This is a genomic window from Nonomuraea sp. NPDC048881, from assembly GCF_040649795.1.
In the GTDB taxonomy this organism is placed as follows: Bacteria; Actinomycetota; Actinomycetes; order Streptosporangiales; family Streptosporangiaceae; genus Nonomuraea.
Map to the genome: position 1 here is coordinate 456,600 of NZ_JBEZGC010000007.1, position 51,145 is coordinate 507,744.

The 51,145-nt window shown below is 73.8% G+C and carries 48 protein-coding genes (1 of these 48 running past the window's edge); 40 read left to right on the plus strand and 8 right to left on the minus strand.

Features of this window, described 5'->3' with window-relative positions; genetic code table 11:
* From AB0C33_RS26975 to AB0C33_RS27050, 16 genes are all read left to right on the plus strand, one after another.
* On the plus strand, positions 1 to 1,526 hold the 3' portion of the coding sequence (locus AB0C33_RS26975; protein ID WP_358292655.1) for an AMP-binding protein. 199 nt of this gene lie to the left of the window's left edge; only the last 1,526 of its 1,725 coding nucleotides appear in the window; the start codon falls outside the window, past its left edge; its stop codon occupies positions 1,524 to 1,526.
* Positions 1,527 to 1,540: 14 nt separating this feature from the next.
* Positions 1,541 to 1,759, plus strand: a complete 219-nt coding sequence (locus AB0C33_RS26980) for a phosphopantetheine-binding protein (RefSeq protein ID WP_352324385.1) — start codon at positions 1,541 to 1,543, stop codon at positions 1,757 to 1,759.
* A complete protein-coding gene (locus AB0C33_RS26985; RefSeq protein ID WP_358292657.1) occupies positions 1,756 to 3,084 on the plus strand; it encodes an FAD-dependent oxidoreductase in 1,329 nt (442 codons plus the stop codon). Before AB0C33_RS26980 ends, AB0C33_RS26985 begins: the two co-directional genes overlap by 4 nt.
* On the plus strand, positions 3,077 to 4,774 hold the full coding sequence (locus AB0C33_RS26990) for a class I adenylate-forming enzyme family protein (protein WP_358292660.1): 1,698 nt from the start codon (positions 3,077 to 3,079) through the stop codon (positions 4,772 to 4,774). Before AB0C33_RS26985 ends, AB0C33_RS26990 begins: the two co-directional genes overlap by 8 nt.
* Positions 4,771 to 6,231: a lysine 2,3-aminomutase gene (locus AB0C33_RS26995; RefSeq protein ID WP_358292662.1), complete on the plus strand. Its 1,461-nt coding sequence runs from the start codon at positions 4,771 to 4,773 to the stop codon at positions 6,229 to 6,231. Before AB0C33_RS26990 ends, AB0C33_RS26995 begins: the two co-directional genes overlap by 4 nt.
* Positions 6,228 to 7,271 (plus strand): hypothetical protein, encoded by a 1,044-nt coding sequence (locus tag AB0C33_RS27000; protein WP_358292665.1) that lies wholly within the window; start codon positions 6,228 to 6,230, stop codon positions 7,269 to 7,271. The genes AB0C33_RS26995 and AB0C33_RS27000 overlap by 4 nt, the downstream gene beginning before the upstream one ends.
* A gap of 5 nt (positions 7,272 to 7,276) precedes the next feature.
* On the plus strand, positions 7,277 to 8,506 hold the full coding sequence (locus AB0C33_RS27005; protein WP_358292668.1) for an AMP-binding protein: 1,230 nt from the start codon (positions 7,277 to 7,279) through the stop codon (positions 8,504 to 8,506).
* A 2-nt stretch (positions 8,507 to 8,508) separates the two neighbouring features.
* Positions 8,509 to 9,765, plus strand: coding sequence for an MFS transporter (locus AB0C33_RS27010; protein WP_358292670.1), 1,257 nt, complete (start codon positions 8,509 to 8,511; stop codon positions 9,763 to 9,765).
* Positions 9,762 to 10,613, plus strand: coding sequence for an SDR family NAD(P)-dependent oxidoreductase (locus AB0C33_RS27015; RefSeq protein WP_358292673.1), 852 nt, complete (start codon positions 9,762 to 9,764; stop codon positions 10,611 to 10,613). Before AB0C33_RS27010 ends, AB0C33_RS27015 begins: the two co-directional genes overlap by 4 nt.
* Positions 10,610 to 11,044 (plus strand): hydroxyphenylacetyl-CoA thioesterase PaaI, encoded by a 435-nt coding sequence (gene paaI / locus AB0C33_RS27020; RefSeq protein WP_358292676.1) that lies wholly within the window; start codon positions 10,610 to 10,612, stop codon positions 11,042 to 11,044. The genes AB0C33_RS27015 and paaI overlap by 4 nt, the downstream gene beginning before the upstream one ends.
* On the plus strand, positions 11,041 to 12,354 hold the full coding sequence (locus tag AB0C33_RS27025) for an MFS transporter (protein ID WP_358292680.1): 1,314 nt from the start codon (positions 11,041 to 11,043) through the stop codon (positions 12,352 to 12,354). Before paaI ends, AB0C33_RS27025 begins: the two co-directional genes overlap by 4 nt.
* 24 nt (positions 12,355 to 12,378) lie before the next feature.
* Positions 12,379 to 13,635: a hypothetical protein gene (locus AB0C33_RS27030; RefSeq protein ID WP_358292682.1), complete on the plus strand. Its 1,257-nt coding sequence runs from the start codon at positions 12,379 to 12,381 to the stop codon at positions 13,633 to 13,635.
* A gap of 155 nt (positions 13,636 to 13,790) precedes the next feature.
* Positions 13,791 to 15,665, plus strand: a complete 1,875-nt coding sequence (locus AB0C33_RS27035) for a hypothetical protein (RefSeq protein ID WP_358292684.1) — start codon at positions 13,791 to 13,793, stop codon at positions 15,663 to 15,665.
* Complete coding sequence (locus tag AB0C33_RS27040) at positions 15,649 to 17,112, plus strand: hypothetical protein (protein WP_358292687.1); 1,464 nt, start codon at positions 15,649 to 15,651, stop codon at positions 17,110 to 17,112. Before AB0C33_RS27035 ends, AB0C33_RS27040 begins: the two co-directional genes overlap by 17 nt.
* A 9-nt stretch (positions 17,113 to 17,121) precedes the next feature.
* Positions 17,122 to 17,244, plus strand: a complete 123-nt coding sequence (locus AB0C33_RS27045; RefSeq protein ID WP_352324370.1) for a putative leader peptide — start codon at positions 17,122 to 17,124, stop codon at positions 17,242 to 17,244.
* Positions 17,245 to 17,324: 80 nt separating this feature from the next.
* Positions 17,325 to 18,284, plus strand: coding sequence for a TauD/TfdA family dioxygenase (locus AB0C33_RS27050; RefSeq protein WP_358292689.1), 960 nt, complete (start codon positions 17,325 to 17,327; stop codon positions 18,282 to 18,284).
* Positions 18,285 to 18,373: 89 nt separating this feature from the next.
* Here the strand turns inward: AB0C33_RS27050 and AB0C33_RS27055 are convergent, their stop codons facing one another.
* Both AB0C33_RS27055 and AB0C33_RS27060 read right to left on the minus strand, forming a co-directional pair.
* The gene (locus AB0C33_RS27055) at positions 18,374 to 19,501 is read right to left on the minus strand and encodes an acyltransferase family protein (protein WP_358292693.1); all 1,128 of its coding nucleotides are present in this window, start codon (positions 19,499 to 19,501) and stop codon (positions 18,374 to 18,376) included.
* Between the two features lie 98 nt (positions 19,502 to 19,599).
* Positions 19,600 to 19,800 carry a hypothetical protein gene (locus AB0C33_RS27060; protein ID WP_352329981.1) on the minus strand — a complete coding sequence of 67 codons (201 nt, stop codon included), beginning with the start codon at positions 19,798 to 19,800 and terminating at the stop codon, positions 19,600 to 19,602.
* Positions 19,801 to 20,004: 204 nt separating this feature from the next.
* Here AB0C33_RS27060 and AB0C33_RS27065 point away from each other — a divergent pair, with 204 nt between their 5' ends.
* From AB0C33_RS27065 to AB0C33_RS27110, 10 genes are all read left to right on the plus strand, one after another.
* Positions 20,005 to 21,324 (plus strand): aminopeptidase P family protein, encoded by a 1,320-nt coding sequence (locus AB0C33_RS27065; RefSeq protein ID WP_358292696.1) that lies wholly within the window; start codon positions 20,005 to 20,007, stop codon positions 21,322 to 21,324.
* A gap of 62 nt (positions 21,325 to 21,386) precedes the next feature.
* A complete protein-coding gene (locus AB0C33_RS27070) occupies positions 21,387 to 22,292 on the plus strand; it encodes a dihydrodipicolinate synthase family protein (protein WP_358292699.1) in 906 nt (301 codons plus the stop codon).
* Positions 22,289 to 23,290, plus strand: coding sequence for a proline racemase family protein (locus AB0C33_RS27075; protein WP_352329986.1), 1,002 nt, complete (start codon positions 22,289 to 22,291; stop codon positions 23,288 to 23,290). The genes AB0C33_RS27070 and AB0C33_RS27075 overlap by 4 nt, the downstream gene beginning before the upstream one ends.
* Before the next feature lie 52 nt (positions 23,291 to 23,342).
* Positions 23,343 to 24,533, plus strand: coding sequence for an FAD-binding oxidoreductase (locus tag AB0C33_RS27080; protein WP_358292702.1), 1,191 nt, complete (start codon positions 23,343 to 23,345; stop codon positions 24,531 to 24,533).
* On the plus strand, positions 24,530 to 24,808 hold the full coding sequence (locus AB0C33_RS27085; RefSeq protein ID WP_358292704.1) for a (2Fe-2S)-binding protein: 279 nt from the start codon (positions 24,530 to 24,532) through the stop codon (positions 24,806 to 24,808). The genes AB0C33_RS27080 and AB0C33_RS27085 overlap by 4 nt, the downstream gene beginning before the upstream one ends.
* The gene (locus AB0C33_RS27090) at positions 24,801 to 26,342 is read left to right on the plus strand and encodes an FAD-dependent oxidoreductase (RefSeq protein ID WP_358292707.1); all 1,542 of its coding nucleotides are present in this window, start codon (positions 24,801 to 24,803) and stop codon (positions 26,340 to 26,342) included. The genes AB0C33_RS27085 and AB0C33_RS27090 overlap by 8 nt, the downstream gene beginning before the upstream one ends.
* Positions 26,335 to 27,870, plus strand: coding sequence for an aldehyde dehydrogenase (NADP(+)) (locus AB0C33_RS27095; protein WP_358292710.1), 1,536 nt, complete (start codon positions 26,335 to 26,337; stop codon positions 27,868 to 27,870). Before AB0C33_RS27090 ends, AB0C33_RS27095 begins: the two co-directional genes overlap by 8 nt.
* Before the next feature lie 24 nt (positions 27,871 to 27,894).
* The gene (locus tag AB0C33_RS27100; RefSeq protein WP_358292713.1) at positions 27,895 to 29,004 is read left to right on the plus strand and encodes a phosphotriesterase; all 1,110 of its coding nucleotides are present in this window, start codon (positions 27,895 to 27,897) and stop codon (positions 29,002 to 29,004) included.
* Positions 29,001 to 30,071: an aryldialkylphosphatase gene (locus tag AB0C33_RS27105; protein ID WP_358292716.1), complete on the plus strand. Its 1,071-nt coding sequence runs from the start codon at positions 29,001 to 29,003 to the stop codon at positions 30,069 to 30,071. The genes AB0C33_RS27100 and AB0C33_RS27105 overlap by 4 nt, the downstream gene beginning before the upstream one ends.
* An 11-nt stretch (positions 30,072 to 30,082) precedes the next feature.
* On the plus strand, positions 30,083 to 31,090 hold the full coding sequence (locus AB0C33_RS27110) for an alpha/beta hydrolase (protein ID WP_358292719.1): 1,008 nt from the start codon (positions 30,083 to 30,085) through the stop codon (positions 31,088 to 31,090).
* Positions 31,091 to 31,178: 88 nt separating this feature from the next.
* Here the strand turns inward: AB0C33_RS27110 and AB0C33_RS27115 are convergent, their stop codons facing one another.
* On the minus strand, positions 31,179 to 32,150 hold the full coding sequence (locus tag AB0C33_RS27115) for an alpha/beta hydrolase (RefSeq protein WP_358292722.1): 972 nt from the start codon (positions 32,148 to 32,150) through the stop codon (positions 31,179 to 31,181).
* Between the two features lie 113 nt (positions 32,151 to 32,263).
* Here AB0C33_RS27115 and AB0C33_RS27120 point away from each other — a divergent pair, with 113 nt between their 5' ends.
* Entirely contained in the window at positions 32,264 to 32,740 is a 477-nt protein-coding gene (locus AB0C33_RS27120) for a hypothetical protein (protein ID WP_358292725.1), read from the plus strand.
* A gap of 93 nt (positions 32,741 to 32,833) precedes the next feature.
* On the opposite strand, the gene AB0C33_RS27125 is transcribed toward AB0C33_RS27120, so the two are convergent.
* From AB0C33_RS27125 to AB0C33_RS27145, 5 genes are all read right to left on the minus strand, one after another.
* Complete coding sequence (locus tag AB0C33_RS27125) at positions 32,834 to 33,997, minus strand: FAD-dependent monooxygenase (protein ID WP_358292728.1); 1,164 nt, start codon at positions 33,995 to 33,997, stop codon at positions 32,834 to 32,836.
* 90 nt (positions 33,998 to 34,087) lie between these two features.
* On the minus strand, positions 34,088 to 34,624 hold the full coding sequence (locus AB0C33_RS27130) for a hypothetical protein (protein WP_358292730.1): 537 nt from the start codon (positions 34,622 to 34,624) through the stop codon (positions 34,088 to 34,090).
* A gap of 70 nt (positions 34,625 to 34,694) precedes the next feature.
* Positions 34,695 to 35,420, minus strand: a complete 726-nt coding sequence (locus AB0C33_RS27135; RefSeq protein WP_358292732.1) for a helix-turn-helix transcriptional regulator — start codon at positions 35,418 to 35,420, stop codon at positions 34,695 to 34,697.
* A gap of 130 nt (positions 35,421 to 35,550) precedes the next feature.
* Entirely contained in the window at positions 35,551 to 36,825 is a 1,275-nt protein-coding gene (locus AB0C33_RS27140) for a phytase (RefSeq protein WP_358292734.1), read from the minus strand.
* A gap of 167 nt (positions 36,826 to 36,992) precedes the next feature.
* Positions 36,993 to 38,162 carry an ABC transporter substrate-binding protein gene (locus tag AB0C33_RS27145; RefSeq protein ID WP_358006489.1) on the minus strand — a complete coding sequence of 390 codons (1,170 nt, stop codon included), beginning with the start codon at positions 38,160 to 38,162 and terminating at the stop codon, positions 36,993 to 36,995.
* A 237-nt stretch (positions 38,163 to 38,399) separates the two neighbouring features.
* On the opposite strand from AB0C33_RS27145, the gene AB0C33_RS27150 reads away from it, so the two are divergent.
* From AB0C33_RS27150 to AB0C33_RS27210, 13 genes are all read left to right on the plus strand, one after another.
* A complete protein-coding gene (locus AB0C33_RS27150) occupies positions 38,400 to 39,371 on the plus strand; it encodes a Gfo/Idh/MocA family oxidoreductase (RefSeq protein ID WP_358292737.1) in 972 nt (323 codons plus the stop codon).
* Positions 39,368 to 40,210, plus strand: coding sequence for a TIM barrel protein (locus AB0C33_RS27155; protein ID WP_352352762.1), 843 nt, complete (start codon positions 39,368 to 39,370; stop codon positions 40,208 to 40,210). Before AB0C33_RS27150 ends, AB0C33_RS27155 begins: the two co-directional genes overlap by 4 nt.
* Positions 40,207 to 41,172 carry a 5-dehydro-2-deoxygluconokinase gene (gene iolC, locus AB0C33_RS27160; protein WP_358292740.1) on the plus strand — a complete coding sequence of 322 codons (966 nt, stop codon included), beginning with the start codon at positions 40,207 to 40,209 and terminating at the stop codon, positions 41,170 to 41,172. The genes AB0C33_RS27155 and iolC overlap by 4 nt, the downstream gene beginning before the upstream one ends.
* A complete protein-coding gene (locus AB0C33_RS27165; RefSeq protein ID WP_352324729.1) occupies positions 41,165 to 42,076 on the plus strand; it encodes a deoxyribose-phosphate aldolase in 912 nt (303 codons plus the stop codon). The genes iolC and AB0C33_RS27165 overlap by 8 nt, the downstream gene beginning before the upstream one ends.
* Complete coding sequence (gene iolD / locus AB0C33_RS27170) at positions 42,073 to 43,911, plus strand: 3D-(3,5/4)-trihydroxycyclohexane-1,2-dione acylhydrolase (decyclizing) (protein ID WP_358292743.1); 1,839 nt, start codon at positions 42,073 to 42,075, stop codon at positions 43,909 to 43,911. The genes AB0C33_RS27165 and iolD overlap by 4 nt, the downstream gene beginning before the upstream one ends.
* Positions 43,911 to 44,891, plus strand: a complete 981-nt coding sequence (locus tag AB0C33_RS27175; protein WP_358292745.1) for an inorganic phosphate transporter — start codon at positions 43,911 to 43,913, stop codon at positions 44,889 to 44,891. Before iolD ends, AB0C33_RS27175 begins: the two co-directional genes overlap by 1 nt.
* Positions 44,888 to 45,541, plus strand: a complete 654-nt coding sequence (locus AB0C33_RS27180) for a DUF47 family protein (RefSeq protein ID WP_358292747.1) — start codon at positions 44,888 to 44,890, stop codon at positions 45,539 to 45,541. Before AB0C33_RS27175 ends, AB0C33_RS27180 begins: the two co-directional genes overlap by 4 nt.
* A 20-nt stretch (positions 45,542 to 45,561) precedes the next feature.
* A complete protein-coding gene (locus AB0C33_RS27185) occupies positions 45,562 to 47,388 on the plus strand; it encodes an iron ABC transporter permease (protein ID WP_352324733.1) in 1,827 nt (608 codons plus the stop codon).
* Entirely contained in the window at positions 47,389 to 48,486 is a 1,098-nt protein-coding gene (locus tag AB0C33_RS27190) for an ABC transporter ATP-binding protein (RefSeq protein WP_358292749.1), read from the plus strand.
* Positions 48,483 to 49,247 carry an HAD-IA family hydrolase gene (locus AB0C33_RS27195; protein WP_358292752.1) on the plus strand — a complete coding sequence of 255 codons (765 nt, stop codon included), beginning with the start codon at positions 48,483 to 48,485 and terminating at the stop codon, positions 49,245 to 49,247. Before AB0C33_RS27190 ends, AB0C33_RS27195 begins: the two co-directional genes overlap by 4 nt.
* Entirely contained in the window at positions 49,238 to 50,071 is an 834-nt protein-coding gene (locus tag AB0C33_RS27200; RefSeq protein ID WP_358292755.1) for an inositol monophosphatase family protein, read from the plus strand. The genes AB0C33_RS27195 and AB0C33_RS27200 overlap by 10 nt, the downstream gene beginning before the upstream one ends.
* Positions 50,068 to 50,850, plus strand: a complete 783-nt coding sequence (locus tag AB0C33_RS27205) for a Cof-type HAD-IIB family hydrolase (protein WP_358292757.1) — start codon at positions 50,068 to 50,070, stop codon at positions 50,848 to 50,850. The genes AB0C33_RS27200 and AB0C33_RS27205 overlap by 4 nt, the downstream gene beginning before the upstream one ends.
* The coding region (locus AB0C33_RS27210) for an aldehyde dehydrogenase family protein (protein ID WP_358292760.1) at positions 50,847 to 51,145 on the plus strand (299 nt) is incomplete at its 3' end. The genes AB0C33_RS27205 and AB0C33_RS27210, both read left to right, overlap by 4 nt.

The following is a 51,145-nucleotide window of genomic DNA, read 5'->3' on the forward strand; positions in this document are numbered from 1 at the left end:
CCGCGCTGCTCGGCACGCTGGCGGCGGGCGGCGCGTACGTGCCCGTCGACCCGGCGCACCCGCGGGCCCGCCGGCAGGCGATGCTGGCGGCGGCCGGCTGCCGCACGCTGGTCGCGTCCGGGCCGGACGCATGGGCCCCGGACGGCGTACGGGTGATCGAGCCGCCCGATCACGGCGACCCTGACGGCAGCTCCGACGACGACTCCGACCACTCCGGCGGCGACCTCGGCGGCGGCGCGGCGGGTGAGCTGCCGGTCGTCGCGGGGGACGCGCCCGCGTACGTCCTGTTCACCTCCGGCTCGACCGGTGCGCCCAAGCCCGTGGTGACGCCCAGGCGGGCGATCTCCGTCGTGACCGGGGCGCTGCGCGAGCTGTTCGGCATCACCCCGGCCGACCGGGTGCTCCAGTTCGCCTCGCTGAACTGGGACACCTGCCTGGAGGAGATCCTGCCCGCCCTGACCGGCGGGGCGGCGCTGGTCTTCCATGACGGTGCGCACTCGGGCTCGTTCCGCCGGATGTTGCGCGCGGTCGCCGACGAGCGGATCAGCGTGCTGGACCTGCCCACGGCGTTCTGGCACGAGCTGGTACGGCACCTGACCGACGAAGGGGCCGCGCTGCCTCCGTGCGTCCGGCTGGTGATCATCGGCGGCGAGGCCGTCAGCCCGTCGCGCCTGGCCGACTGGCGGGCCCTGGACACCGGCGGCCTCCGCCTGCTCAACACCTACGGATGCACGGAGACCACGCTCATCACGCACGCCATCGACCTGCACGGCCCGACGACCGACGGGGCCGCGGGTGAGCTGGCGCCGTCGGACCCGCCCGGCTCGACGGCGAGGGAGCGGGTGTCGGCGGCTCCGCTCGGCTCGGCGGCGGGGGAGCGGGCACCAGGGGTGGGGGAGCGGGTGCCGATCGGGTGGGCGCTTGCGCACGTCGAGCAGCGGGTGAGTGCGGCGGGCGAGCTGCTGGTCGGCGGGCCGGCACTGGCGCTGGGCTACCTGGGCCTGCCGGAGGCGACCGCCGCGCGCTTCGTCACCCCCGAGGCGGGCGGCGGGCGGTTCTTCCGCACCGGGGACCGGGTCGCCGTGACCGGCGGCGGGGCGCTCGTCCACGAGGGACGGTTCGACCACGAGCTCAAGATCCGGGGCATCCGGGTGGACCCGGCCGAGGTCGAGGCGCACATCGCCGGTCATCCGGGCGTGAGCGCGGTGGCGGTGGCGGGCGTCACGGTCGCCGATCACACCACCCTCGCCGCCTACGTCGTCCCCCGCCCGCAGCCCCGCCGGGACGCCGAGCACCCGAAGCCCGGCCGGGACGCCGACGACCCGCAGCCCGGCCGGGACGCCGGGGACCCGCAGCCCGGCCGGGACGTCGAGGGCGGGCTGGCCGGCGAGGTGCGGGAGTACCTGCGGGGCCGGGTGCCGGGCCACCTGGTACCCAGCCGGATCACCGTCGTGCCCGAACTGGCCTACACCACCAGCGGCAAGGTCGACCGCGCCGCTTCGCACCGGCGCTACACCACCAACTGAAGGAGATCATGCACGTGGACGTCACCGCCGTCTCCGACATCTTCCGGCGGGTACTGGAAAACCCCGAAATAACGGATGATTCCGACTTTTTCGTCTTGGGTGGGGATTCGCTGCTCGCCACCCGCGTCCTCAGCGCGATCGCCCGCGACTGCGGCGCCGAGCTGGACTTCGACGACTTCCTCGACGCGCCCACCCCGGCCGCGCTGGCCAAGAAGATCGCGAGCCTGGCATGAGGGTCGTCGTCGTGGGAGCGGGCCTCGCGGGGCTCACCGCCGCCGCCGACCTGGCCGCCTCCGGCGCCGAGGTCACCGTGATCGAGGCCAGGGACCGCGTCGGCGGGCGTACGCATGGCATCGAGGTCGCCCCCGGCGGCTGGGCCGACGCGGGCGCGGCGTACCTGGGGGAGCGGCACACCGCGCTGACGGCCCTGCTGGCCGAGCTGGACCTGAAGACCACCCCGGCCACCGTGGGCGGCGCGGCCAGGTTCGCGCTCGGCGGCGAGCCCGGGACCGGCCGGTTCCCGCCCCTGTCGGCGGTCGCGCTGGGCGGCCTGTTCGACGCGCTGGAGGAGCTGGCCGCCGCCGTCCGCCCCGAGGCCCCCTGGCTGACGCCGGACGCCGCCCGCCTGGACGCCACCACGGCGGCGGACTGGGCCGCCGAGCACCTGACGCATCCGGACGCGCGGCTGTTCTTCCCGCTGTTCGCCGGCGAGATGATGGCCGCCGACCCGGCGGACGTATCCGTCCTGCACCTGGCCTTCTACCTGCGCTCGGGCGGCGGGCTGCGCTACCTGAACGCCTTCGCGGGCGGCGCTCAGGAGGACCGGATCGACGGCGGCGCCCACCAGGTGTGCCTGCGCCTGGCCGCCCGGCTCGGCGACCGGGTGCGTCTCGGCGAGCCGGTGCGCGCGGTCCACCAGGACGCGACCGGCGTGGACGTCGTCACCGCGACCGGCGCCACCAGGGCGGACGCGGTGGTGGTCGCCGTGCCGCCGGTGCTGGCCGACGCCGTGGAGTTCCGGCCGGGCCTGCCCGCGCCGCGCTCGGGCCCCCGTACGGCGCCCGGCTGCGCGGTGAAGGTGCACCTGGTCTACCCCGCGCCGCTCTGGCGCGAGCAGGGCCTTTCGGGCTGGTCGGTCAGCGCGGACGGCCCCCTGCTGTCCACCGTGGACGACTCGCCCGCGGACGGCTCGGCGGGCGTGCTGACCGGGTTCGTGACCGGCGCGCAGGCCAAGGCGTTCGCCGCGCTGCCCCCGCACGAGCAGGCCGAGCGGGCGCGGGCCCAGGTCGCGCGGCTGTTCCCCGGCCTGCCCGCCCCGGACGCCTGCCACGTGACCGACTGGCTGAGCGACGAGCACAGCCGGGGCTGCTACGCGGCGCTGTTCGGGCCGGGCGACTGGCTGCGGCTCGGCCCGCGGCTGACGACCCCCCACCAGCGGGTGCACTGGGCCGGCACCGAGACGAGCACCGAGTTCTTCGGCCTGATGGAAGGCGCCATCCGCTCAGGACACCGGGTGGCCGCGGAGATCGACGCGACGTGGAGGCACATCCATGACTGACCAGACCCCGATCGCCCCCCTGGCCGTACGGCAGGGCTTCATGACCGAGCCCGGCCTCGGCGCGGGCAACTTCCTCGACCACGCGCTGGCGGCCAACCCCAACCGGTCGGTGCCGTTCATCCACAGCCACCACACCGACCACCGCGGCCAGGTCGTGTTACGCGGCCACAGCCTGACCGACCTCGCGGCCCTGCGCGACCGGTACGCCACCTGGTACCACGCCAACGGCGTGCGGCCCGGCGAGCCCGTGGGCGTCGTCGTCGCCGAGGGCCTGGAGCCGCTGCTGCACTTCCTGGCGCTCACCGCGCTCGGCGCGATCCCGGCGATGGTCAACGACGCCATGCGGGCCGACGTCATGGCCGGCTACCTGGAGCACGTCGGCGTGGTGGGCGTGGTCGCCGACGACACGACCCGGCTGCAGCTCGCCTACCGCAACACGCCGCGCGCCCGGCCCCGGTTCGTCGCCCTGGCGGCCGAGGTGCGGGCCCACGACGCGGCGTCGAGCGGGCTGCCGGAGCAGTACCCGTACCGGCACGAGCCGGACGACGTGGTGGCGCTCATCCACTCCTCCGGCACCACCGGCACCCCCAAGTCCACCATCCTCGGACACCGCAGCTTCTGGGACGGCAAACAGCTCCGGATGGTGCGTTTCCCGGCGGAGCCGTACGACCGGCTGATGTCGCTCATGCCGCACACGCACGCGGGCGGGCTCAGCTACTTCCTCACCGCGGTGCTGCTCGGGCTGCCGACCGTGATCATGTCGGACTGGCGGCGGGCCGGGGTGGAGCCGGTCATGGAGGCGTTCCAGCCGACCATGGTGGCCTCGTTCCCGCGCACGTTCGTCGAGCTGGCCACCGGCGAGCTGCCGGTCAGGGGCGCGGCCAGGGTGCACTCCTGGTTCAACACCGGGGACAGCGCCCACTACGGGCACATCCGGCGGCTCGTCCAGCTCGGCGAGCGGCCCGCGGGGCTGATCAGGTCGTGGCTGCTGCCGCGCGGCGAGGCCGCCGGCGAGCCGCTGCCCGGCTCCCAGTTCGTCGACGGGCTCGGCTCCTCGGAGATGGGCATGGCGCTGTTCGGCCAGGTCACCACGCCCGAGACGCCACGCGCCGACCGTTGCGTGGGCAAGCCGCAGGACGCGGTGATCAAGGCCGCCGTGCTCGACGAGAACGGCCGGGAGCTGCCCGACGGCGAGGTCGGCCTGCTGGGCGTGATCACCCCGTCGCGCACCCCCGGCTACTGGAACGACGCCAGGCTGACCGGCAGCTTCGAGCTCAACGGCTACTGGCTCACCGGCGACGTCGCCCGCAGGGACGCCGAGGGCGACTTCTACCACCTCGACCGCACCGTGGACGTGATCGACACCGCGGCCGGGCCGGTCTACAGCCTGCCCGTCGAGGAGGTCCTCATCGCCGACTGCGCGGACCTCGTCCAGGACTGCTCGGTCGTCGGCGTGCCGGGGCCCGGGGGGCAGGTGCCGATCGCCGTCGTACGGACGCAGGCCGAGGCCGCCGCGGTCACCGCCGAGGAGATCAGGGAGAAGGCCAACAAGGCGCTGGCCGACGCGGGCCTGGCCACGCTGGCCGCGGTGATCCTGGCGCGTACCGAGCAGGACTACCCGCTCGGCCCCACAGGCAAGGTGCTCAAGCGCGAGCTCCGCACCCGGCACGCGGCGCTGTTCGCCGGATGAGCCCGCACGACGACACGCCCCGCCACCCCGCCGGCGGCGCCGGGAGCACCCGGCCCGCCGCCGCGGGGCCCGGGACCGGCCGGCCCAGCACCGCGGGCCCCGGGCCCGCCCCCGACCGCCCCTATGTGTACGCGCGGCGGGCGCTCGCCGAGCCCGACTGGCGGCGGCTGCCGGGGTGGCGCGGGGTCACCGAGGCGCAGTGGCGCGACGCCCAGTGGCAGCGCGCCCACTGCGTGCGCAACGCGGCGCAGCTCCGCGCCGTGACCGGCGACCTGCTCCAGGACGCCTTCCTCGCCGACCTGGCCGCCGACGTGGCCCGGTTCGCCACCATGTCCATGCTGGTCACGCCCCAGCTGCTCAACGTCATGGCGCCGGACGAACCCGGCGGTCCGGCCGCGTTCACGGCGGCGTTCCTGGCCAACCCGGTCCGCCGCTACCTGGTGCCGGTCGCCTCCGACCGGCATCCGGTCTGGCCGAGCCATCCGCGGGCCCAGCGGGACTCGCTGCACGAGGCCGAGATGTGGGCGGTGGAGGGCCTGACCCACCGCTACCCGACGAAGGTGCTGGCCGAGCTGCTGGCCACGTGCCCGCAGTACTGCGGCCACTGCACCCGGATGGACCTGGTCGGCACCTCCACCCCGCAGGTCGTCAAGGCCAGGCTCACGCTCAGGCCGGTGGACCGGCAGGAGCTGATGCTGGACTACCTCAAGCGCACGCCCGCCGTCCGCGACGTGGTGGTCTCCGGCGGCGACCTGGCGAACATGCCGTGGCCGCGGCTGGAGGCGTTCCTGCTGCGGCTGCTGGAGCTGGAGTCCGTACGCGACATCCGGCTGGCCACCAAGGCGCTGGTCGGGCTGCCGCAGCACTGGCTCCAGCCGGCCGTGGTCGAGGGCGTGGGCCGGGTGGCGGCCGTCGCGCGGGCCCGCGGGGTGAACCTGGCCGTGCACACCCACGCCAACCACGCCCGCTCAGTGACGCCGCTGGTCGCCGAGGCGGCCGGGGCCCTGCTCGCGGCCGGCGTGCGGGACGTGCGCAACCAGGGCGTGCTCATGCGCGGCGTGAACGCCACCCCGCACGACCTGCTCGACCTGTGCTTCGCCCTGCACGGCGAGGCCGGGATCCTGCCCTACTACTTCTACGTCTGCGACCTGATCCCCAACGCCGAGCACTGGCGCACCCCGCTGCACCAGGCGCGGCACCTCCAGGAGGCCGTCATGGGCCACCTGCCCGGCTACGCCACGCCCCGGATCGTGTGCGACGTGCCCTACGTCGGCAAACGCTGGGTGCACCAGGCCGCCGCCTACGACCGGGAACGCGGCGTCTCGTACTGGACCAGGAGCCACGGGATCGGGCTGGAGCCGCCCGGCCCGGAGCGCCGCTTCCCCTTCTACGACCCGATCGACACCCTGCCCGAGCCCGGCCGCCGCTGGTGGGCGAGCCAGAAGGGAGAGTCATGAGCTCGTTGCGCCGTTTGTGCTGGATCTTCCCCGACCGGGAGTCCACCCGGGCCACCGCGATGTGGCACCCGTTCTTCTGGGACCTGTACGAGGAGGTCGCCGCCGAGCTCGGCCTGCGCTGGACCAGGAACTCCCCGGACTCGGTCACCGTGGACGCCCTGGAGCCCGGCCGCCCCCGCGTCTTCGTGGACGACGAGCCCGTCACCCCCGAGGACACCCTCTTCATCACCGCCCTGTACTCCCTGCCCTACCAGTCCATGGACGTCTTCAACCAGTACGCCCTCTACGCCGTGCTGGAGGAGGCCGGCTTCTACCTGCCGTTCCCGCCGTCCCTGTCGCCGGTGGCCAACGACAAGCTGGCCACCGTCCTGCGGCTGCGCGACTCGCCCGTGCCGCCGATCCCGACCCTGCGCATCGGCACCGGCCGGGACACCAGCAAGCACCTGTACGAGGCCGCCATCGCCGGCCTCACCTACCCGGCCCTGGTCAAGCCGGCCGGCTGGTGCGGCGGCGGCGGGGTGAACCTGGCCCGCGACTCCGAGGAGCTGCGCGGCCTGGCCAGCCTCGCCCAGGGCGGCGACACCACGCTCGTCGTCCAGCCCTACCTGGGCGACGGCACCGTGGACTACCGCGTCTACGTCGTGGACGGCGAGCCGTACGCGGTCATGAAACGCATCCCGGAGCCGGGCTCGCCGGTCGCCAACGCCAGCAGGGGCGGCACGATGGAGTTCCCGCCCGTGCCGCCCGAGCTGGCGGCGGCCACGGCGTACTTCTACGAGCGGGTGCCCATCCCGTTCTTCTGCGTCGACTTCCTGCACGACGGCGAGCGCTACTGGTTCTCCGAGCTGGAGCCCGACGGCGTGATCGCACCCGACCTCGGCGACCCCGCCCGCACCCTCCAGCGCGACGTCACCCGCGCCCGCTGGACGGCCTACCGCGACGGCCACACCCGCTTCCTCAAAGACCGCCCCCCGTACGACCGTCTTCCGCACGACCGCCTTCCGCTAGACCGTCTTCCGCACGACCCCGAGAGCTGGTGACCCCCATGACCGAATCGTTCTCGCTGACGTCCGCGGCGGCCGAGCCGCTGCTGCGCGTCCCGAGGCGCTCGCTGGAGCGGCTGAGGAGCGTGCCCGCGCTCGCGCCGCGCTACGAGGGCCACGAGAAGGTGCTCACGCTGGAGGACCTGGCCGCCCTGCCGCCGCTGGTCAAGGACGACCTCAACGTCGCGCTCGCGCACCTGGAGCCCAAGGCCGGACAGGGCGCGACCTGGCTCTTCCAGAGCGGCGGCAGCACCGGCGCGCCCAAGGTCGGCTACGCCCCCACCGGCTTCTACATGGACGGCGTGCACCGCCATTGGCAGCCGCTCGAACCGGACGACGTCTTCGTCAACGCCTGGGGCGCCGGCCGCATGTGGGGCGCCCACTTCCTGGCCGCCGCCTTCGCCGACCTGTCCGGCTGCCGCGTCATCGCCCTGGGCTCGGTCGGCAAGGAGGAGTACGGCGACTGGCTCGGCTTCTTCGCCGACCGGAAGGTGACCGCGTTCGGCGGCACGCCCAGCGTCCTGCGGCTGTGGTTCGCCCACGCCCGCGCGGCCGGCCTGCGCCTGCCCGCGCTGCGCAAGGTGCTCTGGCTGGGCGAGGCCTGGCATCCCCAGCTCGACGAGGACCTGGCCGAGGTCGCCCCGGACGCCCGCCGCTGGGGCATGTTCGGCAGCACCGAGACCTGGGTCGCCGCCACCAACACCCCGGACTGCCCGGCCGACGTCTTCCACCCGCTGCCCGACCAGCTCGTGCACAGCGACGCCGACGAGCTGCTGGACTTCACCACGCTCAACCCCGACATGCTCAACCCGGTGCTGCGGTACCGCACCGGCGACGCCGGCCGCCTCGTCTCCTGCCCGTGCGGCCGGGACGGCAGGGCGCTGCGCGTCCTGGGCCGCCGCGACTCGGTCGTCCAGGTGCGCGGCCTCGGCCTGCACGTGGACGACGTCGTCGCCCAGGCCGAGCGCGAGGCCGGCGTGCTGCGCGCCCAGGTCCTGATCACCGAGCGGCAGGGCCGGGTCTCCGGCGTGGACGTGCTGCTGCTGACCGGCCCCGAGACCCCGCCCGACCTGCCCGAACGGCTGCGCCACGACCTCCTGGCCGCCACCTTCACCCTCAGCACGGCCTTCCAGCACGACCCCGGCTCCTTCCGCGTCCGGACGGTGGACGCGCTGATCGGCAACGACCGCACCGGCAAGACCTCCTCCTTCGTCGTGCGGGAGGAGCAGTGAGGATGCCGGGGTCGCTCGGCCGGGAGTTCGGCCTCTACTGGAGTGGCCAGACGGTGAGCCTGCTCGGCGACCGGATCACCGTGTTCGTCGTGCCGACGTTGATGATCTTCGTGTTGCACGCCTCCGCGCTGGAGGTCGGCGTCGTGGCCATGGCCCAGTACCTGGGCATCCCGCTGCTCGGGCCGATCGCCGGGGTGCTCGTGGACCGGTGGGACAAGCGGCTGACCATGGTCGTGTGCGACCTCGTCCGGCTGGTGGCGGTGGGGGTCATCCCGGTCGCGTACTGGTGCGGGGTGCTCTCGACGCCGGTGCTGTTCGTGTGCGTGGCGCTGATCAGCGGCGCGACCATCTTCTTCAACATCGGCTACCTCGTCGCCGTGCCGACGACCGTGCCGCAGGACCGGCTGGTGCGGGCGTACTCGCGGCTGGAGGGCAGCAGCACGGTGTCGGAGGTGGCCGGGCCGTCGATCGCGGCGGGCCTGTACCACCTGCTCGGCGTCGCCTCGCTGCTCGTGGACGCGGCCAGCTACCTGGTCTCGGCGGCCTGCCTGCGGGCCATGAAGCCGTGGGGCGTCACGACCGGGGAGCGGGTGCCGGTGCGCTCGCGGCTGATGCTCGGCTTCCGGCTGAACTGGGCCGACCCGGTGCTGCGCCGGGTGGTGCTGGCCGCGGTGGTGCTCAACTCGGGCGGGCCCGTCTTCGTCACGGTCCTGCCGGTGCTGGCCTACCAGGGGCTCGGCGTCTCGGTGGGCGTGTTCGGCGCGGCGATGTCGGCGGCGGCCGTCGGCGCGGTGCTCGGCGCGCTGGCCGCCCCCAAGATCAGCGACCGGCTCGGGCTCGGCCGGACCATGGCCTGGGCGCTGCTGCTGCACTGCCTGGTCGGCCTCGGCGTGCTGGCCGCGCCCGCGCTGCCCGCCGCGGCGGTGATCGGCGTGACGTTCGGCTGCTACGGCTTCTTCATGTCGTGCATCAACGTGTGCAGCGCGCCGATCCGGCAGTCGAGGATGGCCGCCGAGAACCAGGGCGTCATGCACGCCGCGTTCCGCACGGCGACCTGGGGGGTGATCCCGCTGGCCGCGCTCGCGGGCGGGTCGGCGGTCACCCTGCTGACGCCCGCGCTGGGCGTGCTCGGCGCGGCGCAGGCCGTCATGGCCGGCGGCACGCTGCTGGCGGCGTTCTCGTTCCTGCCCGCCTCGGGGATCCAGGCCCACATGGACCGGGCCGAGCCGCGGGCGCACCTGGCGGGGAGCGCGTCATGACGACTGTGCTGATCACCGGGACCTCGTCGGGGATCGGGCTGGCCACCGCGGTGACAGCCGCACGGGCCGGGCTGACGGTGGTGGCCACCATGCGCGACCCCGGACGCGACGGCGACCTGCGCGCGGCGGCCGACCGGGCCGGCGTCACCCTGGACGTCCGCCACCTCGACGTCACCGACCCCGCCTCGGCGCGGGCGTGCGTGAAGGGCGTGCGCGAGACGTACGGAGGGCTGGACGCGCTGGTCAACAACGCGGGCGTGTCGAACTTCGACCCGACGATGGAGATGTCCACGCCGGAGGCGCTGCGCGCCAACTTCGAGGTCAACTTCTTCGGGGTGATCGAGGTGAGCCGGGTGGCGATGCCGCTGCTGCGGGCCGCCGGAGGGCGTCTGGTGACGGTCGGCAGCGTGCACGGCGTCGTCGGCCAGCCGTTCAACGAGGCGTACGCGGCGGCGAAGGCGGCGGTCGAGGGGTTCATGGAGAGCCTGGCGCCGGTCGCGGCCGCGCACGGCGTACGGGTGAGCGTGGTGGTGCCCGGCTTCGTCTCCGACACCCGGTTCGGGATTTTTCCGGACATCAACCGGAAGACCATCCGGGCCGCCTCCGGCCCGTACGCCCCGGCCTTCGACGCCTACCTCGACTGGGTGTGCGGCCCCGGCTGGGAGGGCGCCGGCCAGACCTCCTGGCAGGTGGCCGACGTGATCGTGGCCGCGCTAACCGCCGCCGACCCGCCCTTCCGCATCCCGACCGGGCCCTGGGTGTCGTGGTACGTGGCCGGCAAGCTCGCCGACCCCGACGGCTCGGCCGTCCAGGCCATGGCCAGGACCTGGCTCGGAGCCACCCCATGACCGCCCCCGCGACCGGCTCCGCGCCCGGCCCCGCGCCCGGCCCCGATCCGGCCTGCCGGGCGCTCGGCATCGCGCTGGAGGAGGCCGCCGGCGGCCGGGCCCGGCTGCGCATGCGCGTCACCGAGGACATGGTGAACGGGCACGGCGTCGCCCACGGCGGCTACCTGTTCCTGCTCGCCGACGCCGCCTTCGACCACGCCTGCAACAGCCGCGGCCCGGTCATGCTGGCCCACAGCGCCCAGGTGACGTTCCTGCGCCCGGCGGCGGCCGGCGACGTGCTGGTGGCCGAGGCCACGGAACGGGCAAGACACGGCCGGCACGGCGTCTACGACGTCACCGTGCGCCGCCCGGCCGGCGAGATCGTCGCCGAGTTCCGCGGCCACGGCGTCGTGGTCGCCGGCCGTCCCACCAACGAAGGGAAAACCTCATGAACCGGCGGACCGGACGCTGGATCGAGCACTGGGAACCCGAGGACCCGGGGTTCTGGGCGGCCGTCGGACGCCGCGTCGCCACCAGGAACCTGATCTTCTCCATCTTCGTCGAGCATCTCGGCTTCGCGGTGTGGCTGCTGTGGAGCGCCGTGGTCGTCCTGCTGCCGAAGGCGGGCTTCCCGTTCACCGTCGACCAGCTCTTCTGGCTGGTCGCGGTGCCGAACCTGGTCGGCAGCACGCTGCGGCTGCCCTACACCTTCGCCGTCTCGGCCTTCGGCGGGCGCAACTGGAACGTGGCCAGCGCCCTGCTGCTCCTGGCGCCGACGGGGCTGCTGGCCTGGCTGGTCACCGACCCGGCCAGGCCCTACTGGATGTTCCTGGCCGCCGCGGCCACGGCCGGGCTCGGCGGCGGCAACTTCGCCTCCTCCATGGCCAACGTCTCCTACTTCTACCCGGAGCGGCGCAAGGGGTTCGCGCTGGGCGTGAACGCGGCCGGCGGGAACCTGGGCGTGGCGGTCGTGCAACTGCTGATCCCGCTGGTGGCGGCGGGCGGCCTGGCGTACGCCGGGCTGGTGTGGATGCCGCTCGTCGTGGCCGCCGCCCTGTGCGCGTACCTGTTCATGGACAACCTGGCCGTCGCCAGGACCGGCTTCGGCACCCAGGGCAGGGCGTTCCTGCGTCCGCACACCTGGGTCATGTCCTTCCTGTACATCGGCACCTTCGGCTCGTTCATCGGCTACTCGGCGGCGTTCCCGCTGGTCGCCCGGTCGGCGTTCGCCGAGTCCGCCTCGCCGTACCTGGCCTTCCTCGGGCCGCTGGCCGGGTCGCTGGCGCGGCCGGTCGGCGGCTGGCTGGCCGACCGGCACGGCGGGGCCAAAGTCACCTCGTGGTCGTTCGTCGCCATGGCCGCCGGGGCCGTGGCGGCGCTGGCCGCTCTCGGACGGCACAGCTTCCCGCTCTTCCTGGGCGCGTTCCTGCTGCTGTTCGTCGCCTCGGGGGCGGGGAACGGGTCCACGTACCGGATGATCCCGGCCATCTTCACCGCGCAGGCCCGGCACGGGTCGCCGGACGCGCGGCTGCGGGCCAGGCGCGAGGCCGCGGCGGCCATCGGCATCGCCTCCGCGGTCGGCGCGTTCGGCGGGTTCCTCATCCCCCGCGGCTTCGCCGTCTCGCTGGCCGGGACGGGTTCCGTCGCGCCCGCCCTCCAGGTGTTCATCGGCGCCTACGCCGTCTTCCTGGCCACCAACTGGTGGTTCTACCGCCGCCGGGTGCTGGCGCGGGTTCCGAGCCTCGCCCACAGCCGGATCTGAGCATCGACGACCAAGGAGTGACACATGCCCGCCAAGTCCCTGCGTGACCTGATCGACTTCGCCCGCCGGCACTCGCCGTTCTACGCCGAGCTCTACCGCGACCTGCCCGACGGCGTGGACGACCTCACCGCGCTGCCGATCATCGACCAGAACGCCTTCTGGGCCGCCAACACCTACCCGGACAACAGGCTGCTGACCGGCCCCCTGACCGACGCCGGCGTCTACGCCTCCGGCGGCACCACCGGGGCGCCCAAGTTCTCCCCCTGGACGCGCTCCGAGCACGCCGACTCGGTGACCGCGTTCGGCGCCGGCATGGTGCGGGCGGGCCTGCGGCCCGGCCACCGGGTGGCGAACCTGTTCTCCGCCGGCGAGATGTACGGCGGCTTCCTCTACATCGAGCACGCCCTGCACAACGCCCCCGTGGACAACGTGCGCCTGCCCATCGCCTGCCACGCCGAGGACGGCTACATCGCCGACCTGATCGAGCTGTTCGGCGTGCACGTGCTGGCGGGGCCGCCGATGAAGCTCGGCAAGGTGGCCGAGGCGGTGATCGCGCGCGGGCGCGGCGCGCACACCGTGGAACTGCTGCTGTTCGCCGGCGACCTGCTCTTCGACGACCTGCGTCCGCAGCTCGCCAAGGCCTTCCCCGGCGCGGCGATCGCCTCGCTCGGCTACGCCTCCGTGGACGCCGGGCTGATCGGCGGCCCCGTGGCGGGCGCGGACGTGCGGGTGCACGCGGCGTTCCCCGACCGCACCCTGGTGGAGCTGCTCGACGAGGTCACCGGCGACCCGGTCACCACGCCCGGCGTGCGCGGGCGGGTGGTCGTCACCAACCTGTTCAGGACGCTGATGCCGGTCATCCGCTACCCGGTCGGCGACCTGGGGGAGTGGACCGACGCGGAATGCCGGGCCTTCCGGCTGGTCGGCAGGACGTCGGAGGGGGCCAGGGTGGAGACGGTGGCGATGTCCAGCGAGGCCGTCCGGGCCGTGCTGGTCGCCGCCGACCCGGACCGGGCGATGTCGGCGATGCAGATGGTCCAGCGCCGCTGGGACGGCAAGGACGGCCTGCTGCTCCGGCTGGCCTGCACGCAGGAGCCGCCGCCCGGCCTGACCCGGCGGCTCGTGGACGCCGTGTACGCGGCCAAGCCGCTCTACCCGAAGTCCGTGGCCGAGGGGCTGGTGCACCCGCTGACCGTCGAATGGGTGCGGCCGTCCGAGCTGGTGACGCACCCGCGTACCGGGAAGGTGCTGCAGGTGGTGGACGAGCGCCCGCACCCCTGACCCCGGCCGGAGCCTCCGGCGTCGGCCGGAGGCTCCGGATTCATCCGGATTTCTCCGCGTCGTCCGATGTTCGTTTCTATGATGGAAACGAGCGTCCGCGGGGCGATGCTCACTCGGGCACGCACCGGCTGACGACGACCAAGCAGGTTGCTGCGATGGCGGATTCGTTCAACGACGCGCACCTTCGCCTGGTGACGAAGGAGTGCCTCCCGCTCGGGAGCGGCGACCGGCTCCCGGTCATCGTGCTGCTCGGCCCCGACGGCACCGACCGCGAGGTGTGCCTCACCCGCGTCTGGAGGAGCGTCACCAGGCCCGAGTCGCCCCGGGTGCGGGTGGACTTCCGGCTGCCGGGGCTGCGCGACGCGCCGGTGGTCAAGACCGTCGAGCGCATCGCCCACGATCTGATGGAGACCTCCAGCGTCCGGCTGCCCCGGGTGGTCTTCGCGCTGCACGTGCTGGCCCTGGACCCGCGGGACCGCTCCGACAACGAGCTGGCCGGCGAACTGGACGACCTCGTGGACGGCGGCGACCCCGAGCGGCTGTCCGACGCCCTGTCCCTGCTGCGCGACCTGCTCGGCCGCATCCCGGGGGCCGAGCCGCTGGCCGCGCTCACCTCGGTGCTCCAGTACGCCGCGCGGGGCCAGCGCCGCCGCGTGGTCAGGCTGCTCAACGACAAGGGCAGGACCTGGCTGGCCGCCCAGATGGCCAACGGCAACGTGCTCGACCTGGCCAGGCGGCGGGACGGCCACGGCGGCGACCCGTCCGGGTCCGCCGGGGCGATCCTGTGCCGGGCCCTCGTCGCCGACCTCACCGACTCCTGGTCCAAGAGCCACCGCCACGCCCGCAGCTGCCTGCTGCTGCTGGAGGGGGCCGAGACCGCGGCGGGCCGCGCGCTGCTCAGGGCGCTCGGCCCGGCCAAGGGCGCCGACCCGCTGCTGGTGGTGGCGGAGTCGAAGGAGTGGCTGCCGATGGGCGGCTCGTGGGCGCGTCCCGGCACGATCGTGCCCGGTGCGGCCCACCCGCCCACGCTGGCGGAGGCGAGCTACCGCGACTGGCGGGCCGGCTACGACGCCCGGGAGCAGCCGTGGTGGTACCCCGTGCTGATGCCGCCGCTGGAGGCCGACAGGTCCCGCGCCTACGCCTCGGCCGTCCGGGAGCTGACCGGCGGCCATCCGGCCGTGACCCGGCGCCTGGGCAGGCTGGCCGCCACGGCCCAGGACGACGACGCCTTCCGCGCCGTCGTGTGCCGCGAGGACCTGCTGCGCTGGCCCGACCGGCTGCACCTGGCCCACCTGGACGAGCTCACCGACTGGGCGGCGGCCAGGAACGTGGACGACGCCGAGAGCGCCCTGCTCAAACGGGCCGGCCGGACGCCGAACCTGCGCAACGAGCTGGCCGACCTGCTCTGGCTCGACCGCCGTCCGGAGGAGCGGGACCCGCACGGCCGCTACGAGGGGGCGCGCGGCCCCCAGGTCACCGTGATCCACCCGTGGCTGCGGCTGCTGCTGCTGCACCGGCTCGCCGTCACCGGCCGCTGGGACGACGTGCACGGGGACCTGGAACGTTTCCACCTCGGCCCCGGCGGCGAGGAGAACCCGCGCAGCCTGCACCACCGCCTGGCCCGCGTCGGCCGGGACGACCCCGAAGGCCATCTGACCCACGTCGTCGATCGTCTGCACCGGCTCTTCGACCGGCTCGACGTGCGCGAGGACGGCCGCAGCCGCCTGCCGGAATGGCTGGCCGGCTTCAACGAGGTGACCACCGCCCCCAACCGGCTGCCGCTGGTCACCCCCCTGGACGAGCTGTACGACTCGCTGGTGGCGACCGCCGTCCCGCACGAGCGCGGGGACTGGCTCGTCGTGGTCAGGGCCCTGGTCGTGGACCGCTGGTTCTGGCTCGACCCGCTGCTCGACCCGTCCGGGAGCCGGGCCGAGCAGGTCGCGCGCGGGCTGCGGGACCTGGCCAGGCGGTCGGCCACCAGTCCGGCGATCTTGTTACGGGAGGCCGACAGGTATGAGCGACGACGGTGACCTCGGCACGGCCGGGGCGGGCGATCCGGCGCCGGCGGAGGTCGGCGCGAAGTGGGCGGCGGGCCGCCGCAACCGCGTCCTGCTGCGCAGGGCGCTGGCGGGGGTGCTCGTCGTGGCGGCCGTCGTCGTCCTCGGGCTCTACGTCAGGACGTCGCGGCTCACCGACGACGGCGACGCCTTCGGCCCCGACCTGGCCCCGGTCATGAGCCGCATCGCCGCCGAGAACGCCGCGGTGGAGAAGGAGCACCCGGACGACTACGTGACCGTCGTCGCGATGTTCCCGATGACCGGCTCCCTCACCGACATCGCCCTGAACAGGGAGAGCATCAGGCACGGCCTGGAGGGCGTCCACCTGGCGCAGGTGTGGCGCAATCGGCAGCCGTCCTCGCCGCCGTACGTGCGGGTGCTGGTCGCCAGCGACGGGCCGCAGGACTGGGAGCCGACGGTCGAGGCCGTCCGGGACCGGACCGCGCAGGAGCACATCGTGGCCGTGACCGGTCTGGGCGCCAGCACCGGCGCGACCCGCAGGACGGTCGCGAGCCTGAGCGCGAGCCGGTACGCGATGGTCTCGGCGGTCATCACCTCCGACGAGCTCACCGGCTTCCCCGGCCTGGCCCGCGTCGCGGCCCTGAACAGCGAGCAGGCCCAGGCCGGGGTGGTGCACGCCAGGAAGGTCAACCCCGGGCTCAGGGCGGTCGTGATCAAGGACCTCAACCCGGCCGACAGCTACGTCAAGACGCTCGCCCGGTTCTACACCGGCTCGCTGGCCGGCCGGGAACGCGTGATGGAGCTGTCCTTCGACTCCTCGACGAGGTTCTCCGGCACCGTGCTCGACGTCATCGCCGAGCGCGTCTGCAACTCGGGCGCGAACACCGTCCTGTACGCCGGGCGCAGCGAGCAGCTGCCCGCGCTGATGCAGGCGCTCAGCCAGCGCGAGCGGTGCGTCCGGCCCGGCGTCACCGTGATCACCGGCGACGACGCCAGCGAGATGAACCGCAAGGTCGACCTGGGCATGTGGGGGGACACCCGGATCCGGCTCTTCTACACGGCCCTGGCCCACCCGGCGAGCCTCGCGCTGCCCGGCGGCGGGGTGCTCACGGCGATCCGGGCCAGGTTCGAGGGCGACGACCCCGACAGCTTCCGGCGCATGTTCCCGCACGAGAGCCTCGACGACGGCATGGCCATCATGCACCACGACGCCATGTTCGTGGCCCTGGAGACGGCCAAGGCGTTCGCCCGGGAGCCGGACGTGCCCTCGCCGCAGGACATGGCGAACATGCTGACCAGCGGCACGGTGGCGGTCGAGGGCGCCAGCGGCCCGATCAGGATCGTCGAGGGCGGCGCCCGCCAGACCAAGGAGATCCCGATCCTCCAGCTCAACCCGGACGGCACCTCGGCGTACTCGGGCCGGGTCACGGTGACGGACGGCGGCCCCGGCAGGAGCTGACCGTTTTTCATGTATTACCTATTGCTTTTGTGGGAAATTTCGCGCAGGATCAGAGGCGTGAAGAGCCTTCTGGTGGCCCGCCTCCACGTCGACCTCCGGCGGCAGGCGAGCGCGCTCTGTGCCGTGCGGTGACCTCCGGGTCCCCGCTCTCCTCGGACGCCCGAGCGTCCTTTCCCCAGACCTTCCCCGAAGCTCAGAGGAGTGGCCGAACCATGTCGACACCCACCAGCGTGCTCACCGTCCGGCGGGTCGCCGGGCACATCGGCGCCGAGATCACCGGCGTCGATCTGGCCCGCCCGCTCGATCCGTCCGTGGTCGAGGAGATCCGCCAGGCGCTGCTCGCGTACAAAGTCGTGTTCTTCCGCGGGCAGGAGCTCGACCACGCCGCGCAGATCGCCTTCGCCCGCCAGTTCGGCGAGCTGACCCACGCCCACCCGCACGAGGACGCGCCGCCCGAGGAGTTCCCGCAGATCCTGACCATCGACCCCCGCCGGTACGAGAAGCGTTACGGCGTCAACTACCGCGAGCTCTACCAGCGCAGGCGCTACTCCTACTTCTCCGGCTGGCACACCGACGTCACCGCCGCCGTCAACCCGCCCGCCGCCTCCATCCTGCGGGCCGAGACCGTGCCGGAGTTCGGCGGCGACACCCAGTGGACGAACCTGGTGGCCGCCTACGAGGGCCTGTCCGCGCCGCTGCGCGACCTGGTGGACGGCCTGCGCGCCGAACACCGCTTCCTGGCCGGCTACCAGGCCGCCGACGAGGACGGCAAGCTGGTCAAACGCATCAACGACAACCTGCTGATCTCCGTGCACCCGGTGGTGCGGGTGCATCCGGAGACCGGTGAGCGGGCGTTGTTCGTCAACCCCGGCTTCACCGACCACATCGTGGGCCTGTCGGCCGTGGAGAGCCGCCGCATCCTCGACCTGCTGTACGAGCAGCTCACCCGGCCCGAGTACACCGTGCGGTTCCGCTGGCAGCCCGGCAGCGTCGCCTTCTGGGACAACCGCGCCACGGCCCACCTCGCCCCGTCCGACCTCGACCACCTCGACGTGCCGCGCAGGCTGCACCGGGTCACGCTGATCGGCGACCGTCCCGTCGGACCCGACGGGTTCGTCTCGGAGATCGTGGCCGGAAGGGAGTTCAGGGCGCAGTCACTCGTGGTCGCCTGACGACGGCGGCCACCTCCGCGAGCGGGACCCGCTCGCGGCACCGGACGCGCGGGCGGGGGCTGGGGGGTGCCCGCCCGCGGCGTCGGTCCCTACTTCCGGGCGGGGGCGCGCGACCCGCTCAGCCGGCGGCCGAGCCGCTGGGCCGGGGCCTCGATCACGTGGTACGTCACCAGGCACAGCGGGATCAGGACCAGGTAGTACAGCACCAGGTTCGGCAGCAGGCGCAGCAGCAGGGGATGCAGCAGGTAGACGGAGAAGCTGATCACGCCGAGCCGGGTCAGCGCGCGCGGGAACGCCCTGTGGCGCAGCGCCAGCCCCACCCCGAACACCGCGAACGCGAGCACGAGCGCGGGCGCCCATCCCGGGTCGTCCTTGGCGGGGACGCCGCAGGCCACCACCGCCAGGCAGGCGAGCCCGGCGGTCCGCCAGGAGATCACGCCCTGCTCGGCGCGGTGCACCGCGGTCCCGGCGAACATGGCGGCCAGGATGATCACGCCCTGCCAGGTGCCGGCCCGGCTGCCCAGGACCACCAGCGCCAGCCCGAGCAGCCCGCCCGCCGCGGCGGCCGCCGTACGGGCCCGGCCGTCCCCGAGGGCGGTGACCGCGATCGCCGCCACGACCGCGAGGACGAGCAGCGCGGCGGTCAGGTCGGCCCCGCCGTTGATCGACGCGCCCGGCAGCAGCAGCCCCGCCGGCACGGCCAGCGCCGCCAGTACGACGGCGATCCCCGCCGACCTGCGGGCCTGCCCGGTCGCGAACAGCGCCACGCTGATCAGGTAGAACGCCATCTCGTACGACAGCGTCCAGGTCACGCCGATGACGGGCGGCAGGTTGACCAGCTCCTGCAGCATCGTCAGGTTGCCGAGCGCGACCAGGGGCGCGGGACGTTCGCCGAGGCGCGGATCCAGCGGGACCAGGCCGGCGAGGGCGAGCAGGAACGCCAGGCCGAGGGCGGCGAGCAGCAGCGGCAGCAGGCGGAAGGCCCGCCCGGTCCAGAAGGCGCGCAGGTCGCCGCGCCGTTCCAGGGACGCCGGGATGATGTAGCCGCTGACCAGGAAGAACACGAAGACGCCCCACGTGCCGAGGTCGATCCTGCGGTCCACGACCGCCCACGCGGCGGGGACGAAGGACCAGCCCGTGTGGTGCGCGGTGACGGCCAGCGCGGCGGGCCCCCGCAGGGCGTCCAGCCAGGCCAGCCGGGCGGAGGCGGGGGACATCTGTCGGATTCTAAGCCATTTGCGACAGAACCCTCCGTGAGCGGACGGCCGCCCGGATCGCGGCCGGCTTCATGCTTTTCCCGGCCGGATCGCCGCGCTCAGCGGGACGGCGAACGCCGCAGGCGCAGGCCGATCACCACGACGGCGACGCCCACCAGCAGGACCACCGGCCCGATGACCGCCCAGGCGGTGTCGCCGGTCATCACGCTGCCGCCCACCACGCCCAGTCCCTGGAGCGCCCAGAGCCCGCCCACCAGGGCCAGCAGCACGCCGACGACGATGAGGATCCAAGAGGTCATCGTTCTTCCCGTCTCTCGTCCCGCCGCGCTCGTTCCGCCGCGGGGGCTCCGTGTGCGTGATGATCGCGTGGCTTCCGCAGAGTAACCGAGCCTTTGTCACGATATGCGGATTTTTCTGGTCACCTCTTGGCGGCGGCTTCCTGTCGTCCTAGTGTTCAGTGCAATGCCACACATTACTGAGCCCTATGGAAGGAGTGATCACCGGTGCGCGACGGCAGGCCCCCGAAGCTGTCCGAGATCCCCGCTTTCACCGCGTACATGAACACCGGCTGGGGCAGCGCCGACCGCACGCCGCGGGTCGTGCCCGGCGCGGCCGAGGCCGCCGCCGCCCACCGGGCGCGGCTGGCCGAGGCGCTGCCCGGCCGGAGAGTCGTGCTGGCCGCGGGGCAGGCCCCGATCCGCAGCAACGACATGGCCTACGACTTCCGCGCCGGCAGCGACTTCGTCTGGCTGACCGGCTGCCAGATCGAGAACGCCGTCGTCGTGCTGGAGGGCGCCGAGGCCACCCTCTACGTGCCGCCGCCCGCCGGCCCCGGCGACCCGGCGTTCTTCACCGACTCCAGGTACGGCGAGCTGTGGGTGGGCGCCGCGCCCGGCCTGGACGACTGGGCGAAGGCGCTGGGCGTCCCGGTCAAGCCGCTGGCCGAGCTGACCACCGAGGTGACGGACGACCAGGAGGCCGCCCGGGTCCTCGCCGAGCTGCGCATGTACAAGGACGACTGGGAGCTCGGCCAGCTGCGCGAGGCGGTGGACCGCACCGTCGAGGGGTTCGCCGCCGTCGTCCGCGAGATCCCCGCCGCCGTGGCCGGGCGCGGCGAGCGGTGGCTCCAGGGCACCTTCGACCGGTACGCCCGCGCCTACGGCAACGGCCCCGGCTACCCCTCCATCGTGGGCTCCGGCCCGCACGCGCCCACCCTGCACTGGGTGCGCTGCGACGGCCCGGTCACCCCCGGCGAGCTGCTCCTGCTCGACCTCGGCGTCGAGGCGGAGAGCTGCTACACCGCCGACGTCACCCGCACCTTCCCCGTCTCCGGCCGCTTCACCCCGGCCCAGCGGCAGGTGCACGACCTGGTCGAACGGGCCCACCGGGCCGCGCTCGCCGCCGTCGCCCCCGGCCGCCGCTTCAGCGACTTCCACCACGCCGCCATGGAGGTCGTCGCGCACGGCCTGGCCGGCTGGGGCCTGCTGCCGGTCTCGGTGGACGAGGCGCTGTCCGACGCCGGCCAGCACCACCGCCGCTACCTGGTCTGCGGCGTCGGCCACCACCTCGGCCTGGACGTGCACGACTGCGGCCGGGCGAGCCAGGAGTCCTACCAGGACGCCGTCATGGCCCCCGGCATGGCGCTCACCGTGGAGCCCGGCCTGTACTTCCACCCGCACGACCTCACCGTCCCGCCGGAGCTGCGCGGGATCGGCGTCCGGATCGAGGACGACCTGGTGGTCACCGAGCAGGGCGCCGACGTGTTGTCGGCCGCGCTGCCCCTGGACGCCGACGGCCTGGAGAAGTGGATGGCCGCCGGGTAGGTAGTCGCTGTGACATTGCACCGCATAATCTCTCGAATATCCCCATGTGAGGAGACCTCAGCATGACCACCTCCGCCACGCCGTGGCGCGGCATCCACGTCGCGACGGCCCTGCCCTTCGCCGACGACCTCTCCGTGGACTACGACGGGTTCGCCGAGCACGTGCGCTTCCTGGCCGAAGGCGGCTGTGACGGTGTGACGCCCAACGGCTCGTTGGGCGAGTACCAGACGCTCACGCCGCAGGAGCGGGCCCGCGTCGTCGAGACGGCCGTCCAGGCCGCGCCGCCCGGGTTCGGCGTCATGCCGGGCGTGGCCGCGTACGGCTCCATGGAGGCCCGCCGGTGGGCCGAGCAGGCCGCCGAGGCGGGGGCCACGTCCGTGCTGCTGCTGCCGCCGAACGCCTACCGGGCACCGCGCGAGGCCGTCGTCGCCCACTACCGGGAGGTCGCCAAGGCCGGGCTGCCGGTCGTGGCCTACAACAACCCGTTCGACACCAAGGTCGACCTGACCCCCGCGCTGCTGGCCGAGCTGTACCACGAGGGCCTGATCGTCGGCGTCAAGGAGTTCACCGGGGACGTGCGCAGGGCGTACGAGATCGCCGAGCTGGCGCCGGAGCTGGACCTGCTCATCGGGGCCGACGACGTGCTGCTGGAGCTGGGCCTGGCCGGGGCCGTCGGCTGGATCGCCGGGTACCCGAACATGATCCCGCAGTCCACGACCCGCCTGTACCGGCTGGCCACCTCGGGCGACCCCGCCGACCTGCCCGAGGCGCTGCGCGTCTACCGCGACCTGCACCCGCTGCTGCGCTGGGACTCCAAGCCCGAGTTCGTGCAGTCGATCAAGCTGTCCATGGACCTGGCCGGGCGCAGGGGCGGCGCCTGCCGTCCGCCGCGCCTGCCGCTCGCGCCCGAGCTGGTCGCCCGCATCACCGCCGACACCGAGGCCGTCCTGGAAAAGGGCTACAAGTGAGATCACGTCGCACCTTCCACGCCGTCGACTCCCACACCGAGGGCATGCCCACCCGCGTGATCGTCGGCGGCGTCGGCGCCATCCCGGGGGCGACCATGGCCGAGCGCCGGCTGTGGTTCATGGAGAACAGCGACGACGTGCGCACGCTGCTCATGTACGAGCCGCGCGGCCACGCCGCGATGAGCGGGGCGATCCTCCAGCCGCCCACCCGGCCCGACGCCGACTACGGCGTGCTGTTCATCGAGGTCTCCGGGCTGCTGCCGATGTGCGGCCACGGCACGATCGGCGTGGCGACCGTCCTGGTGGAGACCGGGATGGTGCCGGTGGTCGAGCCGGTCACCACGATCCGGCTCGACACGCCGGCCGGGCTCGTGGTGGCGTCCGTGGCGGTCGAGGACGGCGCGGCGACCTCGGTGACCATCCAGAACGTGCCCTCGTTCGCGTACGCGCTGGACCGCAAGGTCGAGGTGCCCGGCTTCGGGGAGATCGGCTACGACCTGGCCTTCGGCGGCAACTTCTACGCCTTCGTCGAGCTGGCCGAGCTGGGACTGCCCTTCGACCGGGCCCGCGCCGGCGACCTGCTGTCGGCCGGGCTCGCGATCATGGACGCCGTCAACGAGCACGACCGCCCGGTCCACCCCGAGCGGCCCGACATCAACGGCTGCCACCACGTCTACCTGGCCGCCCCCGGCTCGACGGCGCAGCTGTCCAGGCACGCCATGGCCATCCACCCCGGCTGGTTCGACCGCTCGCCGTGCGGCACCGGCACCAGCGCCCGCATGGCCCAGTTCCACGCCAGAGGGGAGCTGGCCCTCGGCGACGACTTCGTCAACGAGTCGTTCATCGGCACCCGCTTCACCGGGCGGCTGCTCGGCGAGACCACGGTCGGCCCGCTGCCCGCCGTGCTGCCCTCGATCACCGGCCGCGCCTGGGTCACCGGCACCTCGCAGTTCCACCTCGACCCGACCGATCCCTTCCCGGCGGGGTTCCTGCTGTGAGCCGTCCCGCCCAGGCATGCGGCCCGCGGGCGGGCGGCGCGAAGGGCACGCCGTGAGCGCCGACCTCGTCGTGGTCGGCGCCGGCGTGGTGGGCGCGGCCGGCGCGTACTTCGCCGCGCTGGCCGGGCTGCGCGTGGTGGTCGTCGAGCGCGGCGCCATCGCCGGGGGCACCTCCAGCGCGGGCGAGGGCAATCTGCTCGTGTCCGACAAGGAGGCCGGGCCCGAGCTGGACCTCGCGCTCTACTCCCAGCGGGTGTGGCGCGAGGACCTGGCCGAGCACGCCGGGCTGTGGGAGTTCGAGGCCAAGGGCGGGCTGGTCGTCGCGGCGTCCGGGCCGGGCCTGGCCTCGCTGCGCGAGCTGGGCGAGCACCAGCGCCGCCACGGCGTCGAGGTGCGCGACGTGGCGGCGGAGGAGCTGCGCGACTACGAGCCGCACCTCGCGCCCGGACTCGCCGGAGCCGCCTTCTACCCCCAGGACGCCCAGGTCCAGCCCATGCTGGTGGTCGCCCACCTGCTGCGGCTGGCCCGCGCGCACGGCGCCGAGGTGCGCACCGGCACCGGCGTCACCGGCTTCCTGCGCGACGGGCGCCGCGTGACCGGCGTGCGCACCACGGCCGGCGACCTGCCCGCCGGGGCGGTGCTCAACGCGACCGGCACGTGGGCCGGCGACGTCGCCGCCCTGGCCGGGGTGCACGTGCCCGTCCTGCCCAGGCGCGGGTTCGTGCTGGTCACCCAGCCCATGCCGCCGCGGACGATCCGCCACAAGGTCTACGCCGCCGAGTACGTCGGGGACGTGGCCAGCTCCGACGCCGCCCTGCAGACCTCGCCCGTCGTGGAGGGCACCGGCAGCGGCACGATCCTCATCGGCGCCTCCCGGGAGCGCGTCGGCTTCGACCGCACGTTCTCCCCGCGGGCGGCCGGCGCGCTGGCGGCCAAGGCGATCGCGCTGTTCCCCATGTTGCGGGACGTCCGGGCCATGCGCACGTACCTGGGCTTCCGGCCGTACTGCCCGGACCATCTGCCGGTGATCGGGCCCGACCCGCGCGCGCCCGGGTTGTGGCACGCCTGCGGGCACGAGGGGGCGGGCATCGGACTTTCCGCGGGCACCGGCAAGCTCGTCGCCCAGGCGCTCACCGGCCGCACCCCGGACCTCGACCTCAAGCCGTTCGCCCCCGACCGCTTCCCCACCCCCGACCACTTTCCCGGCACCGAGTCCGCCGCGACCGAGGAGGGGCCCCGATGACCCACCAGATGACCTTCCGCGGCGCGAGCGTCCCCGCCGAGCCCGGCCAGAGCGTCGGGGCCGCCCTGGTCGCGGCCGGCATCCTCGACTGGCGCACCACCCGCGGGGCCGGTCGGCCGCGTGGCCTGTTCTGCGGCATCGGCGTCTGCTTCGACTGCCTCATCACCGTCGACGGCGTCCCGGACCTGCGCGCCTGCCTGGTCCCGGCGCGCGACGGCATGCGCCTCGGCGACGACGCCCCGGCAGACGGTGAGCAGGGAGGTCGTCATGCGTGAGACGCACGACGTCGCCGTGGTCGGCGCGGGCCCCGCGGGGCTGGCCGCCGCCGTCGAGGCCGCCGAGGCCGGGCTGGACGTGGCCCTCGTGGACGCCGCCCGCCAGCCGGGCGGCCAGTTCTGGCGGCACTACGACGAACGCCACGCCCGCCCCGAGGACGCCGCCGGGCACCACGACTGGCCGGTCTTCACCCGGCTGCGCGACCGGCTGCGCGCCCTGACCGCCGCCGGACGGGTCCGCTACCTGCCCGGCCACCAGGTCTGGCTGGCGACCCGCGACGGCGCGGGCACGTTCACGCTGCACACGACGCCCACCGTCCCCGAGGAGGGGATGTCCGGCACGACGGTGACCGCCCGCGCGCTGATCCTGTGCCCCGGCGGCTACGACCGGCAGCTGCCCGTCCCCGGCTGGGACCTGCCCGGCGTGATGGCCGCCGGGGGAGTGCAGGCCCTGCTCAAGGGGCAGCGCACGCTCGCGGGCCGCCGCGCGGTCGTCGCCGGGACCGGGCCGTTCCTGCTGCCGGTCGCCACCGGCCTGGCCGCGGCCGGGGCCAGGGTGGCGGCGGTCGCCGAGGCCAACGCCACGCTCGGCTGGCTGCGCGACCTGCGCGGCGCCGCGTCCGTGCCGGCCAAGGGGCTGGAGGCGCTGCGGTACGCCGCGCTGATGGCCCGCCACCGCGTGCCGTACCGCACCGGGACCGTGGTCACCGAGATCCTGGGCGAGGACCGGGTCGAGGCCGTCCGGCTGGCCCGGCTCGGCCGCGACGGCCGCCCGGCCGGGCCGGCCCGTGAGATCCCCGCCGACCTCGTCGCGCTCGGCTGGGGGTTCACGCCGTCCCTCGAACTGCCGCTCATGCTCGGCGCCGACACCAGGAAGGACGTCGACGGCTCGCTCGTCGTGACCGTGGACGCCTTCCAGCGCACCGGCGTCCCCGGCCTGTACGTCGCGGGCGAGGCGACCGGCGTCGGCGGCGCGGTCCTGGCCCGGCAGGAGGGCCGGCTGAGCGCCCTAACCCTGGCCCGTACGCTGGGCCGCCGGGCCGACCCGGCGCTCATGGGCCGGTTGCGCCGGTCGATCGCCCGCGGGCGGCGCTTCGCCGCGGCCATGCACCGGACCTACCCCGTGCCGCGCGCCTGGACGTCCTGGCTGCGGGACGAGACGCTGGTCTGCCGCTGCGAGGAGGTCTCCTACGGCGACCTGCGCCGCGCCCACGACGACCTGGGCGCGGGCGACCCGCGCACGCTGAAGATGCTGGCCAGGCCGGGCATGGGCTGGTGCCAGGGACGGGTGTGCGGGTTCGCCACCGCCGGCGTCGCGGCCTGCCTGAGCCGCCGCGAGAGCACGGCCGGCGACCTGCGCCCGCTGTCCACCCGGAGCCTGGCGGCCCCGGTGTCCCTGGGCGAGCTGGCCGCGCTCGCCGACGAAGACCCTGACGCCCCAGCCGAAACCCCCGACGAAACCCCTGACGCTCCAGACGAAACCCCTGACGACGCCCCCGACGAAGACCACGAAAGAGGACGAGACCGTGAGTGACGTGCTGAGCGTCGACCCGCGTACCGGACAGGCCCGCGAGCGCGTCGCGGCGGAGTCGACGCCGCGGGACGTGGACCGCGCCGTGCGCGCCGCTGCCGCCGCCGCCCCCGCCCTGGCCGACCGGTCCGTACGCGCCGACCTGCTGCGTACCGCCGCCGCGCTGCTGGAGGAGGGCGGCGAGGAGATCATCGCGACCGCCGACGCGGAGACCGCGCTCGGCCGGGTGCGCCTCACCGGCGAGCTGGCCCGCACCTGCTACCAGCTGCGGGCCTTCGCCGACGTGGCCGAGTCGGGCGCCTTCCTGGACGTGATCATCGACCACGCCGACCCGGCCGCCCGCCCGGCCCCCCGTCCCGACCTGCGGCGCTACAAGGTGCCGCTGGGCGTGGTCGCGGTGTTCGCGGCGAGCAACTTCCCGCTGGCCTTCAGCGTGCCGGGCGGCGACACCGCCAGCGCGCTGGCCGCCGGGTGCCCGGTCGTCGTCAAGGCGCATCCGGACCATCCGGCGACCAGCGTCCTGACCGCCCGCGCGCTGCGCGCCGCCGCGGAGAAGGCCGGTCTGCCGGCCGACGTCGTAGGTCTGGTCCACGGCTTCGCGGCGGGCCCGGAGCTGGTCCGGCACCCGCTGACCGCCGCCGTCGGCTTCACCGGCTCGGTACGCGGCGGGCGGGCGCTGCACGACCTGGCCGCCGCCCGTCCGCGGCCGATCCCGTTCCACGGCGAGCTGGGCAGCCTCAACCCGGTCGTGGTGACCGAGCGGGCCGCCGCGACCAGGGCGGCCGAGATCGGCGCGGGCCTGGCCGCCTCCTACACCCAGGGACTCGGCCAGTTCTGCGTCAAGCCGGGCCTGGTCCTGCTGCCCGCGGGCCCGGCGGGCGACGCGGTGCTCGACGCCGTGGTCACGGCCGCCGTGCCCGCCGGACCGCTGCTCGACCCGCGCATGCGGGCGGCCTTCCTGGACGGCGTGCGCTCCCGCGCCCAGCTGCCCGGGGTCACGCAGGCGCTGGCCGCGGGCGAGGACGACGCCGCGCCGCTGGCCGTCCGGCCGGGCGTGCTGACCGTGGCGGCCGAGCGGCTCGCGGACGGCGACGCCCACGCCGAGCTGCTGGAGGAGTGCTTCGGACCGGTCACCGTCGTGGCCCGGTACGGCTCGGAGTCCGAGCGGGACGCCGTGCTCGACGCGCTGCCCGGCAACCTCACCGCGACCGCGCACCTGGCGGCCGACGAGCGCGAGGGCGCGGCGGCCGGCCTGGTGGCCAGGCTCGCCGGGCTGGCCGGGCGGGTCGTCGTGGACGGCTGGCCCACGGGCGTGTCGGTCGCGCCCGCGATGCAGCACGGCGGGCCGTACCCGGCCTCGACCAGCACCTCGACCTCGGTCGGCGGCACCGCGATCGAGCGCTGGCTGCGCCCGGTGTGCTTCCAGGACACCCCCGACCCCCTCCTGCCGCCGGAGCTGCGCGAGGCCAACCCGCTCGGCGTCCCCCGGACGGTGGACGGAGTCGCCTGGCGCTTTTATCTACACTTGTAGACGCTCTGGGGCTATATTGCTCGTGTGTCCACCACCGATGCCACGGTCGTGGCCGTCACCGGCGAGGTCCCAGCGGCCTCGCTGGGCGCGGTCCTGCCGCACGAGCACCTGCTGAGCGACTTCGCCCCGCCCGACGACACGCCCGAGTCCTGGGCGCGTACCGGCCGCACCCGTCCCATGGCGGCCGGCGCCCTGTGGCTCTACCGCGCGCCGCTGACGATGGACCTGCTCGGCGAGATCGGCATGGGCGCCGTCAACCGGGACGACCTGCTGCTCGGCGACGCGGGCCTGGCCGCCGCCGAGCTGGCCGCGTTCCGGGAGGCCGGCGGCGGCACGGTGGTGGACCTGACGACCGACGGGCTCGGCCGCGACCCGGCCGGGCTGCGCCGGCTCGCCGAGAAGACCGGCGTGACCGTCGTCATGGGCTGCGGCCGTCACCACCCCACCCGGACCGCCATCCCCGCCGCCCGGGACGCCGCCGCACCGACCTCGGCCCGGGACGCCGCCGCGCCGGCCGAGGAGTTGACCGAGGAGCTGGTCCGCGACCTCACCGAGGGCGTGCGCGGGGTGCGGGCCGGCATCATCGGCGAGCTGGCCGCGCTCGACCCCGGCGTGCCCGCCGAGCGCGCGCTCCTGGTCGCCGCGGCCCGCGCGGCGGCGGCCACCGGCGCCGCCGTCTCGCTGGCCCGCAACGAGGACCCGGCCGTCCAGCAGCGCGTCCTCGACCTGCTCGCCGAGGAGGGCGCGGACCTCACGCGGGTGGCCGTCGGCCACTGCGACGCGCTCTCCCCGCGGCCCGACGACCTCGAACCGCTGCTCGGGCGCGGCGTCTTCGTGCAGTTCGACCAGCTCGGCAGGCTGCCCACCGCGCTCAGCGTCTCCGACGACCAGGACGTCGCCGCGGCCGTGCTCGAACTCGCCCGCCGCGGCCACGCCGGACGCCTCCTGCTGTCGCAGGGCGTACGGGCCAAGTCCCAGCTCCTCGCCTACGGCGGCGGCGGGTACGCCTTCGTCCTGCGGCAGTTCGTGCCGTACCTGAGGATGCTCGGAGCCGACGACGAGCTGATCGAGACCGTCACCGTGCGCAACCCGAGGCGGCTGCTCACGCTCCGGACCGAGGAGGCGGGCTCGTGAGCCGCTACCCCTTCCCCATCCCCGATCTGGCCGGGCAGGCGCTCACCGTCGCCGGCCCGGTGGACCCGGCGCTGCTCGGGCAGACGTCCATGCACGAGCACATCTTCATCGACCTGCGCAGGCCCGCCCGGTCCCGCCGGCCCGGCGAGGACGCGCCGGCGGCGGCCGAGCCGCTCACCCTGGCCAACCTCGCCCGCACCCGCCACGGCGGGCCGAACGCCGACAACGACCTGCTGGGCGACTTCGACGAGATGCTCGCCGAGACCCTCGCCTTCGCCCACAGCGGCGGGCGCACCATGGTCGAGGTCTCGCCCATCGGACTCGGCCGCGACCCCGAGGCGCTGCTGCGGCTGTCCCGGGCCACCGGGATGCACATCGTCATGGGCGGCGGCTGGTACACCCCGGCGTTCCACCCGGCCGACATGGACGAGCGCACCGTGGACGACCTGGCCGACGTCATCGTGCGCGACGTCGTGCTCGGGGCCGACGGCACCGGCGTGCGCGCGGGCGTCATCGGCGAGGTCGGCGCGGAGTCGGTGCCGCTGACCGGCGGCGAGCTCAAGAGCGTGCGGGCCGCCGGACGGGCCGCCCGCGTCACCGGCGCGCCGGTCACCTTCCACGTCGGCGGCGTCGGCGAGGAGAAGTTCCGGGTGCTCGACATCCTCCAGGAGGAGGGCGTCGCCCCCGGCAACGTCGTCCTGGGCCACTGCATGGACGTCCTGTCCGGCCCCGGGTTCGCCGAGCGGCTGCTGGCCCGCGGCGTCTTCGTCGAGTTCGACTTCCTGGCCGCGCCGGGCAGCCCGTGGGGGCACCTGGTCCTGGGCAGCGACCACAAGGTGCTGCGCGGCATCGCCGACCTGGTCGAGCGCGGGTACGCGGGCCAGATCGTGCTCGGCCACGACGTGTGCCAGAAGATCCAGCTCAAGCGGTACGGCGGCAAGGGCTACGACTACATCCCGCGGCACTTCCTGCCCGCCCTGCGCCGCCTCGGCGTCAGCCCCGAGGCCATCCACATGATCATGGTCGAGAACCCGGCACGGGCGCTCGCCTTCGCAGAACCGCAGTGACCAGGAGAACCATGCCCCCCACCCCCGTGCCTCCAACTCCCGCGCCCCCCGTCCCCGTGCCCTTCGACCCGGCCCTGGCCGTGGTCCTGGACGGCATGCCCCGGCCGGACGGCCCCGCCCCCACCCTGGAGACCATCCCGCTGATGCGCGCCGCCGGGGCGGCCATGCCCATGCCGCCGGTCGCCGAGGTGATCGGCGACCGCGAGATCGACGCCGAGGAGCTGCTCGTCCCCGGCCCGGCCGGCGCGCCGGACCTGGAGGTCACGGTGCTGCGCCCGCGCCGCCTGCGGGCCCCGGTCCCCGGGCTGTACAACATCCACGGCGGCGGCATGATCACCGGCCATCGGGCCATGGACACGCCGCGCCTGGTCGCGCTCGTCGAGGAGCTGGGCGTCGTCGCCGTCAACGTCGAGTACCGCCTGGCCCCCGAGCACCCCCACCCGGCGCCGGTCGAGGACTGCTACGCCGGGCTGGCCTGGATGTCGCGGCACGCCGCCGAGCTCGGCGTGGATCCCGGGCGGGTGGTGGTCATGGGCGGCAGCGCCGGCGGCGGCCTGGCGGCCGGGGTCGCCCTGCTGGCCCGCGACCGGGGCGGCCCGCGCCTGGCCGGCCAGCTCCTGCTGTGCCCGATGCTGGACGACCGCAACACCACCGTCTCCAGCCACCAGTACGACGGCCTCGGCACCTGGCCGCGCGCCCTTAACGTGCTGGGCTGGCGGGCACTGCTCGGCGAGCGGGCCGGCGACCCGGACGCCGACGTGCCCTGTCACGCGGCCCCGGCGCGGGCGGCCGACCTGTCGGGGCTGCCGCCCGCGTTCGTCGAGGCGGGGGCCGCCGAGCTGTTCCGTGACGAGGACGTCGCGTACGCCACGCGGATCTGGGCGGCCGGCGGGCAGGCCGAGCTGCACATCTGGAACGGCGCCTTCCACGGGTTCGACATCTTCGCGCCGGACCACGAGATCACCCGCGCCGCCCTCGCCACCCGCCTCTCCTGGCTCCACCGCATCCTCACCCCCTGACCCCACACCGTCCCCCGCGTCGTGCGGAAGGCGTCCGGGGTGGTGGGGGAGGGTGAGGTGCCCACGGCCCTCCGATCCGGCAGACGGGTCAGATGCCCAGGGTGCGTTGCAGCCAGGAGTGTTTGGCTTCCTGGGCGGCGCGGGAGACGCGGGCGCCTGGGGTGCCGGTGAAGCCGTGGTGGCCGCCGGCCCACACGTGCAGTTCCGCCTGGCCGCCGGTCGCCCAGATGCGGCCGGCGAACTCGACCGCCTCGTCCCGGAACACCTCGGCCGCCCCGACCTCGACGAAGACCGGCGGCAGCCCCGACAGGTCGGCCGCCCGCGCCGGGACCTCGTGCGGCAGCACGTCCGGGCCGCCGCGCCGGTCGCCGAGCAGGGCGGTCCAGGCGGTGTCGTTGTTGTTGCGGTCCCAGGCGCCGATGCCGTCGTACTGGAGGCTCGACACGGTCGAGTTCCGGTCGTCGATCATGGGCGCGCCGACGTAGAGCCCGGCGGCGGCGGGGCCGTTCCGGTCGCGGGCCATGATGCCGACGGACGCGGTGAGCCCGCCGCCCGCGCTGAAGCCGGACACGAGCAGCCGCCCCGGGTCGAACCCCAGCTCCTCGGCGTGTCCGGCGGTCCAGACGAAGCCCGCGTAGCAGTCCTCGGCCGCCGCCGGGGCCGGGTTCTCCGGGGCGAGCCGGTACTCGACCGTCACCCCGACCATGCCGTGCTCCAGGGCCGCCTGGATCAGGCCCTCGATGCCGAAGAAGCGGGTGCCGAGGATCATCCCGCCGCCGTGGATCTCGTACACGGCCGCGGCGCCGGGCGCGGGACCGCCCTTGGGACGGACGACCGTGAGCGTGACGTCGGGAGCGCCCTCGGGGCCGGGCACGTCCACGTCCCACCACTCGACGGGACGGCCGGCGACGATCGTCTCCATGGGCGGGATGAGCTCGGCGAAGATCTCGCGGTTGCGCTGGATGGTGTCCGCGCGCAGCGGAACGCTCTCGACCGCCGCCAGGAACGCCGCGAGACCTTCCGCCAGCTCAGGGTCGTAGGGAACGGGGACGTAGCTCATCGTGCCGCCTCTCGGAGCCGAACGGACGGCTTAAAGTCTACGAGCGTAGAAGCGGTCTGTCCTGATATACACGGGTACGCGATCAGTCCGACCATGCCCCCAAGGAGAAGACCATGGTGAAGAGACTCCTCGAAGCGACCCCGTTACGCGCGGGGGTCGTCGCCGCCGTCGCGCTGACCGGCACACTGCTGACCTCCGCCCCGGCCGGCGCCGCCACGGCGGGCCTGCAGGCCGCGGCCGTCCAGACCTCCTCGGCCGTCCAGGAGGCGGCCTCCCGCCCGGCCAACGGCCGGATCGTCTACGACCGTCTCAGCGGCGGCCGCGGCGTACTCAAGATCAAGAACGGCACGTCGAAGGACGGCGTCGTCACCATCGTCAAGGGCCGGACCAAGGCGATCAGCGTCTACGTCCGCGCGCGGTCCACGGCCCGCATCCGGGACGTCCGGGACGGCACGTACCGCATCTTCTTCACCACCGGTTACCGGTTCAGCGTGTCGAAGGGTCGCTTCACCAGGGGGCGACGTACCAGAAGTTCAACGACCGGCTGCGCTTCCGCACGACCTCGACGCAGTACACCATCTGGACGCTGACCCTGAACCCGATCAAGGGCGGCAACGCCCGCACCAGCCCCGTGAACCCCAAGGACTTCCCCTGATCGGGGCCTGAGCGGGCGCGCCTCCCGGTCAGTCCTTGCCGGAGCCGCCGAACCCACCGAAAAAGCTGAGAACGCGGTCGACCCGGACGTACATCCGGGGCGGCAGGTGCGGCAGCACCCGGGAGTGCCGCTGGCCGAGCAGCGCGATGAACTCGACCGGCGAGAGGTCGATGTAGCGCGTCAGGCTCTCGTACCACTGGGCGCTGAGGCGGGCCGACTTCTGGTGCGGGCGGATCGCCTTGCGGCGTTCGCGGTCGTAGCGGGCGAGGGCGGCCGGGAGCTCCGGCTCCTGGTTCAGCGCGTTGACCAGGAAGGCGGCGTCCCCGAAGGCCAGGGCGGTGCCCGCGCCGATGGAGTAGTGGGTGGTGTGCGCGGCGTCACCGAGCAGGACGAGGTCGTCGTGGTACCACGTGCGGTTGGTCAGCGTGCGGAAGTTCAGCCAGTACGCGCTGCCGTCGGTGTGCGCCCGTCCGATCAGCGGATGGCCGTCCAGGACGTCGGCGAAGATCTTCTCCAGCAGCGCCAGGCCGTCGGGCGCGGCGGCCTGGTCGAGGCCGAGCCCCTTCCAGGTCTCGGGGGAGCACTCGACGACGCACGTGCTGTGGTCTCCGCTGTAGACGTAGCAGTAGCACCAGATCCAGCCGTGCGGGGTCTCGGAGAAGGCGAAGGTGAAGGCGTCGAAGACCTTCGTGGTGCCGAGCCAGATGTAGTGGTTGCGGCCGACCGCGATCTCGGTGCCGAAATGCTCGGCGTGCGGCTCGCGCAGCGTGCTGTTGATGCCGTCACCGGCCACGACCAGGTCGGCGTCGAGCTCCTCCCGGGAGGCGATCTCGCGGCCGTGCTCGACGTGCACGCCCAGGGAGCGGGCGCGGTCGGCCAGGATGTCGAGCAGGCGGTGGCGGCAGATGCCGAAGCCCTCGTCGGACTCGGTGAGCGTCACCGTCGCGCGGTCCTGGATGTGGGTGACCCAGCTGTCCCAGCGGATCGAGTTCTCCCTGATGACGTCCGCCGACTCCGGGTCGGCGGCGCGCAGGTTCTTGAGCAGGTCGTCCCAGTAGGTCACGCCCCAGCCGTAGGTGGTCCCGGCCGGGTTGCGCTCGTAGACGGCGACCTCGTGGGACGGGTCGACCCGCTTCATCAGGATCGAGAAGTACAGGTTGGCGGGCCCACCGCCGACGCAGGCGACCTTCACACTAGCTCCCCTAGCGACAGAAAGTAATCAATTCAGCACAGAGAGTATCAGAGGGTCTGTGCCGGGGGAGAAGGCGCGCCCGCCGGACGGTCAGGCCGCCGCCCGCGCCGTACCGCGCAGGCCGAGGGTGAGGCTGCCGGCCAGCAGCACGACGCCGGACAGCACCCCGCTGACGACCGGCACCCACGCCACCGCGGGCGTGGCGGCCAGGACGAGCCCGCCGGCGCCGAGCAGCGTGAGCGCGACGCCCGGCACGGCGATGCTCCAGTCCTTCCAGATCGGCGCCAGCGCGACGAAGTGCACGCCCACCACGAAGGCCACCCACGCCACGTTCCCCTCCTCGGGCCGCCCGAGCGCGGCCAGCACCCGCAGCCCGCCGAACAGCAGGACCGCCTCGGCCACGACCACGGCCAGGTAGCCGGGCCCGAACATGCCCCGCCGACCGGCCGCGGCGGGACGTTCCGCGCGCACGGCACGGAACCACATCGCCAGCACGCCCGCCGCCGCCAGGCACGCGGCGGCCCGCAGCAGGTTCGCGGTCACGGAGCCGAGCGGGCCGTGCGCGTTGACGACGACGAACACCGCGCCGAACACCGCGCCGACCAGCAATCCAGTCATTTTCTGCATGACGTCCATCGAAGCGCCCGCCGCGGCCCGCCCGCACGGGTGCTGGGACGAGAACGAGGTAGCCCTGGCCCTACCTCGCCACGCCGCGCAGGTAGGCCAGCACCGCCAGCACCCGCCGGTTGGCGTCGTCGGTCGCGGGCAGGCCGAGCTTGACGAACACGGAGGCCACGTGCTTGCCGACGGCCGCCTCCGTGATCGACAGGGCGCGGGCCACGGCGCCGTTGGAACGGCCCTCCGCGATCAGCGCCAGCACCTCCCGCTCGCGCGGCGAGAGCCGGTGGGCCGGCTCGGTGACCTCCCTGGCCCGCGCCCACGACAGCTCGAACAGGTCGATGAGGGTGGCGATCAGCCCCTGCTGCCTGATCATCAGCGCGCCCGGCGTGTAGGCGATCGGGGTGATCCGGACGAACGCCACGGACCGGTCGAAGATGAGGAGCTGCTGGATGGGTTCGTCGATGACCCGGTGCAGGTCGCCGGCGGCGTGCAGCTCCTGGATGCGGGCCGCCTTGCGCGGGTCGTCCAGCACGCTCGAATGGACGATCGTGCGCATCGACAGGCCCTCCCGCAGGGCGTCCAGCACGGTACGGCGGCTGCGCTGCTCGTCGCGGCCCTGCTCGCGCGAGCCCACCGGGTGCATGGCCCGCAGCTCGGCCGACGACCGGGTGGCGCGCAGGATCTGCCGGCGGACGAGCTCGGGGTCCTCCAGCCGCTCGACGTCGACGGGGATGCCGCGCAGCTCGCCGACCACCTCTTCCAGGCGGCGGGCGAGGTGGTCAAGCGACTGGCTCTCGGTCACGCTCCTCCTCCGCACGCGCACCCCATTCTCCCCGCCCCGCGAAGGGATGCCCAAATCGGCGAAGGGGCGCCGTCCGGCTGGACGGCGCCCCGGTTCGCGGGACCGCTGGGCGGCGGTGATCAGGCGATGATCAGTCGCGCGGGTCCCAGCCGTCGGTGTCCACGTCCAGGTCCAGCTCGTCGGCGATGTCGCCCCAGTCGGCGAACTTGAAGTTGGTGTTCTCCCGGTCCGCCGTGGCCGGCGTGTTCACGCCGTCGTGGGCGATGAACATGCCCTCGTCGAACTCGCCCAGCGGCACGTTGAGCACGGTCGAGCCGTCGCTCACCTCCGAGCCGTCGATGCCGTTCGCCTCGCCGATCCGGAACTGGCCGAGGTAGGCGTTGGAGCCCTCCCTGCGGTAGACGGCGAAGGTGTTGTCGCCCTGGCTGGAGGCCAGCAGGTAGCCCTTGCCGTCCTCGCGGTAGTAGATGGTCAGGCCCTCGGCGTCCGCGGTGAGGTGCGTGCCGCCGTAGCCGGGGTCGGCGCCGGGGGTGCACTCCTCGGTCGCGGGGTCGTAGGTGCCCGGGACGCCGTACTCGCGGACCTTGTCCACCAGGACGGGCGTGCCGGTGAGGTCGGCGCGCATCCGCCAGATGCCGACGTCCTCCTGGGCGGCGTAGAGGACGTCCCGCTCCTGGTCCACGACCATGCCCTCGACCTGCGCCTGCTCGTCCGGCTCAAGGCAGGGGGACCAGGTCTGGCCGTTCGGCAGGGTGAAGGAGCCCGGCAGGGTCAGCGTCCGCACGAGCTGGTAGCCGATCTTGCCGCCCGGCTTGGCGAGCAGCTTGACCAGGCCGACCGAGGTCTTGTGCCGGCGGCTGACCAGCGCGTACGTGCCGGTGGAGTCCTTCCAGGCGGTCAGGCCGTAGGCCGTCTCGGCGTCGTTGACCTGCTGCTGCGTCGTGTTGAACACGAACGGCGCGGCCGGGTCGGTCACGTCGGTGAGGTGGCCGTGCGAGATGGCGTAGATGCGCAGCATGTCCCGGCCGCGGTCGGAGACGATCGCCAGGTCCCTGCCGCCGAAGCCGTAGGCGACATCGACGTTGTTGAAGCGGCCCGCCTCGTCGTCAGGTCCGGGGGCGGCGGGCGCCGGCAGGTGCTGGAGCTGCTGCCCGTCGAGGTCGTAGACGTACAGGCCGCCCTTCTTGGCGGTGGCGATCACCACGCTGTCCTCGGAGTCGGACGGGTCGACCCAGATCGCCGGGTCGTCGCCGTTGGCGTCGCCGCCGGCCTCGTCGTCGTAGAGGGAGGGGGTCTCGACGTCGGGGTACACGGTCGCCACGCCGGCACCGGCCGCGGGTACGGCGATCCCGCCCAACACGGTCAACATCAGGGCTGCCAGGGAGAGCCTGGACAGGGGACGCATTGCGCCTCCTCGTTCGGGGTGTTGATGTTGTCCCAAAACGTAACGACCAGTTAACAAGAAATCAATAGGTCGTCCTTATGTCAGGACATTAGGTGTTGCACGGATGCCAGGACATGCCGACGCGCCCGGCCGGGGATCCTCCCGGCCGGGCGGTGCGACGGTGCGCGCTAGCTGCGGTTGACGCGCCAGAAGTCCGACATGGCCTGGCGGTTCTGCAGGTCGCCGAGCAGGCCCTTGGGGTCGGTGTGGAAGAGCTGGCCCTGCCAGTCCGACAGGCCGGGCGGGGTGACCATCGGCTTGACCGTGCTGTTGCCCGAGACGCCGCCCTCGCCGATCTCGTGCTTGACGCCTTCCTCGGTCATGATGAAGTGCACGAACAGCTTGGCCGCGTTGGGGTGCTTGCTCTTGGTGGCGATCGCCGCGTACTTGGGGTAGCTGAAGCCGGTGAAGGGGGTCATCCCCTCGCAGGCGGCCTGGTGGTAGCCCTTGTCCTCGTTGTTGCGGAACTTCGAGATCGACATGAAGCCGATCTTCTTGTCCGTGGCGGCCGGCGCGCCCACGGCGGCGGAGATGTCCTCGTCGGAGCCGGTCAGCACCGGCTTGTTGAGCGACAGGCGCTTGATCCACTCCTGTGCGGCGCTCTTCTCCTCGGTCTTCAGCGGCTTGCCGTACTTGGCCTGGTAGGCCTGTTCGAGCGCCTGGTTGCCGTACGCGTCGAGCTGGGTGAAGAACGACAGCACGGTCGGCTTGCCCAGCGGGTCCTGCATCACCAGCTTGCCGGACCACTCCGGATCGGTCAGGTCCCAGACGTTCTTCACCGGGCAGCCGCCGGGGGAGAGCTTGGTGTTGTAGCCGAAGACCGTCGCCTTGGAGAGGGCGAGCAGCGGGTTCTGGTTCTCGGCGGGGATCTGGTCCTTCAGGTCGCCGGGGATCCACGTCTGGGTGACGCCCTGCGGCGCGAGCTGGCCGACCAGGACGCCGCCGTCCTCGTACATGGCCGCGTCGATGGTGACGTTGTCGGCGGCGTGCTCCCTGGTCATCTTCTCGGCCGTCTGCGGGGTGTCCGACTTCACCCCCTCCATGGCGATGCCGTACTTCGCGGTGAACGCCTTGGCCACTTCCTCGATGTCGCCGCTGGAGTCGTAGACCAGGACGCTGCCTTCCTTCTTCGCCGCGGCGACCAGCGCCTCCAGGTCGAAGTTCGCATCGAGCGACGGGCCGGGCAGCGCCTTGGCCGTCGCCGCCGCCGACGGTCCTCCGCCTGCGGTGGAGGGCGCGCACGCCACGGCGGCGGACGCCAGCAACGCCATGGAGATGATCTTCCCGGTACGCCTCATGATGGCGTCACTCCTCTTGCCTCTCGGATTCGCAAGGCGCCGCGCCAGCCCCGACCGGCGCCATTGTGTGCTCACGATGAACGTCACGTGAATAATTTGTCAAGACATTCTTACGTGGAGATCCCGCCATGGCCTGCCCGCCCAGCTACGACAGTTCATCCTTATGTCAGGACAAAGTCTTGACGGTTCATCTCCTGTTCATCTAGAACTGGAGGCCCCCCTGGATGAGGAGCGATCATGCGTGTGGGTCTGCTGGGCCTTGGACGTATAGGCATGTTCCATGCCACCACCCTGTCCGCCTTGGTTGACGAGCTCGTCGTGTCCGACGTGGACACGGCGAGGGCGGAGGAGGTGGCCCGGCGGCTCGGCGCCCGGACCGGCGATCCCTTCGACGCGGACGCGGTGGTGCTCGCGACGCCGACCTCCGCCCACGCCGAGGGCCTGCTGAGGGCGTGCGAGCGCGGAGTGCCGGCGTTCTGCGAGAAGCCGGCCGCGCCGACCGTCAAGGAGACGCTGCGGGTGGCCGAGGCCGTCGAACGGGCCGGGATCGGCGTGCACATCGGCTTCCAGCGCCGCTTCGACGCCGGCTACCGGGCCGCCCGCGAGGCGCTGCTGGCGGGCGAGCTCGGCGAGTTGCACCGCGTGCACATGCTGACCGGCGACCCGGCGCCGCCGCCCGCCGAGTACGTCGCCCAGTCCGGCGGCATCTTCCGCGACTGCCACATCCACGACTTCGACATCCTGCGCTGGGTCACCGGCCGCGAGGCGGACGTCGTCCAGGCGGTCGGCGCCAACCGCGGCGATCCGTACTTCGCCGCCGCCGAGGACGTGGACAACAGCGCCGCCCTGATCGTCATGGACGACGGCACGCTGGTCACCCTGCAGGGCTCCCGCTACAACGGCGCCGGCTACGACGTGCGCATGGAGCTGGCCGGCACGCTCGGCACCCGCGCCGTCGGGCTCGGCGACCGCACCCCGCTGCGCTCGGCCGAGGGCCTGAACCCGGACGGGCCGCCGTGGCCGGACTTCCAGACCAGGTTCGAGGACGCCTACGTCGCCGAGATGGGCGCGTTCCTGTCGATGGCCAGGGGCGAGAGCGAGAGCCCCTGCACCGTCCGCGACGCCCTGGCCGCCCTCTACCTGGCCGAGGCCGCCGACCTGGCGCGCCGCGAGGGCCGTCCGGTGCGCGTGCTGGAGGTGGCCAAGTGAGGATCGCCGCCGCACCCATCTCCTGGGGCGTGTGCGAGGTGCCCGGATGGGGACACCAGCTCACCGCCGACCGCGTGCTCGCCGAGATGGCCGAGCTGGGCCTGACCGCCACCGAGCTGGGCCCCGACGGCTTCCTGCCCGCCGACCAGGACCTGCTCGGCCGGTACGGGCTGCGCGCCGTGGGCGGATTCGTCCCAGCGGTCCTGCACGACCCCGCCCACGACCCGCTGCCCGCCCTCCGCGCCACCTGGGCCGCCTTCGACCCGGACGTGGTCGTCGTGCTGGCCGCCGCCACCGGCGCCGACGGCTACGACGCCCGTCCCGAGCTGGACGACACCGGCTGGCGCACCCTGCTCGGCAACCTCGACCGCGCCTTCCACGAGGCCAAGGGCGACGGCCGCGCGCTCACCCTGCACCCTCACGTCGGCACCATGGTCGAGACCGGCCAGGAGGTGGACCGGGTGCTCGGCGGCAGCGCCGTCCCGCTCTGCCTGGACACCGGCCACCTGCTCATCGGCGGCGGCGACCCGCTGGAGCTGGTCACCCGCGTCCCCGAGCGGATCGCCCACGTGCACCTGAAGGACGTCGACGCCGCGCTCGCCGCCCGCGTCCGGGCCGGCGAGCTGACCTACACCGACGCCGTCCGCGCCGGGATCTACCGCCGGCTCGGCCGCGGCGACGTGGACGTCCGGGGCATCGTCGAACGCCTGACCGCCGCCGGCTACGACGGCTGGTACGTCATGGAGCAGGACGTCGTCCTCGACGCCGAACCCCCGGCGGGCGCCGGCCCGGCCGACGACGTGCGGGCGGGCGTGGCCTTCCTGCGGGGCCTGGCGTGAGCGCCCTCGACGTGCTGACGATGGGCCGCGTCGGCGTGGACGTCTACCCGCTCCAGACCGGCGTGTCGCTGCGGCACGTGGAGACGTTCGGCAAGTACCTGGGCGGCAGCCCCACCAACGTGGCCGTGGCCGCCGCCCGCCTGGGCCACTCCAGCGCGGTGATCACGCGGACCGGCGACGACCCGTTCGGCGCGTTCGTCCGCGACGCGCTGCGCTCCTACGGCGTGGACGACCGCCTGGTCGGCGCCGTGCCCGGCCGGCCGACGCCGGTCACGTTCTGCGAGATCAGGCCGCCGGACGACTTCCCGCTCTACTTCTACCGCCAGGACGCGCCCGACCTGGAGATCGCGCCCGGCGACCTCGACCTGGCGGCCGTCACCGGGGCGCGGCTGTTCTGGGCCACCGTGACCGGCCTGTCGGCCGAGCCGTCCCACGCCGCCCACCTGGCCGCCTGGCAGGCCCGCGGGCGCGCCCGGCACACCGTGCTCGACCTGGACTACCGGCCCATGTTCTGGGCCGACGCGGCCACCGCCCGCGAGCGGGTGCGCGAGGCGCTCGCGCACGTCACCGTCGCGGCCGGCAACCTCGACGAGGTCGAGGTGGCCACCGGCACCCGCGACCCGCGCGCGGCCGGCGAGACCCTGCTGGAGCTGGGTGTCGAGCTGGCCATCGTCAAACAGGGCGCGGACGGCGTGCTCGGCATGACCGCCACGGAGGCCGTACGGGTGCCGCCCGTCCCGGTCGAGGTGGTCAACGGGCTCGGCGCCGGCGACGCCTTCGGCGGCGCGCTCTGTCACGGCCTGCTCGAAGGCTGGCCGCTCGAACGCACCCTGCGCTTCGCCAACGCCGCGGGCGCGATCGTCGCCGGACGCCTGGCCTGCGCGCCCGCGATGCCCACGGCGGACGAGGTCGAGGCCGTCCTGTCCGCCACCCTCTCGGAAGGAGCCGTCACGCATGCGTGAGCAGGACTACCGCCGGCTGCTCGACCAGCGCGCCTGGCAGCCGGAGCGCGTCGCCGAGGCGGCGGCCGCCCGCCGGCGCCGGCCCCTCAGGAACGGCAGGGAGCAGCTGCTCATCATCGCCGCCGACCATCCGGCCCGCGGCGCCCTCGGTGTGGCCGGCCACCCGATGGCCATGCGCAGCCGCGCCGACCTGCTCGACCGGCTCATGACCGCCCTGGCCAGGCCCGGCGTGGACGGCCTGCTGGCCACCCCCGACATCGTCGAGGACCTGCTGCTGCTCGGCGCGCTCGACGACAAGATCGTCATCGGCTCGATGAACCGCGGCGGCGTGCACGGCTCGGTGTTCGAGTTCGACGACCGCTTCACCGCCTACGACGCCCCCACCATCGCCGCGATGGGCCTGGACGGCGGCAAGATGTTGTGCCGGATCGCGCTGGAGGACAGCGCCACCGCCGCCACCCTGGCCAGCTGCGGCCAGGCCGTCACCGACCTGGCCAGGCACGGCCTGATGGCGATGGTCGAGCCGTTCTGGTCCAGGCGGCAGGACGGCGTGGTGCGGCACGACCTGTCGCCCGAGGCCGTGATCCACGCCATCAGCGTCGGCCAGGGCCTCGGCGCGACCTCCGCCCGCACCTGGCTCAAGATCCCGGTCGTGCCGGAGATGGAACGCGTCGTGGAGTCCACCACCCTGCCCGTGCTGCTGCTGGGCGGCGACTCCGGCCAGGACGCCGGCGAGATGTACGACTCCTGGCGCAAGGCGCTGCGCCTGCCCGGCGTCCGCGGCCTGGTAGTCGGCCGGGCGCTGCTCTACCCGCCGGACGGGGACGTGGGCGCCGCCGTGGACACCGCGCTCGGCCTGCTGGAGGGCGGCGTGCCCGACCTCGTGCAAGGAGGTGCCTCATGAGGCTGACCACGGCTCAGGCGCTGACCCGCTTCCTGGCCGCCCAGTGGTCGGAGCGCGACGGCGTCGAGCAGCGGCTGATCGCCGGCGTGCTCGGGATCTTCGGCCACGGCAACGTCGCGGGCGTCGGCCAGGCGCTGGCCGAGCAGGGCGCGGGCACGGGCGACGCGCTGCCGTACTACCTGGCCCGCAACGAGCAGGCCATGGTGCACACGGCCGTCGGCTACGCCCGCACCCGCGCGCGGCTGTCCACCTTCGCCTGCACGACGTCCATCGGGCCCGGCGCCACCAACCTGGTCACCGGCGCGGCGCTGGCCACCATCAACCGGGTGCCGGTGCTGCTGCTGCCCGGCGACGTCTTCGCCACCCGCGCCCCCGGCACGGTGCTGCAGGAGCTGGAGGACCCCCGGTCCTACGACGTGTCGGTCAACGACTCGCTGCGCCCGGTGTCGCGCTTCTTCGACCGGATCAACCGGCCCGAGCAGCTCCCGGCCGCGCTGCTGGCGGCGATGCGGGTGCTCACCGACCCCGCCGAGACGGGCGCGGTCACGCTCGCGCTGCCCCAGGACGTGCAGGCCGAGGCCTACGACTGGCCCGAGGAGCTGTTCGCCCGGCGGGTCTGGCACGTTCCCCGCCCGGTCCCGGAGCCGGCCGCGCTGGCCAGGGCGAAGGAGCTGCTGCGCGGCTCCCGCAGGCCGCTGATCGTGGCCGGCGGCGGCGTCAGGTACAGCGGGGCGTGGGCCGAGCTGACCCGCTTCGCCGAGAACCACGGCGTGCCGGTGGGCGAGACGCAGGCGGGCAAGGGCGCGCTGCCGTACGACCATCCCTGCGCGGCCGGCGCGATCGGCCACACCGGCACCGACGCGGCCAACACCCTGGCCCGCGAGGCCGACCTGGTCATCGGCGTCGGCACCCGCTACACCGACTTCACCACCGCCTCCAGGACGCTGTTCGGGCAGGCCGCCTTCCTCAACGTCAACGTCACCGCCTTCGACGCGGCCAAGAACGCGGGCGCCACGCTCGTCGCCGACGCCCGCGAGGCCCTGCGCGCCCTCGACGACGTGGACTGGCGGGCCGACCCCGAATGGACCCACCGGGCCGCCGCCCTGGCCGCCGCCTGGCAGTCGGAGATCGGCCACACCTACGCGGGCGCCGAGCTCACCCAGCCCGTCCTGCTCGGCATCCTCAACGAGGTCGCCGAAGGCGGCGTGGTGGTCAACGCGGCCGGCTCGATGCCGGGCGACCTGCACCGCCTCTGGCGGCCCGCCGACCCCGAGCAGTACCACGTCGAGTACGGCTACTCGTGCATGGGCTACGAGATCGCCGGCGGCCTCGGGGTGAAGCTGGCCGCGCCGGAACGCGAGGTGTTCGTGCTGGTCGGCGACGGGTCGTACCTGATGATGGCGCAGGAGATCGCGACCGCCGTGCAGGAGCGGATCAAGCTGGTGATCGTCCTGGTGGACAACCGGGGCTTCGCCTCCATCGGCAACCTCAGCGAGTCGGTGGGCGCCCGGCGGCTCGGCACCGCGTACCGCACCCGCGGCCCCGGCGGCGAGCTGGACGGCGACCCCCTGCCGGTGGATCTCGCCGCCAACGCCGCCAGCCTGGGCGCCGACGTGCTGCGCGCCGACGGCCCCGAGTCGCTGCGGGCCGCCCTGGTCAAGGCCAGGGAGTCGGCCAGGACCACCGTCGTGTACGTCGAACCCGTCCCAGGCGGCGGCCCCGGCGCGCAGGCCTGGTGGGACGTGCCGGTCGCGCAGGTGTCCGGCCTGCCCGAGGTCAGGGCCGCGCGCGAGCGCTACGACGAGGCCAAGCGCGACCAGCGGCTCTACCTCTGATGGGCTGGACGCTGGCCTTCGCCGCGGTGGCCGTCCTGTTCGTGCTGATCAGCGGGGCCAACGACGGCGCCACGCTGATCGGCCTCGGCCTGCGCTTCCCGCGCACGCCCGGCTGGCTGGCCGCCGCGCTGCTGGTGGCGGTCCTGTTCGCCGGGCCGTACGTGCTGGGCGTCGCGGTCGCGCGGACCTTCACCGAAGGGCTCGCGGGGCTCGACTCGGGCAGCGGCGCGGCCGTGTTCCTGGCCGGCGTGGTGATCGCCGTCGTGGTGGTGGCGGCGCTGACCGGCAGAGGGCTGCCCACCAGCCTGACGCTGGCGGTGATCGGCGGCATCGCGGGCGCCGGGCTCGGCGCCGGGCTGCCGGTGGCCTGGCCGAGCCTGATCACCGTGCTGGCGATCGGGGCGTGCGCGCCGCTGGTCGGGCTGGCGCTCGGCTACCTGCTGGGCACCGCGTCACGGCGGGTGCCGTCCTCGCGCCGGATGCCGGGGCTGGTGCTGGCCGCCCACCTGGTGGCGTACGCGGCCCAGTGCCTGGCCTACGCCGTCAACGACGGCCAGAAGATGATCGCCGTGGTGAGCGTCGCCGTGGACGTCGGCCGCAACGGGCTCGGCCGGGTCGGGCCCGTCCAGCTCTCGCCGGGGTGGATGGCCGTGCTGGTGGCGCTGTTCCTGGCCGGGGCGCTGACCACGCTGCCCCGGGTGGGCGGGCGGGTCGGCCGCGGCCTGGTCATCACCCGGCCGCTGCACGTGCTGTCGGCCGAGACGGCAGCCACCGGCGCCGTCCTCGGCAGCTCGGCCCTGGGCAGCCCGGTGAGCATGACCCAGTCCGTGACCGCCGGGGTCGTCGGCGTGGTGGCAAGCGAAGGAAGCAGGAGGGTGCGATGGCAAGGAGTGCTGAACATGGGTACGGCGTGGCTGGTCACGCTGCCGTCGTCCATGGCCCTGGGCGCCCTGGCCGGGCTCGGCCTGAGGCTGCTGTGAGCGGCGGACGGCCCCGCCGGCTCGCCCGCGCCTGGGACGAGCTGCGCGGCCGGTCCGGACGGCGGGTGATCGACCTCATCCGCGGCCAGGTCGCCGTGGCCAGGGAGGGCGCCGTGCTGGCCCGCTCGGCCGCCTCGGGCACGACCGGCCAGGCCGCCGCCCGCGCCCGCATGGCCGAGGTCGAGCACGAGGGCGACGCCGCCCGCGCCGAGCTCGTCCGGACGCTGAAACGGGTGCTGGCCACCCCCATCGACAGGGAGGACCTGTTCCGGCTCTCCCGCTCGATCGACGACGTGCTGGACCAGTTACGCGACTTCGTCCGCGAGGCCGACCTGTTCGGGCCCGCCGACCTCACCTTCGCCGCCGAGCCGCTGGGCGCCGTCATCGACGGCCTGGACCAGCTCGAACAGGCCCTGCTGAAGATCACCGGCGATCCCGGCTCGGTCACCGTGGCCGTGCTCGCCACCCGCAAGTCCCGCAGCCGCGTCCGCCAGCTCCACCAGGCCCGGCTCACCGAGCTGTTCGCCGGCCCGCTGGACATGGACACCCTGCGCGAACGCGAGCTGCTCTCCCGCCTGGACGCCGTGGGCCGCCGGCTCGGCGAGGCCGCCGACGCCCTCGCCGACGCCATGCTCAAACGAAGCCACTGAAAACCCCCCGAAGGAAGACCATGGCTGTTCTGACCAAGACGGAGCCGCCGCCTCGCCCGCCGAGACGGCGCCGACTCCGCTACCGCCTGCAGGTCCTGCGGCACGACCCGACCGCCGCGCTCGGCCTGATCCTCGTCGTCCTGCTCGCCTACCTCGTCGTCGCCCCCCTGATCGCGGTCCTGTCGGACGCCTTCCGCCTCCAGTTCGGCGACGAGCTGCACGCCGGCCAGCAGCCGGGCGAGTGGACCGGCTACTACCTGTGGCGGGTCTTCCGCTCCCAGATCAGCGGCCTGCTGTTCTGGGGCCCGCTGGTCAACACGCTGGTCGTCGCGGTCGGCACCGTGCTGTTCGCGCTGCTGCTCGGCGGCGGGATGGCCTGGCTGGTGACCCGGACCAACGTGCCCGGCCGCAAGTGGCTGGCCGGGGCGCTGGTGGTGCCGTACATGCTGCCGTCGTGGACGTTCTCGCTGGCCTGGCTGACGCTGTTCAAGAACGAGCGGGCCGGCGGCCAGGTGGGCTTCCTGGAGTCGGCCGGCGTGCGCACCCCCGACTGGCTGGCCTACGGCCCGCTGCCGATCATCGTCACGCTCGGGCTGCACTACTACCCGTTCGTGCTGCTGCTGGTCGGCAACGCGCTGCGCCGGATCGACGTCCAGCTGGAGGACTCGGCCCGGATCCTCGGGGCGCCGCGGCGCGTCGTCGTGCGGCGGATCGTGGTGCCGCTGATGCTGCCCGCGCTCTCCTCGGCCGTACTGCTCGTGGTCGGGCGGGTGCTCGGCACGTTCGGCACCCCGTACGTGCTCGGCCTGCCCGCCGACTACCAGGTGCTGTCCACCGGGCTGTTCCAGTCGATCAGGGACCGCAGCACCGGCGTGGCCTCCGTGCTCGCCACCGTCATCGTGATCATCGGCGTGCTGATCGTCTTCACCGACATGCGGCTGATGCGCGAGCAGCGCAGGTTCGTCACCGTCGGCGGCAAGGGCGCGATGGACCGGCTGGGCGACCTGCGCGGCTGGCGCTGGCCCGCGTTCGCGCTGGGCGCGGTGGTCTTCGTGGTCAGCGTGCTGATCCCGGTGCTCACGCTGCTGCTGTCCACGCTCACCCGCACGCCGCTGGACCTGTCGACCCTGACGCTCGACTACTGGATCGCCGACCGGCTGCCCGGCGCGGTCGGGTTCCCGCACGGCATCCTGCGCGGCTCCGAGCTGTGGCAGGCCGCCTGGAACTCGCTGCGCATCGTCGGCCTGGCCTCGCTGATCTGCGCGGTCGCCGGCCTGCTCATCGGGTACGTCGTGGTCCGCGGCACCGCGCCGCGCATCGCCGGGTTCCTGCGCCAGGTGTCGTTCCTGCCGTACCTCATCCCCGGCATCGCCTTCGCCGCCGCCTCGCTGTCGCTGTTCGCCGTCGCCCGCGGGCCCGTCCCCGCTCTGTACGGGACGACGTTCCTGCTGATCCTGGTCATGGCCGTGACGCACCTGCCGTACAGCTCGCGCTCGGGCATCGCGGCGATGATGCAGCTCGGCCGGGAGCCGGAGGAGGCCGCGCAGATCGCCGGGGCCTCCTGGTGGCACCGGATGCGGCGGATCATCTTCCCGATCCAGAAGGGCGCCCTGGTCACCGGCATCGTGTTGCCGTTCATCTCGGGGCTGAAGGAGCTCAGCATCGTCGTGATGCTGACCACCACCGGCACCCAGCTTCTCACGACGCTCTCCATCGGCCTGGTCGACTACGGATACACGCAGCTCGCCAACGGCGTCGTCCTCATGATCGCTTTGCTCTCCTTCACCATGACTTCCCTGACCCAGCGGCTGACCAAGAGCAGCCTGGCGTCCGGCCTAGGAGGATAGATGCCGAACATCACCTTGAGCGCAGTCTCCAAGAGCTACGGCGGCGGCGACCACGCGGTGAAGAACCTCGACCTCGTGGTCCCCGACGGCGCCTTCATGTGCCTGCTCGGCCCCTCCGGCTGCGGCAAGACCACCACGTTGCGCATGATCGCCGGCCTCGAACAGCCCACCGCGGGCAGCATCGCCGTCGGCGAGCGCGTCCTGGACTCCGTCGAGCAGGGCGTCTACGTCCCGCCCGAGAAGCGGGCGATGGGGCTGGTGTTCCAGAACTACGCGCTCTGGCCGCACCTGTCCGTGCGCGACAACGTGGAGTTCGGGCTGCGCATGCGCAAGGTGCCCGCCCCCGAGCGGCGCGCGCGGGCCGAGGCGGCGCTGAAGATGGTGCACGTCGACGCCGCCATGGACCGCTACCCCTCCCAGCTGTCCGGCGGCCAGCAGCAGCGCGTCGCGCTGGCCAGGATGCTCGCGGTCAACCCGTCCGTGCTGCTGCTGGACGAGCCGCTGTCCAACCTCGACGCCCGGCTGCGGCTGGAGATGCGGGCCGAGCTCAAGCGCATCCACGAGGAGTCCGGCGCGACGATCGTCTTCGTCACCCACGACCAGCTCGAAGCCCTCACCATGGCCACCGACGTCGCCGTCATGAACGAGGGCGAGCTGCAGCAGCTCGCCGCGCCCATGGAGATGTACGAGCGGCCCGCCAACCGGTTCGTCGCCGAGTTCGTCGGCAGCCCGCCGATGGCCATCGTGGACGCCGGACCGGCGCCCGGCGGGCTGGCCGGATCCCTGCTGCGGTTCGTCGAGGCGCGCGGCTCGGGGGTCATCCCGTCCGCCGTCGGCATCCGGCCCGAGGCGCTGCGGCTCGGCACGCCGCCCGCCGCCGCCTGGAGCGAGGAGGCGCTGGTCGAGGCCGTGCTGCCGGCCGGCTCCTCCTGGACGGTACGGCTGCGCGTCCTGGACACCGAGCTGTTCGCCCTGTCGTACACGCCGGTGCGGGCCGCGCCCGGCGACGTGCTGCCCTGCTGGACCGAGCAGCTCCACCTGTTCGGCGCGGACGGCGCCCGCATCTCCTCCTGGGACCGGGCGGAGGTGACCGCGTGATCCGCCCCAAGGCGCTGCTCCTGGACTTCGGCGGCGTGATCGTCGAGACCGCCAAGCGCCCGTCCTGGGCGGCCGAGCTGGCCGCCGAGGTGCACGCCATGCTGGCCAGGACCGGGTTCGACGGCCTGACGGCCGAGGACGTCGAGAGCGACATCCGGGCCGGGGCGCGGGCCGACAAGTACTGGAAGGACTCCACGTCCCGGCAGTTCGCGCCCGAGGAGATGACCCACCGCCGGTTCTGGGCCGAGTTCGTCGCCACCGACTGGCCCGAGCAGGCCCGCACGCTGGTCACCGTCGAGGCGACGCCCCTGTGCAAGCGCATGGGCGAGCTGCGCAGCGACAGGAAGCTGCGCACCGGCATGGCGGAGCTGCTGAACGCCTGCCTGCGCAACGGCGTCGTCCCCGCCGTCGTCAGCAACGCGCTGTGCGGGGCCGTGCACCGCGACTACCTGGCCGGAAGCGGGCTGGAGCACCTGTTCGCCGCGCAGGTCTACAGCGACGAGGTCGGCGTGCGCAAGCCGAACCCCGAGATGATCCTGCTCGCCTGCCGCGCCCTCGGCGTGGACCCGGCCGACGCCTGGTACGTCGGCGACAACTACGACCGGGACGTGATCTGCGGCGCCCGGGCCGGGGCGGGGGCGACCGTCCTGATGGTCTCCGCGAGCACCGACAAGATCCCGTACCGGGTGCGGCAGAGCCCTCAGGCCACGGTCGAGGACCCCCGCGCCCTGCTGACCCTCCTGGAGGAGACATGGACGTGAACACCTCTCGCGAGCTGGCCGCCATCGCGGCCGAGGCGGCCAGGGCGGTCGGCGACCGGCTGCGCGGCGCCTTCCGCTCGCGTCCGGAGATCCAGACCAAGCGCGACTTCCACGACCCGGTGACCGAGCACGACAAGGCGGCCGAGGAGGGCATCCGCGAGGTGCTCGACCGGCTCTGCCCCGACAGCGTCGTGGTGGGCGAGGAGGGCGGCACCAGGGGACAGGGCGCCATCAGCTGGTACGTCGACCCCATCGACGGCACCGCCAACTTCGCCGTCGGCCTGCCGTTCTTCTGCACCTCGATCGCCGCCGCCGTGGACGGCGAGGTGGTGGCCGGGGTGATCTACGACCCGGTGCGCGACGACGAGTTCACCGCCTGGCTCGGCGGGGCCGTCTGCAACGGCGAGCCGCTGCGCAGCGCGGGCGCCCGCGCCGACCGCGAGGCGGTGCTGCTGTCCAGCTATCCCACGCCGCGCGACCTGGCCGAGGACGAGGAGGGCGCGCTGCGCCGCTTCTCCAGGATGACCCAGTCGTTCGCGACCATCCGCCGTCCGGGCAGCGCCGCGCTCAAGCTCGCCCACGTCGCCGCCGGCTGGTCCGACGTCGCGTACGGCACCCGCGTCAACGCCTGGGACGTCGCGGCCGGATCCCTGCTGGTCAGGCAGGCCGGCGGCGTCTACATCCCGCTGTCGGGCAGCGTCTTCGAGCCGGGCGGCTACCTGGCCTGCGTCGGCGGGTTCGACCTGGCCTCCTCGGTGCTGGCCGACGTGGCCGCCGGGGCCGTCAGGGCCGCCGACGTCGCGGGGGCGGGGAGCGCGACGTGATCCGCTGGATCGTGACCGACCTCGACGGCACGCTCGTCGGGCGCGACCTGGCCATGGTGCCCGCCGCCCGGGACGCGCTGCGCCGCTACCGGGCCGCGGGCGGCGAGGTCGTCATCGCCACCGGCCGCATGGAACGCTCGGCCCGCCCCTACTACGACGAGCTGGGTCTGGACGGCCCGGCCATCCTCTACAACGGCGCCCGCACCGTGAACCTGGCGACCGGCGAGGTGCTGCGCTCCCGCCACCTGCCCGCCACCGCCTGGAAGACGCTGCTCGGCCTGTTCGGCGAGCTGCCCGCGGGCGTGTACCCGGTGGCGTTCTCCGGCGGGGAGGCGCTGGCGGTGGACGACGTCCCGGAACTGCGGGACTACGCCCGGCGGGACGGCATCACCCTGCGCGACCCCGGCGACTGGGCGGCGCTGCCCCCCGACGGGATCACCAAGTGCATGCTGATCGGCGACCGCCTCCCGGACCTGGACATCGCGGGCACGGTCACCGTCCGGTCGGAGGCGACGTACCTGGAGGTGCTGCCGGAGGGGGCGACCAAGGGCAGCGCCCTGCGCGAGCTGGCGAAGGCGCGGGGGGTGCCGCTGGAGCAGGTCGCCGCCATCGGCGACAACCCCAACGACATCGACATGATCCAGGCCGCCGGCCTGGGCATCGCGGTCGGCGACGGCCATCCCGACGTCCTGTCGGCCGCGGACGTGGTCTCGCGTCCCTGCGCCGAGGGCGCGCTCGTGGACGCGGTGGAACTGGCACTGGGAGAGGGAGAACGGTGAAGTCGGTCAAGCACTGGATCAACGGCGCCCTGACGGACGGCGGCGACCGGACGGCGGAGATCTTCGACCCGGCCACGGGTGAGGTCGGCGGTCACGTGGCGCTGGCGTCGGTGGCCGAGGTGGACGCGGCGGTGGCCGCCGCGGTGGCGGCCTTCCCGGCCTGGCGGGACGCCTCGCTGATCAAGCGCGGCCGGGTCCTGTTCCGGTTCCGTGAGCTGATGTACGCCCATCGTGACGAGCTGGCCGCGTTGATCTCGGCCGAGCACGGCAAGGTGCATGCGGACGCGTTGGGGGA

What these genes read in the sequence shown, in the direction of transcription:
- AB0C33_RS27190 (WP_358292749.1), top strand. Translation starts at nt 47,389, where the DNA reads ATGCCGAACATCACCTTGAGCGCAGTCTCCAAGAGCTACGGCGGCGGC.
- AB0C33_RS27045 (WP_352324370.1), top strand. Translation starts at nt 17,122, where the DNA reads ATGTATTACCTATTGCTTTTGTGGGAAATTTCGCGCAGGATCAGAGGC.
- AB0C33_RS27040 (WP_358292687.1), top strand. Translation starts at nt 15,649, where the DNA reads ATGAGCGACGACGGTGACCTCGGCACGGCCGGGGCGGGCGATCCGGCG.
- AB0C33_RS27130 (WP_358292730.1), bottom strand. Translation starts at nt 34,624, where the DNA reads ATGCAGAAAATGACTGGATTGCTGGTCGGCGCGGTGTTCGGCGCGGTG.
- AB0C33_RS26990 (WP_358292660.1), top strand. Translation starts at nt 3,077, where the DNA reads ATGACTGACCAGACCCCGATCGCCCCCCTGGCCGTACGGCAGGGCTTC.
- AB0C33_RS27085 (WP_358292704.1), top strand. Translation starts at nt 24,530, where the DNA reads ATGACCCACCAGATGACCTTCCGCGGCGCGAGCGTCCCCGCCGAGCCC.
- AB0C33_RS27110 (WP_358292719.1), top strand. Translation starts at nt 30,083, where the DNA reads ATGCCCCCCACCCCCGTGCCTCCAACTCCCGCGCCCCCCGTCCCCGTG.
- AB0C33_RS27050 (WP_358292689.1), top strand. Translation starts at nt 17,325, where the DNA reads ATGTCGACACCCACCAGCGTGCTCACCGTCCGGCGGGTCGCCGGGCAC.
- AB0C33_RS26995 (WP_358292662.1), top strand. Translation starts at nt 4,771, where the DNA reads ATGAGCCCGCACGACGACACGCCCCGCCACCCCGCCGGCGGCGCCGGG.
- AB0C33_RS27000 (WP_358292665.1), top strand. Translation starts at nt 6,228, where the DNA reads ATGAGCTCGTTGCGCCGTTTGTGCTGGATCTTCCCCGACCGGGAGTCC.
- AB0C33_RS27025 (WP_358292680.1), top strand. Translation starts at nt 11,041, where the DNA reads ATGAACCGGCGGACCGGACGCTGGATCGAGCACTGGGAACCCGAGGAC.
- AB0C33_RS27175 (WP_358292745.1), top strand. Translation starts at nt 43,911, where the DNA reads ATGGGCTGGACGCTGGCCTTCGCCGCGGTGGCCGTCCTGTTCGTGCTG.
- AB0C33_RS27035 (WP_358292684.1), top strand. Translation starts at nt 13,791, where the DNA reads ATGGCGGATTCGTTCAACGACGCGCACCTTCGCCTGGTGACGAAGGAG.
- AB0C33_RS27150 (WP_358292737.1), top strand. Translation starts at nt 38,400, where the DNA reads ATGCGTGTGGGTCTGCTGGGCCTTGGACGTATAGGCATGTTCCATGCC.
- AB0C33_RS27145 (WP_358006489.1), bottom strand. Translation starts at nt 38,162, where the DNA reads ATGAGGCGTACCGGGAAGATCATCTCCATGGCGTTGCTGGCGTCCGCC.
- AB0C33_RS27015 (WP_358292673.1), top strand. Translation starts at nt 9,762, where the DNA reads ATGACGACTGTGCTGATCACCGGGACCTCGTCGGGGATCGGGCTGGCC.
- AB0C33_RS27055 (WP_358292693.1), bottom strand. Translation starts at nt 19,501, where the DNA reads ATGTCCCCCGCCTCCGCCCGGCTGGCCTGGCTGGACGCCCTGCGGGGG.
- AB0C33_RS27140 (WP_358292734.1), bottom strand. Translation starts at nt 36,825, where the DNA reads ATGCGTCCCCTGTCCAGGCTCTCCCTGGCAGCCCTGATGTTGACCGTG.
- AB0C33_RS27090 (WP_358292707.1), top strand. Translation starts at nt 24,801, where the DNA reads ATGCGTGAGACGCACGACGTCGCCGTGGTCGGCGCGGGCCCCGCGGGG.
- AB0C33_RS27070 (WP_358292699.1), top strand. Translation starts at nt 21,387, where the DNA reads ATGACCACCTCCGCCACGCCGTGGCGCGGCATCCACGTCGCGACGGCC.
- AB0C33_RS27005 (WP_358292668.1), top strand. Translation starts at nt 7,277, where the DNA reads ATGACCGAATCGTTCTCGCTGACGTCCGCGGCGGCCGAGCCGCTGCTG.
- AB0C33_RS27060 (WP_352329981.1), bottom strand. Translation starts at nt 19,800, where the DNA reads ATGACCTCTTGGATCCTCATCGTCGTCGGCGTGCTGCTGGCCCTGGTG.
- AB0C33_RS27185 (WP_352324733.1), top strand. Translation starts at nt 45,562, where the DNA reads ATGGCTGTTCTGACCAAGACGGAGCCGCCGCCTCGCCCGCCGAGACGG.
- AB0C33_RS26985 (WP_358292657.1), top strand. Translation starts at nt 1,756, where the DNA reads ATGAGGGTCGTCGTCGTGGGAGCGGGCCTCGCGGGGCTCACCGCCGCC.
- AB0C33_RS27010 (WP_358292670.1), top strand. Translation starts at nt 8,509, where the DNA reads ATGCCGGGGTCGCTCGGCCGGGAGTTCGGCCTCTACTGGAGTGGCCAG.
- AB0C33_RS27120 (WP_358292725.1), top strand. Translation starts at nt 32,264, where the DNA reads ATGGTGAAGAGACTCCTCGAAGCGACCCCGTTACGCGCGGGGGTCGTC.
- AB0C33_RS27165 (WP_352324729.1), top strand. Translation starts at nt 41,165, where the DNA reads ATGCGTGAGCAGGACTACCGCCGGCTGCTCGACCAGCGCGCCTGGCAG.
- iolD (WP_358292743.1), top strand. Translation starts at nt 42,073, where the DNA reads ATGAGGCTGACCACGGCTCAGGCGCTGACCCGCTTCCTGGCCGCCCAG.
- AB0C33_RS27115 (WP_358292722.1), bottom strand. Translation starts at nt 32,150, where the DNA reads ATGAGCTACGTCCCCGTTCCCTACGACCCTGAGCTGGCGGAAGGTCTC.
- paaI (WP_358292676.1), top strand. Translation starts at nt 10,610, where the DNA reads ATGACCGCCCCCGCGACCGGCTCCGCGCCCGGCCCCGCGCCCGGCCCC.
- AB0C33_RS27200 (WP_358292755.1), top strand. Translation starts at nt 49,238, where the DNA reads ATGGACGTGAACACCTCTCGCGAGCTGGCCGCCATCGCGGCCGAGGCG.
- AB0C33_RS27030 (WP_358292682.1), top strand. Translation starts at nt 12,379, where the DNA reads ATGCCCGCCAAGTCCCTGCGTGACCTGATCGACTTCGCCCGCCGGCAC.